General features: G+C 61.1%; 48 protein-coding genes and 1 pseudogene (2 of these 49 only partly in view). 27 read left to right on the top strand and 22 right to left on the bottom strand.

All coding sequences use genetic code 11. The annotated features are described in order from the left end of the window. The 3 genes from LDZ28_RS19005 to LDZ28_RS18995 form a co-directional block, all read right to left on the bottom strand. Positions 1-624, bottom strand: partial view of an ABC transporter substrate-binding protein gene (locus LDZ28_RS19005; protein ID WP_244828621.1) — the 5' portion only. Its footprint begins 156 nt before the window's first position; 624 of the gene's 780 nt are visible here — the first part of the coding sequence; the start codon lies at positions 622-624; its stop codon lies off the left edge, out of view. A gap of 120 nt (positions 625-744) precedes the next feature. Beyond that, positions 745-1,149, bottom strand: a complete 405-nt coding sequence (locus LDZ28_RS19000) for an Hsp20/alpha crystallin family protein (RefSeq protein WP_244829720.1) — start codon at positions 1,147-1,149, stop codon at positions 745-747. A gap of 17 nt (positions 1,150-1,166) precedes the next feature. After that, on the bottom strand, positions 1,167-1,601 hold the full coding sequence (locus tag LDZ28_RS18995) for an Hsp20/alpha crystallin family protein (protein WP_244828619.1): 435 nt from the start codon (positions 1,599-1,601) through the stop codon (positions 1,167-1,169). A 261-nt stretch (positions 1,602-1,862) separates the two neighbouring features. Here LDZ28_RS18995 and LDZ28_RS18990 point away from each other — a divergent pair, with 261 nt between their 5' ends. From LDZ28_RS18990 to LDZ28_RS18980, 3 genes are read left to right on the top strand one after another with little or no spacing between them, the layout of a single operon-like run. Then, positions 1,863-2,843: a 2-dehydropantoate 2-reductase gene (locus LDZ28_RS18990; protein WP_244828617.1), complete on the top strand. Its 981-nt coding sequence runs from the start codon at positions 1,863-1,865 to the stop codon at positions 2,841-2,843. A 44-nt stretch (positions 2,844-2,887) separates the two neighbouring features. After that, on the top strand, positions 2,888-3,328 hold the full coding sequence (locus LDZ28_RS18985) for a nucleotide pyrophosphohydrolase (protein WP_244829719.1): 441 nt from the start codon (positions 2,888-2,890) through the stop codon (positions 3,326-3,328). A gap of 59 nt (positions 3,329-3,387) precedes the next feature. After that, entirely contained in the window at positions 3,388-4,563 is a 1,176-nt protein-coding gene (locus tag LDZ28_RS18980; RefSeq protein ID WP_244828615.1) for an acyl-CoA dehydrogenase family protein, read from the top strand. A 36-nt stretch (positions 4,564-4,599) separates the two neighbouring features. Here the strand turns inward: LDZ28_RS18980 and LDZ28_RS18975 are convergent, their stop codons facing one another. Continuing rightward, positions 4,600-4,863 carry a DUF4148 domain-containing protein gene (locus LDZ28_RS18975; RefSeq protein WP_244828613.1) on the bottom strand — a complete coding sequence of 88 codons (264 nt, stop codon included), beginning with the start codon at positions 4,861-4,863 and terminating at the stop codon, positions 4,600-4,602. Between the two features lie 388 nt (positions 4,864-5,251). On the opposite strand from LDZ28_RS18975, the gene LDZ28_RS18970 reads away from it, so the two are divergent. The 5 genes and pseudogenes from LDZ28_RS18970 to LDZ28_RS18950 all read left to right on the top strand — a co-directional run bounded on the left by LDZ28_RS18970 (position 5,252) and on the right by LDZ28_RS18950 (position 10,350). Beyond that, a complete protein-coding gene (locus LDZ28_RS18970) occupies positions 5,252-5,491 on the top strand; it encodes a hypothetical protein (RefSeq protein ID WP_244828611.1) in 240 nt (79 codons plus the stop codon). A gap of 403 nt (positions 5,492-5,894) precedes the next feature. Next, positions 5,895-6,245, top strand: coding sequence for a DUF3293 domain-containing protein (locus LDZ28_RS18965; protein ID WP_244829718.1), 351 nt, complete (start codon positions 5,895-5,897; stop codon positions 6,243-6,245). Positions 6,246-6,690: 445 nt separating this feature from the next. Then, a pseudogene (locus LDZ28_RS18960) lies at positions 6,691-8,358 on the top strand (filamentous hemagglutinin N-terminal domain-containing protein); the annotation flags it as partial. 290 nt (positions 8,359-8,648) lie between these two features. Beyond that, positions 8,649-9,407, top strand: coding sequence for a polymorphic toxin type 22 domain-containing protein (locus LDZ28_RS18955; protein WP_244828609.1), 759 nt, complete (start codon positions 8,649-8,651; stop codon positions 9,405-9,407). 418 nt (positions 9,408-9,825) lie between these two features. Beyond that, on the top strand, positions 9,826-10,350 hold the full coding sequence (locus tag LDZ28_RS18950; protein ID WP_244828608.1) for a hypothetical protein: 525 nt from the start codon (positions 9,826-9,828) through the stop codon (positions 10,348-10,350). Between the two features lie 451 nt (positions 10,351-10,801). Here LDZ28_RS18950 and LDZ28_RS18945 read toward each other — a convergent pair whose 3' ends face one another. Beyond that, complete coding sequence (locus LDZ28_RS18945; protein ID WP_244829717.1) at positions 10,802-10,906, bottom strand: hypothetical protein; 105 nt, start codon at positions 10,904-10,906, stop codon at positions 10,802-10,804. Positions 10,907-11,208: 302 nt separating this feature from the next. On the opposite strand from LDZ28_RS18945, the gene LDZ28_RS18940 reads away from it, so the two are divergent. Beyond that, a complete protein-coding gene (locus LDZ28_RS18940) occupies positions 11,209-13,005 on the top strand; it encodes a ShlB/FhaC/HecB family hemolysin secretion/activation protein (protein ID WP_244828606.1) in 1,797 nt (598 codons plus the stop codon). Between the two features lie 86 nt (positions 13,006-13,091). Here the strand turns inward: LDZ28_RS18940 and LDZ28_RS18935 are convergent, their stop codons facing one another. After that, positions 13,092-13,592 carry a M48 family metallopeptidase gene (locus tag LDZ28_RS18935; protein ID WP_244829716.1) on the bottom strand — a complete coding sequence of 167 codons (501 nt, stop codon included), beginning with the start codon at positions 13,590-13,592 and terminating at the stop codon, positions 13,092-13,094. A gap of 213 nt (positions 13,593-13,805) precedes the next feature. On the opposite strand from LDZ28_RS18935, the gene LDZ28_RS18930 reads away from it, so the two are divergent. From LDZ28_RS18930 to LDZ28_RS18920, 3 genes are all read left to right on the top strand, one after another. Continuing rightward, positions 13,806-14,366 carry a metal-dependent hydrolase gene (locus LDZ28_RS18930; protein ID WP_244828604.1) on the top strand — a complete coding sequence of 187 codons (561 nt, stop codon included), beginning with the start codon at positions 13,806-13,808 and terminating at the stop codon, positions 14,364-14,366. A gap of 58 nt (positions 14,367-14,424) precedes the next feature. After that, positions 14,425-14,922, top strand: coding sequence for an LEA type 2 family protein (locus LDZ28_RS18925; protein WP_244828602.1), 498 nt, complete (start codon positions 14,425-14,427; stop codon positions 14,920-14,922). Between the two features lie 168 nt (positions 14,923-15,090). Continuing rightward, a complete protein-coding gene (locus LDZ28_RS18920; RefSeq protein WP_244828600.1) occupies positions 15,091-19,947 on the top strand; it encodes an NAD-glutamate dehydrogenase in 4,857 nt (1,618 codons plus the stop codon). 1 nt (position 19,948) lies between these two features. Here the strand turns inward: LDZ28_RS18920 and LDZ28_RS18915 are convergent, their stop codons facing one another. Next, the gene (locus LDZ28_RS18915) at positions 19,949-20,137 is read right to left on the bottom strand and encodes a hypothetical protein (protein WP_244828599.1); all 189 of its coding nucleotides are present in this window, start codon (positions 20,135-20,137) and stop codon (positions 19,949-19,951) included. Between the two features lie 297 nt (positions 20,138-20,434). Between LDZ28_RS18915 and LDZ28_RS18910 the strand changes: the two genes are divergently transcribed. Both LDZ28_RS18910 and LDZ28_RS18905 read left to right on the top strand, forming a co-directional pair. After that, a complete protein-coding gene (locus LDZ28_RS18910) occupies positions 20,435-21,715 on the top strand; it encodes a sensor histidine kinase (protein WP_244828596.1) in 1,281 nt (426 codons plus the stop codon). Continuing rightward, positions 21,712-22,392, top strand: coding sequence for a response regulator transcription factor (locus tag LDZ28_RS18905; protein WP_244828594.1), 681 nt, complete (start codon positions 21,712-21,714; stop codon positions 22,390-22,392). Before LDZ28_RS18910 ends, LDZ28_RS18905 begins: the two co-directional genes overlap by 4 nt. Before the next feature lie 41 nt (positions 22,393-22,433). On the opposite strand, the gene LDZ28_RS18900 is transcribed toward LDZ28_RS18905, so the two are convergent. The 10 genes from LDZ28_RS18900 to LDZ28_RS18855 form a co-directional block, all read right to left on the bottom strand. After that, positions 22,434-22,703 (bottom strand): hypothetical protein, encoded by a 270-nt coding sequence (locus LDZ28_RS18900; RefSeq protein WP_244828592.1) that lies wholly within the window; start codon positions 22,701-22,703, stop codon positions 22,434-22,436. A 144-nt stretch (positions 22,704-22,847) separates the two neighbouring features. Continuing rightward, a complete protein-coding gene (locus tag LDZ28_RS18895) occupies positions 22,848-23,183 on the bottom strand; it encodes a host attachment protein (RefSeq protein WP_244828591.1) in 336 nt (111 codons plus the stop codon). A 195-nt stretch (positions 23,184-23,378) separates the two neighbouring features. Continuing rightward, positions 23,379-28,181 (bottom strand): cellulose synthase subunit BcsC-related outer membrane protein, encoded by a 4,803-nt coding sequence (locus LDZ28_RS18890; RefSeq protein WP_370652216.1) that lies wholly within the window; start codon positions 28,179-28,181, stop codon positions 23,379-23,381. Continuing rightward, entirely contained in the window at positions 28,181-29,332 is a 1,152-nt protein-coding gene (gene bcsZ, locus LDZ28_RS18885) for a cellulose synthase complex periplasmic endoglucanase BcsZ (protein ID WP_244828587.1), read from the bottom strand. Before bcsZ ends, LDZ28_RS18890 begins: the two co-directional genes overlap by 1 nt. Position 29,333: 1 nt before the next feature. Beyond that, complete coding sequence (gene bcsB, locus LDZ28_RS18880) at positions 29,334-31,814, bottom strand: cellulose biosynthesis cyclic di-GMP-binding regulatory protein BcsB (protein ID WP_244828585.1); 2,481 nt, start codon at positions 31,812-31,814, stop codon at positions 29,334-29,336. Between the two features lie 10 nt (positions 31,815-31,824). Next, a complete protein-coding gene (gene bcsA / locus LDZ28_RS18875; RefSeq protein WP_244828583.1) occupies positions 31,825-34,041 on the bottom strand; it encodes a UDP-forming cellulose synthase catalytic subunit in 2,217 nt (738 codons plus the stop codon). Next, positions 34,038-34,823: a cellulose biosynthesis protein BcsQ gene (gene bcsQ, locus LDZ28_RS18870; RefSeq protein WP_244828581.1), complete on the bottom strand. Its 786-nt coding sequence runs from the start codon at positions 34,821-34,823 to the stop codon at positions 34,038-34,040. Before bcsQ ends, bcsA begins: the two co-directional genes overlap by 4 nt. Continuing rightward, a complete protein-coding gene (gene bcsP, locus LDZ28_RS18865) occupies positions 34,820-35,680 on the bottom strand; it encodes a cellulose biosynthesis protein BcsP (protein WP_244828579.1) in 861 nt (286 codons plus the stop codon). Before bcsP ends, bcsQ begins: the two co-directional genes overlap by 4 nt. Before the next feature lie 155 nt (positions 35,681-35,835). Beyond that, a complete protein-coding gene (gene bcsD, locus LDZ28_RS18860; RefSeq protein ID WP_244828577.1) occupies positions 35,836-36,294 on the bottom strand; it encodes a cellulose biosynthesis protein BcsD in 459 nt (152 codons plus the stop codon). A gap of 605 nt (positions 36,295-36,899) precedes the next feature. Next, a complete protein-coding gene (locus LDZ28_RS18855; RefSeq protein WP_244828575.1) occupies positions 36,900-37,097 on the bottom strand; it encodes a hypothetical protein in 198 nt (65 codons plus the stop codon). Positions 37,098-37,529: 432 nt separating this feature from the next. Here LDZ28_RS18855 and LDZ28_RS18850 point away from each other — a divergent pair, with 432 nt between their 5' ends. After that, positions 37,530-38,144 (top strand): NAD(P)-dependent oxidoreductase, encoded by a 615-nt coding sequence (locus tag LDZ28_RS18850; RefSeq protein ID WP_244828574.1) that lies wholly within the window; start codon positions 37,530-37,532, stop codon positions 38,142-38,144. A 91-nt stretch (positions 38,145-38,235) separates the two neighbouring features. Here LDZ28_RS18850 and LDZ28_RS18845 read toward each other — a convergent pair whose 3' ends face one another. After that, on the bottom strand, positions 38,236-38,709 hold the full coding sequence (locus tag LDZ28_RS18845; RefSeq protein WP_244828573.1) for a DUF3331 domain-containing protein: 474 nt from the start codon (positions 38,707-38,709) through the stop codon (positions 38,236-38,238). 312 nt (positions 38,710-39,021) lie between these two features. On the opposite strand from LDZ28_RS18845, the gene LDZ28_RS32875 reads away from it, so the two are divergent. Then, positions 39,022-39,213 (top strand): 2-oxo acid dehydrogenase subunit E2, encoded by a 192-nt coding sequence (locus tag LDZ28_RS32875; protein ID WP_370652155.1) that lies wholly within the window; start codon positions 39,022-39,024, stop codon positions 39,211-39,213. Positions 39,214-39,574: 361 nt separating this feature from the next. On the opposite strand, the gene LDZ28_RS18835 is transcribed toward LDZ28_RS32875, so the two are convergent. From LDZ28_RS18835 to LDZ28_RS18820, 4 genes are all read right to left on the bottom strand, one after another. After that, positions 39,575-40,414 carry an ABC transporter permease gene (locus tag LDZ28_RS18835; protein WP_244828572.1) on the bottom strand — a complete coding sequence of 280 codons (840 nt, stop codon included), beginning with the start codon at positions 40,412-40,414 and terminating at the stop codon, positions 39,575-39,577. A gap of 4 nt (positions 40,415-40,418) precedes the next feature. After that, positions 40,419-41,690, bottom strand: coding sequence for an ABC transporter permease (locus tag LDZ28_RS18830; RefSeq protein WP_244828571.1), 1,272 nt, complete (start codon positions 41,688-41,690; stop codon positions 40,419-40,421). 86 nt (positions 41,691-41,776) lie between these two features. Continuing rightward, positions 41,777-42,817 carry an ABC transporter substrate-binding protein gene (locus LDZ28_RS18825; protein WP_244828570.1) on the bottom strand — a complete coding sequence of 347 codons (1,041 nt, stop codon included), beginning with the start codon at positions 42,815-42,817 and terminating at the stop codon, positions 41,777-41,779. A gap of 83 nt (positions 42,818-42,900) precedes the next feature. Then, positions 42,901-43,998, bottom strand: coding sequence for an ABC transporter ATP-binding protein (locus LDZ28_RS18820; protein WP_244828568.1), 1,098 nt, complete (start codon positions 43,996-43,998; stop codon positions 42,901-42,903). Positions 43,999-44,214: 216 nt separating this feature from the next. Between LDZ28_RS18820 and LDZ28_RS18815 the strand changes: the two genes are divergently transcribed. The 11 genes from LDZ28_RS18815 to LDZ28_RS18765 all read left to right on the top strand — a co-directional run. After that, entirely contained in the window at positions 44,215-45,717 is a 1,503-nt protein-coding gene (locus LDZ28_RS18815; protein ID WP_244828567.1) for a PLP-dependent aminotransferase family protein, read from the top strand. A 416-nt stretch (positions 45,718-46,133) separates the two neighbouring features. Further along, the gene (locus LDZ28_RS18810; protein WP_244828565.1) at positions 46,134-46,679 is read left to right on the top strand and encodes a fimbrial protein; all 546 of its coding nucleotides are present in this window, start codon (positions 46,134-46,136) and stop codon (positions 46,677-46,679) included. Positions 46,680-46,795: 116 nt separating this feature from the next. After that, entirely contained in the window at positions 46,796-47,539 is a 744-nt protein-coding gene (locus tag LDZ28_RS18805; protein WP_244828563.1) for a fimbria/pilus periplasmic chaperone, read from the top strand. A 156-nt stretch (positions 47,540-47,695) separates the two neighbouring features. Beyond that, positions 47,696-50,293: a fimbria/pilus outer membrane usher protein gene (locus LDZ28_RS18800; RefSeq protein WP_244828557.1), complete on the top strand. Its 2,598-nt coding sequence runs from the start codon at positions 47,696-47,698 to the stop codon at positions 50,291-50,293. A gap of 12 nt (positions 50,294-50,305) precedes the next feature. After that, positions 50,306-51,412, top strand: coding sequence for a fimbrial protein (locus LDZ28_RS18795; RefSeq protein ID WP_244828556.1), 1,107 nt, complete (start codon positions 50,306-50,308; stop codon positions 51,410-51,412). Between the two features lie 73 nt (positions 51,413-51,485). Beyond that, a complete protein-coding gene (locus LDZ28_RS18790) occupies positions 51,486-52,004 on the top strand; it encodes a fimbrial protein (RefSeq protein WP_244828555.1) in 519 nt (172 codons plus the stop codon). 135 nt (positions 52,005-52,139) lie between these two features. After that, positions 52,140-52,295 carry a hypothetical protein gene (locus LDZ28_RS18785; protein ID WP_244828552.1) on the top strand — a complete coding sequence of 52 codons (156 nt, stop codon included), beginning with the start codon at positions 52,140-52,142 and terminating at the stop codon, positions 52,293-52,295. A gap of 663 nt (positions 52,296-52,958) precedes the next feature. Further along, a complete protein-coding gene (locus LDZ28_RS18780) occupies positions 52,959-53,894 on the top strand; it encodes a hypothetical protein (RefSeq protein WP_244828551.1) in 936 nt (311 codons plus the stop codon). A 78-nt stretch (positions 53,895-53,972) separates the two neighbouring features. Continuing rightward, a complete protein-coding gene (locus tag LDZ28_RS18775; protein WP_244828543.1) occupies positions 53,973-55,202 on the top strand; it encodes an HlyD family efflux transporter periplasmic adaptor subunit in 1,230 nt (409 codons plus the stop codon). Positions 55,203-55,204: 2 nt separating this feature from the next. After that, positions 55,205-57,325, top strand: coding sequence for a peptidase domain-containing ABC transporter (locus LDZ28_RS18770; RefSeq protein ID WP_244829715.1), 2,121 nt, complete (start codon positions 55,205-55,207; stop codon positions 57,323-57,325). After that, a protein-coding gene (locus LDZ28_RS18765) for a TolC family outer membrane protein (protein WP_244828541.1) crosses the window boundary here: on the top strand, positions 57,318-57,671 show its 5' end (the start). It continues 996 nt past the right edge of the window; the window shows 354 of its 1,350 coding nt (coding positions 1-354); its start codon is at positions 57,318-57,320; its stop codon lies beyond the right edge, outside the window. The genes LDZ28_RS18770 and LDZ28_RS18765 overlap by 8 nt, the downstream gene beginning before the upstream one ends.

The following is a 57,671-nucleotide window of genomic DNA, read 5'->3' as shown; positions in this document are numbered from 1 at the left end:
GTCTTCGAGCGCGCCGCCTGCGAATGCGTAGGGCTTGCCGCGCGGGGTATCGAGAAAGCCGCGTTCCGCTTGCACCGCGTTTTGCAGCGACGCGTCGAGCCGGCCCGCGAGCAGATCCGCATAGACCTGATCCTGATCCGCATACGACACGATGGTCACGCCCTTCGCGCCCCAATGCGCTTTTGCGTATGTCTCTTGCATCGACCCTTGTTCGACGCCCACGGACTTGCCCGCGAGCGATTCGGCCGTAGGCTGGATCTTCGCATCGCGCTTCGAGACGAGACGCGTGGGAACGTGGAAGAGCTTGCTGGAGAAGGCGATCTGCTTGACGCGCGCGGGCGTCATCGACATGGTGGAGAGCACGCCGTCGAACTTGCGCGACTTGAGGCCGGGAATCATGCCGTCGAAGGCGTTTTCGACCCACACGCATTTTGCTTCGAGCCGCCGGCAGAGTTCGTTGCCGACATCGATATCGAAGCCGACGAGCGTTCCATCGGGCGCTTTCGATTCGAACGGCGGATAGCTCGCGTCCGTGCCGAAGCGAATGGTCGACCAGTCTTTCGCATGCGCGCTGACGGCTACAGTCAGCATGGAGCCCAGCAACACCGTCAACAGCCTCTTCACGATTAAGTCCCTTGTTTGAGTTTGATTGCTTGTGACCGCCCTGGGATTATAGAGGCTCGTGCAGACGAAAAAACGGCCGCGTGATAGCGGCCGTTCGTTATTGCTGAGACATTGAAGCGCTCAACTCGCGCGCACTTCCACGCGACGCGGACGCGCTTCTTCACGACGCGGAATGGTCAGCTTCAGCACGCCGTTCTGCAGGTTGGCATCGATCTTCGCGGTGTCGAAGTCGTCGCTTATCGTGAATGCGCGTGCAAAGCGCGGCACGCGCAATTCGGCGTGATGCACACGCAGCGACGCCGTGACAGGGACGATTGCCTCGGCTTCGATGGTGAGACGCGAGTCATGCACTTTCACATCGAGTTTCTCGCGGGGCACGCCGGGCAGGTCGGCCCACAGCGTGATGCCCTGACTATCCTCGACGATATCGACCGCAGGCGTGACCGTCGTGCGGCGCACGGTGTCTTCCTTCTTGCGTGCAACTTCGTTTGCCTGACGCTCGGTGATTTGCGTGGTGTCGTTCATCATGTTCTCCCTGTGCCTTACTGAATGGTGATGGCGCGCGGCTTGGATGCCTCGCGCTTGCCGATGACGATAAACAAGGTGCCGTTTTCATAACGCGCTTCGACCTTGTCGGCATCCGCGTTTTGCGGCAGTTCGATCACGCGGCGAAACGCGCCCGTGAAGCGTTCCCTCGCGTAGGTGCGCGAGCTTTCGGTCAATGCTTCGGCGCGCCGTTCGCCGCTGATGGTGAGCAGGCCTTTGTCGACCGTCACGTCGAGCGATGCCGGCTCGACGCCCGGCACGAATGCCACGACTTCGATGGCTTCGTCGGTGCTGCCGACGTTCAGCGAGGGAAACGCATCCGCGCGGCTGGCACGAATGCTGGAAGGCAGATTGCCGAGAAGCGAAGACATCTGCCGTTGCACGCGGTTCAGATCGCTCAGGAAGTCGCCGCCAAAATAAAAGTCACTCATGATTCGGTCTCCGATGTTACGGCCGTCAAGCCGGCAGCAGGAAGTTGAGATATGTCACCATGACAGCGCGCTGGTTCGCTGCCTCTGCATGCAAGGTAGGTGCGACGGCTATCGTTTCAATATCGAAAAGCGTATTTTGGGCGGGAATATTTATTCGCTTTCGTGCTCTTGAAATGAGCGTCGGCGCGCCTAGATTGAACCGTTTCGGCATGCGCCAAGCTCTTACAATGAAGTCCGACAGTTCAGACGAGGAGACGAGACATGAAGGTGTGCATTTATGGCGCAGGCGCGATCGGCGGCTGGATCGGCGTGAAGCTCGCGCAGGCGGGTTGCGATGTCAGCGTAGTCGCACGCGGCGCGACACTAAACGCCATTCGCGCGCACGGTCTGCAACTCGTCGAGAAAGATGCGACGCATGCCGTGAAGGTCGCGGCAAGCGCATCGCCCGAAGAACTCGGTGCGCAGGATCTCGTCGTGGTGGCGGTGAAAGCGCCCGCGATGGAAGCCGTGGCCGTGCAGATCGCGCCGCTTTTGAGCGAAAAGACCACGGTTCTGAGCGCGATGAACGGCGTGCCGTGGTGGTTCTGCGAAGGCCTGGGCGCCGAGTTCGCGGGCAAGCGGCTGAGTTCGATCGATCCGCACGGCGCCATCGCCGCCGCCATTCCGGCCGCGCAAACGGTGGGTTGCGTGGTCCACGCGAGTTGCTTGGTTGAAGCGCCGGGCGTGATCCGGCATCATCAAGGCAAGGGTCTCATTCTCGGCGAGGCGGCGGGGCAGTCGGGCACGCGTGCCGAAGCGCTCGTTTCGCTCTTCACGAAGGCCGGTTTCGACGCGACGCTCTCGCCGCAGATTCAGCGTGACGTGTGGTTCAAGCTCTGGGGCAACATGACGATGAACCCGATCAGCGCGATCACCGGCGCGACCACCGACCGCATCCTGAGCGACGATCTCGTGCGCGGCTTCGTCACGAACATCATGCTGGAAGCGAAGCAAATCGGCGCGCGCTTCGGCATTCCGATCGAGCAGAATCCAGCGGATCGCCATGCCGTGACACTCAAGCTCGGTGCAATGAAAACCTCCATGCTGCAAGACGTGGAAGCGCGCAAGGCGGTCGAACTGGATGCGCTCGTGGCGTCGGTACGCGAACTGGGCGCCATGACCGGCGTCGCCACGCCTTTCACCGACGCCTTGCTCGGCCTCGCGCGTGTGCATGCGCGCACGCTGGGCCTTTATCCCGCATAACGACACAACGGCATAACGGCATGACGACACGTCAAAGGATGGCGATGGATCAGCACAACGCGCCAGAAGGCCGAAGCGAACTCACGGAAATGCGCGACATGCTGCGCGAGTTCGTGCGCGAGCGGGACTGGAGCCGCTTTCACTCGCCGAAGAATCTGGCGAGCGCGCTTTCAGTCGAAGCGAGCGAATTGCTCGAACCGTTCACATGGCTGGCCAGCGGCGACAAGAGCGAGCTGGACGAGACGAAGCTCGTGGCGATTCGCCACGAAATGGCCGACGTGCTCGCGTATCTCGTGATGCTCGCCGATTCGCTCGACGTGGATCTGCATCGCGCGCTCATCGAGAAGATGGCGTTGAATCGCGCGAAGTATCCGGCGGACATGGTTCGCGGCGATGCCCGCAAATACTCCGAGTACAAAGCCGCAGATAACAAAGCGGATAAAAACAAAGCGGATGAAAACAAAGCGGCCGGGTACAAAGCCTGATGACGCGCCGTTTCGGGCGCGGTTAAGCTTGTGGATCACCGCCTTCAAAGGATTTGCCGATGGACTTCTCCCTCACGCCCGAGTTGACTGAATTGCAGGCGCGCGTGCGTGCCTTCATCGCCGAAGAGATCGTGCCGCTGGAGAGCGATGCGCGCTGCACGCCGCATGGCCCGGACGAGTCGCTGCGCGCGGAACTGATCGCCAAGGGCCGTCGTGCGGGACTTCTGTCGAGTCACGTATCGCCGGAATTCGGCGGCCTTGGGCTCAATCATGTCGCCAAGGCGATCCTTTTCGAGGAAGCGGGTTATTCGCCGCTCGGTCCGGTCGCGCTCAATATCGCCGCACCGGACGAAGGCAACATGCATTTGCTCGAAGCCGTCGCGACGCCCGAGCAGAAGGAGCGCTGGCTGCGTCCGCTCGCCGCAGGCGAGATTCGTTCGTGCTTTTGCATGACCGAACCGCCGCCGGGCGCGGGCGCCGATCCTTCCATGCTGCAAACGCTTGCCGTGCGCGATGGCGACGGCTACGTGATCGACGGCGGCAAGTGGTTCATCACGGGCGCACATGGCGCGGCGGTCGCGATCATCATGGCGCGTTTCGAGGACGGCCCCGCGACCATGTTCCTCGCCGATATGACGAGCCCCGGCATCGTGATCGAGCGCGCAATGGATTCGCTCGATACATGCTTTCCCGGCGGCCACGGCGTGGTGCGTTTCGAAGGCTTGCGCGTGCCCGCGCAAAACGTCCTTGGCGAAGCGGGCGAGGGGTTCCGATATGCGCAGGTGCGCCTGTCGCCCGCGCGTCTCACGCATTGCATGCGCTGGCTCGGCGCGGCCCGGCGTGCGCACGATGTCGCCACGGCGTATGCGCGTCAGCGTCAGGCGTTCGGCAAGTCGCTCGGCGAACACGAGGGCGTCGGCTTCATGCTCGCCGATAACGAAATGGATCTGCACATCACGCGCCTCGCCATCTGGCATTGCGCGTGGGTGCTCGACCAGGGCGTGCTCGGCAAACACGAATCGAGCGTCGCGAAAGTGGTGTCGTCCGAGGCGTTATGGCGCGTCGTGGATCGTTCGGTGCAAGTGCTCGGCGGACAAGGCGTCACGCACGAAACGGTCGTCGCGCGCATTTTCAGCGACATGCGCGCATTTCGCATTTACGACGGTCCGTCCGAAGTGCATCGCTGGAGCATCGCGCGGCGTATCTTGCGCGGTCAGCGGCCGCGCGCGGAGTAACGCGCGAGGACCGTGCTCAGGCAGCAGAAACGCGACCTAGTTCGCACCGGTCGCGCGTTGCGCTTGCCGTTGCTGGGAGACGATCTGTCCCGCGCGCATGGCATTGTCGGGATAGTTCAGCCAGTCGTTGGGATCGTAGCCGGCCGCGCGCCAGGCGAGAAACTCCTGCTTGACCTGAGCGCGTGTCTTCGGCGCGGAAGGGTCGCCGATCGGCGTGACCGGCTGGGCGAGCGCGCTCGCGGCACATGAGGCGACGGTCGCAAAAAGTATCAGATGGGAAAGACGAAATTTAGATGCCATGGCGATCACCTCGCATCGCGTCGAGCGGTTATTCCATTCTAGGCGACGGACACACGGCGGACACGTTAGAAGCGCCACTTATCCGCATCGAATAGAGGTGTTTTTGGTGCGATAGCATTGAGTCAATACGGGTGCTTCATTGTCGATCTTCCGTCTATCTCGTGTAAAAGGTTCCGCAATGATCGGCCTCGTCGGATCGGTACCACGCCTCGGGAAACCCCGTGTTGCAATGCAGCATCCCATTGCGTATGCTGTTCTGAGCGGGGCGGCTCACAGCCGCTCAAGAATATCAACAGACATCGACGCAATAACAAAGCGCCCGTTTTCGAGGGCGTTCGTCGAGGAGGCAGGTTAGCCTTACGAACGTCAGCTTGAAGGAGCCGCAAACATGGACTTGACCTTATCGTCTCTGCCGACGCTGCATGTTTTTTATCAGGAAGGCGGCTGGCATTGGGCCATCACCGTCGAACGTGCCGCGGGTGTCGGCATGAAAATCGCCGCTTATAGCGACGAAGGTTTCGATACGGAAGAGGAAGCGCGCGAAGACGGCGAGCAAGTGCTTCGCTCCGACGACTGGCGTTCGCGTCAAATCTTCAGCCGCGGTGAGCGGCAGCAGGGCTGCACATAACGGACGATCGCCGGGCCTCGTTGCTTCTCTGTCTTCTAGCTTCTCTGCGTTTTATTTTCGGCTGCGTTATGCGTGACACGCTGCGCGTCGTTATCGACACGAATCGCATGGGTCGATGTCTCTCTGCTTCTCTCTCTCGATGCACTCCGCTTCGCGATGCCTTGCATGAATTCGCTTCGCCGTGCGGTAGTCTGCGTTTCATCGATCCGCTAAGTCGAGCGCGGTAAAGTTCGAGATGCAACGTGCGTCTTCAGCGCATGCTTTCTCAGCCGCCGATTCGCGGATTACCTACATGAACCACGACGAGCATCAACGGTTTCAGCCCAGCCCGAGCCTTTCGGACGCGACGCGAGATAGTTACCGCGATGCGATTTATCGCATCGATATCGAGCCGGTCGTGGAGATGAAAATCGGCGAGCATAATGCCGATGTTGCTTCACTTCTTTCAAGGCATCATGTCTTTAGCGCGGTGTTCGTGACGGCCTTCAATCCATTCGGACACGTGCTTGAACCGGCGCATAACGCAAAGCGGCAGTGCTTGCTGATCGACCATATCGAACGAGCGGGCTTGCATGCGCTGCCCGGAGCCGGCATCGATCCGAAGGGAAAGTGGACCGCCGAAGCAAGTCTCTTCGTCCTCGGCACGACACGCCAATTTGCCGATGCGCTTATGCAAAAGTTCGAGCAGAACGCCGTGGTTTATGTCGATGCTGCAGGTCTGCCTTGTTTGCTGTGGCATCCGGTTTATCGTTGATATTGGTATTCGCCGTTGATTCTCCATCACTGGGTTTTCTGACTGACCACATCGCATGATTCGGACAGGTGGTGCTATGTGCACGCGCCAGTTGCTAACGTGATCGTCCATAAGCCACGCAACGCCATTGCAAGTAATGCGTGGCACGCGCGACAAACGTAGACAGTTTTCGACACCTTCGTCGACGATGTCTGCATGCCCTTAGCTCGACTGATTTCGGAACGCTACCGAACGCTTCGGACCCGATACCGCGTTTGCAATCCGCGTCTTGCAAGCGTGTGACTTTGTTCTGCTTTTCGTTCGCGACAAGTCCTTTTGTCGAATGTCCGGCGTCCCATCAAAGTGGGAACATTCTGATTGTTACGAACGGTTAATCCGCGAGTAAATAGCGACCTTCCGCTTCGGGCGTTACCTGCGTTTTAAATTTTTATAAAACTATAAGAAAATGAATAAGCATTCCTACCGGATGGTTTTCAGTCGCGTGCGACGTATGTTGGTGGTAGTAGCTGAGTTTGCATCGGCCCACGGTAATGGTGCTGCACGGGGAGAAGGTCTTGCACGGCGCGCGCCTGTCGCCTCGATGTTTCAATCAGCTTTTAGCGCAACGGCCTGGGCCGCCATGCTGCTGCTCGGTTCGGCGTCCGGACTGGCGCTTGCACAGATCGTTGGCGCGCCAAGCTCCGGCGCGCAGGTCATTCAAACTCAGAATGGTTTGAATCAGGTCAATATCGCAAGACCGTCCGGCAGCGGTGTTTCCGTCAATAATTTTTCACAATTCGACGTGCTTGCGAAGGGCGCGATTCTCAATAATTCGCCGGTCAATATCCAAAGCCAGCTAGCGGGATACATCTCGGGTAATGGGAATCTGACGCCCGGCAATTCAGCGAAGATCATCGTCAATCAGGTGATGAGCAATGCGCCTTCGCAACTGCACGGGTATTTGGAAGTTGCGGGGTCTAAAGCAGAGGTGGTCGTCGCCAATCCGAATGGCTTGGTAGTCGACGGCGCGGGCTTCATCAACACCTCGCGCGTCATTCTCACCACCGGCACGCCGAATTATGGCCCGAACGGCAGTCTCGCGGGCTTCAATGTCACGGGCGGCAATATCACCGTGCAAGGCGCGGGGCTGAACGCCACCAACGTCGATCAAGTTGATCTTCTGGCTCGCGCGATTCAAATCAATGCGGCGGTGTACGCCAACAATTTGAACGCCATCGCAGGTTCAAATCAGGTTGATCACGACACTCTTGCCGCGACGCCCATCGCTGGCAATGGTACAGCACCGGCAGTTGCGATCGACGTGAGCGCCCTGGGTGGTATGTACGCCAACCGGATCTTTCTCACGAGCAACGAGTACGGCGTCGGGGTATCGACCAAGGGTGTGCTGGCCGCGCAAGCCGGCGATCTGACGCTGCAGTCGAATGGTCAACTCGTGCTTGCCGGAACAACCAATGCCAGCGGCTCGATCAACGCATCGGCGCGCGATGGCATTGCGAACAGTGGCACGACTTACGCGCAAGGCAATGTCATCGCCACGACGAGTGGTGCGCTGAACAATAGCGGCACACTGGCCGCGCAGCAGAACACGTCAGTCAGCGCAGGCAGCGTCGCATCGACGGGGACGCTCGGCGCGGGCGTGAGTACCAATGGCGCGGTCGCTCAGAGCGGCGTTCTGACCGTCATGGCCTCGGGTGCGGTAAGCGCGACCGGTCAGAACGTGGCGGGCGCAAGTGCGACGCTCTCCGGCAGCAGCATCAATCTTGCGGGCAGCCAGACCGCGGCAAACGGCGACGTTTCATTGTCCGCGACCGCAGGTGATCTAAACCTGTCGGGCGCGACGACGAGCGCGGGTTCATCGGTGGTGGCCCGTGCAGCAGGCGCGCTTGTAAATGATCACGGGGCCTTGACGGCTGGCGGAAGTGTGACGCTCGACGCGGGCAGGCTCTCGAATCAAGGGGGCCAGGTTTCGGCGCAAGGACCGCTCATCGTGCAGAGCGCGAGTCAGATTGCCAACCAGAGCGGCTCGCTCGTATCGCAAGGCGCGATGCAGGTGCGCGGCGGCATCATCGCGAACAATCAGGGGACGATGCAAAGCGGGGCGGCGCTGTCGGTGTTCGTCGTGTGTGCGACGTGGTTTAAGATTGGCGTCAGCCATGGTCAGTTCTCCATGTGAACTGGTTGTGGTCAGCGGGCCGTGAGTGTTGCCTGCGGCAGCCGTCAGCCCCGGCGGGATAAATGGTTCGTCATGCGATGTTATTGGGATGAGCGCGGCGCGTCATCTGGCAAACTCGCCTCTCTAAGCTCAAAACCGCGTCGGGGAAAAAAATTGCTGGGTGTCAGGTGCGTCGGAGAAACCGGGTTGTAAGTGCTTGGCGCGTCGAGGAAAAACGGAGTTTGACAACGGTGGGCGTGTTGGGTGCTGGTGATTGGGATGAGGGAGGCGCGAACCGGATTGCTTTGCACGTGGCGGGTGGTGCGCTGATTGGCGGATTAGGCGGAGGCAGTGTCGTCACAGCGGTGGGCGCTGCCGCGGGCGCAGGACTTGTCTCGAAATTGGCAAACCAACTGGATAACCTTTCGAGGAACGTGGCATCGGAAACGGGATCGGACTTGCTCGGCACTCTTGCCGCAAACGTGGCGGCGAGTACGGGCGGCGCGCTTATTGGTGGTACAGCGGGTGCGGCGACGGGTTCGGCGGTAGAGTTGTACAACCAAATACTCGATCCGAAAAAAACTGGCCTCTCAAAGGTGTGCAGTGGTCTGTGGGTATGCAATGCCTCGCTGGTGGTAACTGCGGTCCATGCAGATGCAGCTAATTCACAAGCAGCCTTAGATTCGATCTCCCCGAATTATGCAAACGTGAGCGGTTCTATTCTTTCCGGTACTGTTGGCGGTGCAGTCAATTTGGCTGATGGGACCGCTTATGCGTCCGCTGGCGTTTCGCAGTCCTTTCCCGCTCCGGCTTGGAATCCAAGCTTTGCAGCAACGATCGGTTGGATTTTTGGGGCTTACAGCGCGAACGCAACGAACGAGTTTATGAACGGCGATGGGAATCAATTCGCAGTGTCAATACCGACGCCTTTACCGCTGAGTATAGTAGGAGGTATCACACACGCATATGGAGGGGCAACAGCTGTGGAAAATAGGCCTTGGTTCATCTAGTGGAATCGCAGCGGGCATAACGCCTTGGAGTCATTCCTTTCCATTATTGGATAATAGAAAATGAGGTTGCCTATGGTTGGATTACCTGGTCCCACAGAGGAGCGGCACAAAAAACTGACCCAAAAAGGAAAGGTATTTTATTGGTGTACCGTTGCAGTGGTGTTTTCATCATTGCCACGCTATGGATTGTGAAACTCATGAATAGCTGACCAATTGAATGACCCAGCTTGGATGATGTTGTGATATGACTAAATCATTTGGGATGAAAGTGGGCGAATTGCATCGCCCTTCACATTGCGGGTGGCGCGCTAATTGGTGGTCTTGGAGGCGGCGGCATTGGTAGCGCGGCGCAAGGCGCGGCAGGCGTCACCGTAATGGGGCAAGCAACCAAATTGAGATTTAACTCGAAATGAAGCATATGAATTCGATATCGAAAATTATTATCGGCAAGCCAACGTTGCCGAATAAATTTGTATCAGAAGACTATGATAGATTTTTATTTTATGACTTTTTTTTGAGGGCGGAGCCCGCCTTTTTTATAGAGTTGCAGAACGCTGTTTTACATCGGCAAGGAATAGATGGTTATTGCGCAAATACCTTGAAACCGCTAATGAAAATTTCGCAAGCGGAAAATCGGGCAGAGAAAATAAAAATATTGGATGACGAGCTTGTTGATGCTGGAAATCCATTTGGATTTATTGTTTTTTCGGATGAAGGGCGATGGGTGATGGCGCAAGATATACCCGTAAATTGGGGAATTCTTGCTTTCAGAAGTAACGACACGGAGATGGTATCGGTATTCGATGCGATTAAAAAAGATTGGTTCCTTTCCCTAGACGATTTCGCGAAAGCTCAGCATAATTCCTGCTCGGTTTTTCACGAAGTGTTTGATCGAGACTTTATAAGTAAAATTATTAGAAATTACGGGGTAAGTGCCAAGTGATGCAAGCAAGATAACAGTGGAAGCCGCTCGGCAGCGCCTACTTCAAAGTTCAACTAGCTTGCTGGCTAGTAACGATGCTTTGAGACTTCTTTGCGCAGTTTCTTTCCGGAACCGAAGAAGGCATTTGCAGTGCATTGGATACCCGAACAGGGTGAGGATACTTATTGGATTCTGGTCAATTCGACAGAGATTGCGAAAATTGATATTCCCAGATGGGCGTATGCGGAGAGTGACCCTCCCTCGTTGAAGATAATCGCTTTTGATATCTACCAGAAAAAGCGGCATTCGCGTGATGTTCGACAACGCTTGGAGATCGGAGCCGACTCAATAACGGGGTAGTTAAACCTACGTCTTATACACATTTTTTGCCTGATTTTTGAGCGTCCCTCGCGGAACCCCTTGAAAGATTGGGATCGGGACTGAGAGGTGCTAAAAGACACGGTTTAAACGCTCATTTTGATCGCTGTAAGTCATTGATTAATGGCGGTGAAACGAATGTTCCTTCAGCCAACGCGGTATCGGCGATAGCATCCGAATATGCTTGATAGACGCGGATGATTCTATTGTCGCAGACGGCGCGGATTTGGCGATCGATGATGCAATAGCTAGAGCTTTGAATTTGGCATGTGTGCGTGAGGCAGAAATGAGAAGTCTTGCGTTGTTCTGACGTGGTTGGCTTTGAGATGAATGTACCTTTTCTGAAAGCCGACGCGGCTTAGGAGATTCCTAAGCTCACTTAATGTTCCAGCATACTCATTGAAAAAACTTAGTTCGATTCGGGTTTAACTGGACGGCAAGACTGCTTGCTCCAGTGAGTCTGAAACGCACAGAAGTCATAGAAACGGATTCATACTAAGCATGAAAATTTGTAGAAGGCTGGCGGCTTTGCCGCTTATAGCCTTGATACCACTCGCAGTCCACGCGCAGCAAGCGCCGAGCATGGCAGACGAAGCGGCAGCGACACGCGCCAACGCCCAGCAAGAACAACAGGTCCAGCAGCAACGCGAAGCGCAGCAACGCGACGACGCCGTGCAAGCTCCCGCCGTGCGTTCAGCCGTTCCCGGTGCTCAGGACTTTTCAACCCTGCCAACCGAATCGCCGTGCTTTCGCATCAACACGTTCACGCTCGACGTTCCACCAAGCCTGCCCGACGCGATACGCGCCAAAGGCGCATCGGCCTTACCGCTCGATCCGTTTGCGTTCGCGCGTGAGTGGCTCGGCCACTACACCGATCAATGCATCGGCAAAGAAGGCGTGAACCTGCTGACCAAGGGCTTGCAGCAAGCGATCCTGAGTCGCGGCTACATCACCACACGCGTGTTGTTACCCGAGCAAGACCTGTCGCATGGCACGCTCAAGTTCGCGCTGGTCCCCGGCGTCATTCGTGACATACGGTTCGCCGAACCCATGTCACGGGGCTCGTGGAAAACCGCTTTCCCCACAAGACCCGGCGACGTCCTCGACTTGCGCGACCTTGAACAAGGCATCGAACAGATGAAGCGCGTCGCCAGTCAAGATGCGGACATGAAGATCGAGCCGACCGACATCCCCGGCGAGAGCGATGTCGTGCTCACGGTCAAGCGCGGCAAGCCTTATTCGTTCGTCGCATCGGTCGATAACTCGGGCAGCCGCGCGACGGGTAAGCTCCAAGGCAACCTCAGTCTCGGCATCGACAATCTCCTTGGCCTGAATGACGTCCTCACTGTCGGCGCAAATCAGGACCTCGAGTTCGGCGACAAGGGCTTGGGCTCGCATGGCTTCAACGGATCGTATTCGATGCCATGGGGCTATTGGACCGCGACCGTCTTCGGCAACACCAACACGTACTATCAACAGATCGCGGGCGCCAACCAGACCTTCGTGTCGAGTGGCAACTCACAGACCGCCGGCGTCAAACTCGCGCGCGTCTTACATCGCGGACAAAGCGACGTGTTCGGCACCTACGTGCAACTGTCGAAGCGCTTCGGCGCGAGCTTCATCGACGACACCGAGATCGAACTCCAGCACCGCAACAACACGTTCCTGGAACTTGGTCTGACGGATCGGCATTACCTGGGTGGTGCGCAGTTCGACGGCACGCTTGCGTTTCGCCAGGGCATCGGCGCATTTGGCGCGACGCCCGATCCATCCTTGCCGCCCGACCCGAATATCGCACCGACGCCGGCGACCAAGCCAAGCGGCCCGACTTACCGCTTCCACATGGCCGTGCTCGATGCGAACCTCTCGGTGCCGTTAGCCATCGCAAATCAAGCGCTTCGCTACGTGACGACGATCCACGGCCAGTACACGAACGACACGCTCAACTACATCGACGATCTGACCATCGGCAGCCGCTATACGGTGCGTGGCTTCGACGGTGAACAGATGCTCGCGGCCGAACGCGGCTTCTACTGGCGCAACGAGCTGCAAGCGCCGATCGGAAAGACGGGGCAAGCGCTCTACGCAGGCATCGACTATGGACGCGTGTTTGGCCCGAACACGGCGTTCCTCGCGGGAACGCAGCTCGTGGGCGCGGTAATCGGCATTCGCGGCGGCGTCCCAACGAAATATGCTGGATTGAGTTACGACCTTTTTGCCGGCACGCCAATCTACAAGCCGTCAGGGTTTCCAACCTCACGCGTTACGGTTGGATTCCAGATGACGGCCCAACTCTAAGTCATCGCGAAGGGGCGTACTTGAAAGTACGACCCCTCGCTCGGGCACTGAGCGAGCAGGCGTCACACCCTTAGCCTTCTTCCTGATCATCCTCCCCGCACCAAATCCCGATGCGTCAAATAAAGCCGTAGATCGAACTCGATTTGGTGATACCCCGGCTGCATCAATTCGCAGAGCCGGTAAAACGCCTTGTTGTGATCGTTCTCTTTCAGATGCGCGAGTTCATGCACGACAATCATCCGAAGAAACTCGGGAGCCGTATCCTTGAAGAGCGATGCGATCCGTATCTCTTTCTTCGCCTTGAGCTTGCCGCCCTGCACACGTGAAATCGCCGTATGGAGTCCGAGCGCATGACGCAGCACATCGAGCTTGCTGTCGTAGATGACCTTGTCGATGGAAGGCGCCACGCGCAGAAACTCGCTCTTGAGCTCCGCACAGTATTGATAGAGCGCGCGGTCGGACTGCACCGCGTGCTTCTGCGGATAACGCGCTTCGAGATAGCTGCCGAGCTGTTGCTGGGCAATCAATCGGCGCACTTTGTCCTGTAGCGTATTCGGATAAGCGCTCAGGTATTTCAGCTGTTGCATGACGATAAAAGTCGATAGATAAAGATGCACGAAGGCGCGCACGCGCAGCGTTGTTTTATTCATTCTAGTCAACGCTGGGCCATCTCGCCGCCGAAAGAACCATGAGCGGTGTTGCAGGTCCCGCATTTACGTAAGTTTCTGTATCCGCCCGCTCCGGCAGACGCGCGCCATGCGAACATCTGCGCTCTTCATTGCGAGCAGGACAAGGCAGTCATGGCATCGAGCAAGGCCCATCACGCGACCGGGTGGGCTGCGGGAATCATCGCGGCGGCAATCGTTGGCCATATGGGCAACATCGGCAGCGCGCAAGGCATCGACAAGACCAGCGGCGGCATGTATTACCTTTACCTTGCGCTGGCGTTACTTGCTGGGGTAGCCGGTGCAACCGCGCCGGACTGGCTCGAAGTCGCCTGGTGGAGCAAGAGGCGCAAGCTCTGGATCACGCATCGCACGCTGACGCATTGGGGCATCGGCTGGGGCGCCTTGCTCGCGCTTTCGTGGCATCTGCTGAGACAACATCCCGCCGCGGCGGTCGGCTTCGGGTTCGCGTGCGGCGGCATCATGCATTTGCTCGCGGACTGGCCCAACCCGCTCGGCGTGCCCTGGATCGGTCCGCGTCATTCGCTCAATCTCTGGACGAGCGGAACCTGCGACCTGATCGTGGTCGGCTTGTCATGGGTTGCCGCGTTCTATGTCGTGGACGATCTCTGGTTCCATCACGCGCATGTTCGCATGCTGCTGAACGCGGTGCATGTGCTGACCGGTCCGGCATAAAGGCATCACCCCGTTAGAATGTCCGTTGCCTAATCTCTCGCAACAGGAGCCCTTGCCGATGCAACCGAATCACGCGCGAAGCCGTTTCCTTTTCCTGATCACCGCTCTCGTGATGCTGTTCGCCTTCTCCGGGTGCGCGAGTCTGCTCAACCGCGACAGCATGCGCGTGAGCGTCGCGGGCATCGAACCGCTCGAAGGGCAGGGGCTCGAAATGCGCTTCGCCGTGAAGCTGCGCGTGCAGAATCCGAACGATACCGCCGTGAACTTCGACGGCGTCGCGCTCGATCTCGACGTCAACGGCCGTTCCTTCGCAAGCGGCGTCAGTCCGCAAAGCGGCACGGTGCCGCGCTTCGGCGAAGTCGTGGTGTCGGTGCCGGTGACGGTGTCGGCGGTATCGGTGGCGCGTCAGGCGCTCGGCTACGCATCCGGCGACTCGGTCAGCAAGGTCTCCTACGTCGCGCGCGGCAAGCTCGCGGGCGGTCCATTCGGCGGCACGCGTTTCTCCGACTCCGGCACCGTCGACCTTCCCGGCGGCAACGGCGCGTTGGGTTACTGAGCAGCCCGTCTTCGGGCTGTCGCGCGTTCGTCATCGTGACGGAATAAGGTGCCCTGACGAGCGCTCGCGCATTGTGCATCCGCACATGGTCCATCCAAGGCTTCCGCACGACGGGGCGCATAATCCTGCAGAGCATCCGACAGACTCGAAAAGACTGAGGAGGGCACCATGCTGGTCAGGAACGAAGCGCAGGTCGAACATCTCATCAAGGATCTGCTCGAATTCGCACGCGGGCGTCTGCCTGACGCCGCCTTCCAGCTCATCGAGCCTTTCCTGCGTCATTACTACGACCAGGTGGATATCGAGGATATCGCGAGCCGCGATATCGCCGATCTCTACGGCGCGGCCATGGCGCACTGGCAAACGGCGCAGCAGTTCGCGGGCGGGCGCGAGGTCCTGCGCGTCTACAACCCCAATCTCGAACAGCACGGCTGGCATTCCGACCATACGGTGGTCGAGATCGTCAACGACGACATGCCTTTCCTCGTCGATTCCGTGACCATGGAGCTGAACCGTCTCGGTCTTGCGCTGCATTCGGCCATTCATCCGGTGTTTCGCGTGTGGCGCGCGGATGCCGGGCCGCACGCCGGCGAGATCGTGCGTATAGGACAAGGTCACGCCGATGCAGGCGATGGCCGCTCGTCGCTCGAATCGTTCATTCATTTCGAAGTGGACCGCTGCAGCGAAGGCGAGCGGCTCGAAGAAGTGCGCGAGAGCATTGCGCGCGTGCTCGGCGACGTGCGCGAGGCGGTCGAGGACTGGCCGAAAGTGGTCGATGCGGCGCGCGCGTCCATTGCCGATCTGAAAGCGCGCGATACGTCTCCCGACGGTCTCGAAGCGCGCGCCTTTCTCGAATGGATGGTGGCCGATCACTTCACGTTCCTCGGCTGCCGCGATTACGACCTCGTCGAGCACGAAGACGGTCTCGCGCTGCGCGGCGTGCCGGGTTCGGGAGCGGGCATTCTGCGCGAGCCGGCGGGCGGCGATCTCACGCCGCTGCCGCCGGGCGCGGCTGCTATCGTCGAAGGCGCGGCGCCGATCTTTCTGACCAAGGCGAATTCGCGTGCCACGGTGCATCGGCCGGGCTATCTGGATTACGTCGGCGTGAAGCGCATCTCGCCCGACGGCAAGGTCACGGGCGAACGGCGCTTTCTCGGGCTTTACACATCGACGGCTTATCTCGTGCCGACCTCCGAGATTCCTATTGTGAGGCGCAAGTGCGCGAACATCGTGCGGCGCGCGGGCTTCCTCGAAAAAGGGCATCTCGCGAAGTCGCTCATCTCCGTGCTCGAACAATATCCGCGCGACGAACTTTTCCAGGCCGATGAAGACGTGCTCTTCGACATCGCGCTCGGCGTGCTGCGTCTGCAGGAACATCAGCGCACGCGTCTGTTCGTTCGGCGCGATCGCTTCGACCGCTTCGTGTCGTGTCTCGTCTTCGTGCCGCGCGACAAGTTCAACACCGACCTGCGCCGCCGCATTTCCAAAGTACTGATGGAGGCGTTCAACGGCAAGAGCATCGAGTTCACGCCGCTGTTGTCGGAGTCGCCGCTGGCGCGAATTCATATCGTCGTGCGCACGGATCGTGGCGCAATGCCCGAAGTCGATACGCGCGAACTCGAAGCGCGCGTCGTGCAAGTCGCGCGCCGCTGGCAGGACGATCTCGCCGATGCGCTCATCGACAGTCACGGCGAGGAAGAGGGCAACCGGCTGTTGCGCCGTTATGCGGATTCGTTTCCCGCCGGTTATCGCGAGGATTATCCGGCACGCACGGCGGTGCGCGATATTGAACTGATCGAGGCGACGCATTCGCGCCCCGGCGGTCTCGCAATGAGTCTTTATCGGCCGATCGAAGCGGCCATAGAACCGGGACGGCGCGCGTTTCGCTTCAAGGTGTATCGCGTGGGCGAGCCGATCGCGTTGTCCGCAAGCTTGCCGATGCTCGAACATCTCGGCGTGCGCGTGGACGAGGAGCGGCCGTATCTGATCGAGCCGAACGGCGCGCCTACCGCGTGGATTCACGATTTCGGTCTCGAATTGCAGGACGACGTGGAGTTCGATATCGACCGCGTGAAGCCGCTCTTCGAAAACGCGTTCGCGAGCGTCTGGACGGGCGAAACCGAGAGCGACGACTTCAATCGCCTCGTGCTGCGCGCGCAGTTCGGCGCACGCGACGTGACCATCATGCGCGCGTATGCGAAGTATCTGCGGCAGGTCGGCTCGAATTTCAGCGACGCGTATATCGAACGCGCGCTCACCGGCAATCCGAAGATCGCGACGAAGCTGCTCGAACTTTTCATGGTGCGTTTCGATCCCGCACGCGGCGGTTCGGCCGAAGAGCGCGAACCCCACGTCGAGCGCGTGCTCGCCGATATCGAAGCGGCCCTCGACAAGGTGCCGAATCTCGATGAAGACCGCATTCTGCGGCAGTTCCTCGGCGTCATCACGGCGACCGTACGCACGAATCATTTCCGCCGCGAGCCGAACGGAGAACCGCGTCCGTATCTGTCGTTCAAGCTCGATCCTTCGAAAGTGCCGGGTCTGCCCGAACCCAAGCCGATGTTCGAGATATGGGTCTACGCGCCGCGCGTGGAAGGCGTGCATCTGCGCGGCGGCCGCGTGGCGCGCGGCGGCTTACGCTGGTCGGACCGGCGCGAAGACTTCCGCACCGAGGTGCTTGGCCTCATGAAGGCGCAGATGGTGAAGAACGTGGTGATCGTGCCGGTCGGTTCGAAGGGCGGTTTCGTCGTGAAGAATCCGCCGCCGCTCACCGACCGCGAAGCGTTTCTCGCGGAAGGCGTCGCGTGCTATCAGATGTTCCTGCGCGGCCTGCTCGATGTCACCGACAACCGCAAGCCCGATGGCATCGTGCCGCCGCCCGATGTCGTGCGCCACGATCCCGACGATCCGTATCTCGTCGTCGCGGCGGACAAAGGCACGGCCACCTTCTCCGATTATGCGAACGCCATTGCGCATGAATACGGCTTCTGGCTCGACGATGCCTTCGCCTCGGGCGGCTCGGTTGGCTACGATCACAAGAAGATGGGCATTACGGCGCGTGGCGCGTGGGAGTCGGTCAAGCGGCATTTCCGCGAGATGAATTTCGATACGCAGACCACCGACTTCACCGTGGTCGGCGTCGGCGACATGTCGGGCGATGTGTTTGGCAACGGCATGTTGCTGTCGCGGCATATCCGCCTGATCGCGGCGTTCGATCATCGGCATGTGTTCCTCGATCCGAATCCGGATGCGGCCACGAGCTTCGAGGAACGTCAGCGTCTCTTTGCGTTGCCGCGTTCGAGCTGGGCCGATTACGACACCGCGTTGATTTCGGCGGGCGGCGGCATTCATGCGCGCACGGCGAAGACCATTCCCGTGTCACCGCAAGTGCAGAAGGTGCTGGGCATCACGGCATCGAGTCTTGCGCCCGTCGAGCTGATCCGCGCGATTCTGCTCGCCGAAGCCGATCTGCTCTATAACGGCGGCGTCGGTACGTATGTGAAATCGAGTATCGAGACCAACGCGCAAGTCGGCGATCGCACCAACGACGCCGTGCGCGTGAACGGTGCGGAACTGCGCTGCAAGGTCGTCGCCGAAGGCGGCAATTTGGGCTTCACGCAACTGGGGCGCATCGAGTTCGCGCAGCGGGGCGGACGCATCAATACGGATGCCATCGACAATTCGGCGGGTGTCGACTGCTCGGATCACGAAGTCAACATCAAGATTTTGCTCGGCCTCGTGGTCGCGGACGGCGAGATGACCGAGAAGCAGCGCAACGTGCTGCTCGCGGAAATGACGGACGAAGTGGGCCTGCTCGTGTTGAAAGACAACTACGCGCAGACGCAGGCGTTGTCGATTGCGAACCGGCACGTCGCTGAGACGCTCGATGCCGAGGCGCGCATGATGCGTTATCTCGAACGCGCGGGCCGGCTCAAGCGCAAGATCGAGTTCCTGCCATCCGACGACGAAATCGCCGAGCGCGCCGCTGCAAGGTCCGGACTGACATCGCCCGAACGCGCCGTGCTGCTTGCCTACGGCAAGATGTGGCTCTACGACGAATTGCTCGAATCCGACGTGCCGGAAGATCCGCTCGTCGCCGATCTGCTGCCCGCGTATTTTCCGAAGCCGCTGCAGCGCCGTTTTAGCGCGACCATGCAGCATCATCCGCTCAAGCGCGAGATTCTCGCCACGCATCTGACCAACGTGCTCGTGAATCGCACGGGTTGCACGTTCGTGCATCGGCTGATGGAGGAAACCGATGCGCGGCCGAGCGATATCGTGCGCGCCGCATTGATGGCGCGCGACGTCTTCAGCCTCGATGACTTGTGGCGCAATATCGACGGACTGGACAATCTCGTCGCGGATGAAGTGCAGGCACGCATGTTCGTCGATGTCGTGCGTCTGCTCGACGACACCGCACTCTGGTTTCTGCGAACGCTCGAACAAAGTCCGAACGATACGGCGGGCGTGCTCGCGCGTTGCCGTGAAGCCGCGCATAGGCTCGCGCCGCAACTGCCCGCGCTCTTGCCGGCCACGCAACTCGATGCCTGGTACGCGCGCCGTCGTGAACTCGAAGACGCCGGCGTGGAAAGCAGTCTCGCCGCACGTGTCGCGAGTGGCGAGATTGCCACGGCGGTGCTCGATAGCGCGGAAGTGGCCGCCTGCTCGGAGCGTGGTCTCGAAATCGTGGCGAGCGTCTACTTCGGCATCGGCACGTTGCTGGATTATCGCGGTATCGCCGAGCGCGCGATGACTTTGCCCATCACCACGCACTGGGACTTGTTGGCCCGCGCCGCCGCGCTCGAAGAGCTCGGCCGGCTCAAGCGTGCGCTGACGGTGAGTGCGCTCGAACAGTCGAGAGGCATCGACGATCCGGATGTGATCGTGGAGAGTTGGCGCGCCAAACGCGAGGCGGCGCTCGACCGCTACACGCGCTTGCTCACCGAGCTTCGAGCGAGCGGCGGCACGAGTCTGTCGATGCTGCTCGTCGTGGTGCGCGAAATGGCGGTGCTCGAACGCGCCTGAATCAGCGGCGCTTTTTCCTGGTGGCTTTCGGTGGCGTGAGCGCGGCGGTCCAGAAGTCGGCTACTTGCTTCTGGCTGCGGCGCGTCGCCGTTTTCGTTTGTCGCCTGGCGGCCGCCGTTGCGTGGCCGCGCACCGATCCGGCCACGGCATTGGCGCCGGACAACCACATGCTCAGAAAAGGGTTCTTCATGGCGTTTGTCTGATGGTTGCGTTCGTTGATTCGTTTTCAACGCATCTCGAACGCACGGGACGTGCCCGCGCGGTGCGGTTGTGGTATTGCTTGGACGAAGCCTTGACGATCGAGGTTTTCGGTGAACGCAACATTCGCGCTGCGCCTTGCAGATGGCGGGTTGGCGCTGCGACCTTGATCGGCAAGAGAAGAAAGTAGCGACGCGCTTGGCAAATGCCGGGGCATCGCCTACGTCCTGCATGCCATTTCACGCCGCCGCGTTTGTAACGGGCGACGGACTGACAGGAGCACGGGGTCATGGCTATCGTGCACGCCACAGCGGCCTTCGCGGCCGCGTTGATGGGACTGACGCTCGCGCCCTTCGGCAAGCGCGCGCCGGCGCGGGACATCCGGGTGGCGCGCGCGTCGCTCTCGCTTCGTTTCAGCTCGCTGTTCTCCGTGCCGCCGTTCAAGCGGCATGCGCATGGTGCCGCATCGCAAGCCATTGCAGTGCCCGCGAGCATCGAACCCAATTCGTCCTTGCGCGATACGCTCGAATGCCTTCCGCTCGCGATCCTGATTCTGCAAGCCGATGGCCGTATCGAGTTCGTGAACGGCAGCGCCGAAAAGCTGCTCGGTTATGCGCGCTGCGAGCTGATCGGCGAACTCGCGGAGCTCGTCGTGCCCGGCTTGCAGATGGCGAGCCTGCAGCAGCCTGGCGATATCGGCACGACCGTCGCGCAACTCTTCGCACGCCGCAAGGACGGCACGCAGTTTCTGGCCGATGTCGCCCTCAACGCGATGCACGGCAGCGACGCCTGCCTCACGCTTGCGGTGGTCATCGACCGCACGGACCGTTACGAGCTGCAGCGCAATCGCCAGGAACTGGCGCATATGACGCGCGTGTCGATGCTCGGCGAACTTGCAGCATCGCTCGCGCATGAGTTGAATCAGCCGCTCACAGCCATACTCAGCAACGCGCAGGCGGCGCAGCGCTTCATGAGCCGCGAGCCGATCGACCTCGACGAAATGCGCGAGATTCTGCGCGATCTCGTCGCCGACAACAATCGTGCGAGCGAGATTTTGCGACGCATTCGCGCGCTCGTGAAAAAGGGCGAGCTGGAAGTCGCGCCCTTGTCGATGGCTGGCGTGATCGGCGATGTCGCGTTGCTCGTGCATAGCGACGCGATCGTGCGCGGCATTCGCGTCGTGCTCGACTTGGCGCCCGACTTGCCGCAGATCCAAGGCGATAAGATTCAGCTGCAACAGGTCGTGCTGAACCTGCTGCTGAACGCCTTCGACGCGATGAACGATTGCACCGGCAAGCGCGTCGTGACCGTATCGGCTGCGCGTGATGGCGATGCGTGGCTGCAAGTCACCGTGCGTGATGAAGGCGAGGGCTTGCCCGCTGCTTTCACGGACGAACTCTTCAAGCCGTTTCATACGTCGAAGCGCGATGGTCTCGGGCTTGGGCTTTCCATCAGCCGCACTATCGTGGAGATGCACGGCGGGCGCATCTGGGCGGAGAGCAACAGCGGACATGGGGCGGCGTTTCATTTCAGGTTGCCGATTCGGGATCACGTAAGGACCGCGCCATGAGCGAAGTCTTCATCGTCGACGACGATGCTTCCGTGCGCCGCGCGCTCGAGCGTCTAGTGGGCGCGGCGGGTTATCGCGTGGAGGCGTTTGCATCGGCACAAGCGTTTCTCGATCATGCGCGCAAGCGCGCGGACCCCGCGTGTCTCGTGCTCGATGTGCAGTTGCCGGGCGTGAGCGGACTCGACCTGCAGCGCGCGTTATGCAACACGAGCGAGACCTTGCCGATCATCTTCATCACCGGTCACGGCGATATTCCGATGACGGTGAGCGCCATGAAAGCGGGCGCGACGGATTTTCTGTCAAAGCCCGTTGGCGATACGGCCTTGCTCAATGCAATCGATGCCGCGCTGCTTCGTTCGGCCGCGGCGCTAGCCAGCCGCGATGAAATGGCTGGAATTCAACGCCGTATCGAACGACTCACACCGCGCGAACGCGAAGTGCTGATACTCGTGGTGAACGGCTGGCTCAACAAGCAAGTGGCGAGTGAACTTGGCACCGTCGAAAAGACCGTGAAGGTGCATCGCGCACGTGTGATGGAAAAGATGGAAGCGCATTCGCTCGCGGAACTGGTGCGTCTGTCCGACAAGGCGGGCATCTTCGCTTCGGTCGGCGCATGCGCGGGGTACGCGAGCCGTGATCGTGGCGAGCGTGGCGCTGGCAATGCAGAGGTTCATTGAGCCGCGCCGGAAACTCAGGCGCGACTTCTTGCCGTTACGGCTTAGTGCGGGAAAGCGCCGTGTTCCGGTGCTTGCATCGGCGCGTGCTCGTGGTCGCGATTCTGCTCCATGCCGCGGTTGTCGGCGTGAAGCTCGTCCCGACGGCGTGCGTCCGGACGGCGCTCGTCGTGACGACGCGAATCGACGCGGCGTTCGTCGTGACGTTCTTCGTGACGGTACTCGTGCTTTTCATGCTTGTCGTGCTTGTCGTGCGCGGCGAACGCGCTCAGCGACAGCGAAGCCATGACGATCGCGGCGAAAATCTTCTTCATTTAAAGCGCTCCTGATTCCATGACCGCAAGCCGGATGGCTCGCGATGCGGAATCAACGTGCGCTTGGGTCTTTCGTTGACCCTTAGTATGCCGTTGTAAGGACTTTCAACATTTGTTCACAGATGTCGGCATGAGCGCGCGCCGTCAGAAGGGGCGGCGCGCGCTCATGCCGGCTGAGTCTTCGCTGGCATCTTCATGGACGAGCTTTTGAATCTCGATGCTCAGATACTCACGCAAGGTGCCGAGAAAACGCGGCTCCACTGCCAGCCGCAAGCGATCGAAGCGATGATTCACACGGCTGCGTTCGAGCATTTCGGCAACGGTTCGGGCGAATTGCCGGTCGCGTTCATTGGACTGCGGGGCGCGGGGCGCCGGGTTACGAAGCTCCTCGATTTGCCTGAGGTCAAGCTTAAGCCCTCTGGTTTCGAAGATCCGGGCACGGCTGTCATCGGCGGCCAGAACCCAGGTGATGGCGGTCATGTTGCTCCTCCTCCTCGCGGCCTTGAGCGCGAAGTCCCGACATTGTGCGCTTTCTCTCGCGCGTCGTCAGACATGTCTGTCACGCAGTGCAGCAAAGCGCGCGGCGGGTTCCAGGAGGAGCAACGATGTGAGGCAGCGTCATGCAATTTCGATGCGCCATGCACCGCAACGTAGGCGCATGGCGTCGAGTCCGCATCAATTCGCGAACGACAAATACGGCGAGCTGAAAGCCTGCGGCGGGAAGAGCGGCTGCACGCTGGTTTGCCGCGTGAAGCTGTATCGAACGTACACGGCAGCGAGCCATTCGCGATACTGATACGCGTTGCCGAACGAAGCCGTCGCGCCGATGGCGAGTTGCGGCGCAAGCTGGTATTCGCCCGTCGCGTTGAGCGAGTAGGACACGCCCGTCTTGCTCTGACTCGGATAGACCGCGCCGGCATCCGGTGCAAGGTTGGCCGCCGCGAACGCCGCCTGATAATTCGGCTCCGTCGGGAAGTAGTTCGACGCGTCCTGCCGATAATGCTGCACGCCGATCGAGCCCTTCAGGTCGTATGTGAAAAGCCCGGTGCGGCCCATGTATTCGACCGGAAAGTTGAGAATGACGTACTGCTGCGGACTGAAGTAGCCGCCTTGTCCGTAGGTGAAGTACGAAAGGTTCTTGTCGTAGTGCATCAAGGTGGTGTTCGCGCCAATGGTCAGCGCCTGATCCGCGTCCTTGATGATTCGCGTGTACACACCGCCGCCGCCCTTGACCGCGTTGTTCGTGGCGACGTTCTTGCCGTCGAGGAACTGGTACATCGCGTTGACATAGACACCGCTCGTGCCGTCGTCCCAGGCGAGGTCGCCGCGCGCACCGCTCGATGTCACGCCGCCCCAGGTCGCGCCCGCAAGCTGATCGCGCGCGCCGGCATAGGACAGCAGGCTGTCCGTGACCGCGCGTCGTGCGACGGCAAGCGAGTACGAGACTTTATCGGTGATGGCGTTCTGATACTGCAAACCGCCGACGACGTTGGTCTCGCGAAAGCCGAGCGGCGTCGTGCCGACGTCGCCCTTGAAGTTGCGGTTCTCGTAACCGACCGCGAGTCCCACGCCGGTCGCCGTCTGAGAGCCGTACTGGTTGCCGGCGGCCGGAGCGATCGCGTTGATGCCGGAGCCGAAGCGCGCGAGCGTGTTCTGCTCGCTGCTGGCGGTGCCGGCGTCGAGCGTGACGGGCGTCGCGCGCACGATCACGTGGCCGTTGCCGGCCTTGATGCGGCCTTCGATGGGCGCTTCGATATCGGTGAGGTTCGAGAGACCGTCTTCGCCGTTTCGATTGCGGAAGATGATCCCGCCCGACACCGTGCTGGCCTGTTCCCGCTCGATCTGCGCGAGTTCATCGGCGACGCCTGCAGTTTGCGGATTCGCGACGGGCGCGGGCATGCCGCCTGTGTTCATCGTGGCGGCGGACGCGGCGCGCTGCCCGGCTTGCGCGGCTTGCGGATAATACGGCTGCGCGTAACCGGCGGGTGGTTGCGGCACGTACTGTTGCTGGGCGTATTGCGGTGGATAGGGTTGTTGATATTGCTGTTGCGGATACTGTTGCTGCGGGTAGGGCTGCTGATATTGCTGCTGCGCATAAGCTTGCTGATACGGCTGCTGATATTGCTGCTGCGGATAGCCTTGCTGCGCATAAGCCTGCTGACCATACGACGCCTGCGCGTACTGCTGCTGCGGCGCGTTGGCGGCTTTACGCGATGCCGAGCGCTTCGCCGTCGATGTACCCGCCCGAGTGCTCGCGCTTTGCGGCGCATAAGCTTCCGACTGCGCGGCTTGCGCCGCGGGCGACATCGGCCAGGGCGAACTGTTATACGCGTCCTGAGCGGCAGACGGCGCGCCTTGATACATCGGCGCTTGCTGCGGATACGGCGCGGGCTGCGCGTATTGACCTTGTTGCGGATATGAAGCGGGTTGCGCGTACTGCGCTTGCTGAGGATACGAAGCCGGCTGCGCATACTGAGTCTGCTGACCCGGATAAGCCTGCTGCGCGCCACCCACGCCCTGATCCTGTCCCGGGTACGGCTGCAACGGCGCACCGGATTGCCCCGAGCCATAACTGTCGGGACCATAGCCGCCCTCGACCGGACGCGGCACACTGGCAGGCACGACCCCGCCACCCGACTCCCCCGAGCCATCCGCCGCACCGCCATACCCTCCGCCCGCAACCGGACGAGGCACATTGGCAGGCGCCCCCGGCGCGCCGTTATAAGGACTCACATAAGGCGCGGAATAAGGCACGGTCTGAGGAGGCGGCAAATAGTTCGGCACGGGCTGCGAATAAGTCGGTGTGATGTTCTGGCGATACCCCCGAAACGCATTCGATCCGGCGGCAAGCGCGGACGGCGCCGTATCGACGGCGGTCTTGCCTTCGAATGGATTGGTGCCCGGCAACGGCATCGTGCCGATACGGCTCATCGCGGTCTGCCAGTCGCGCGGCAGGTTGCTCGCTGGCTGACCGGGAGCAGGCGCGAGCGGCGTATTGGCCGCAAGCAGCGAGCGCTGCAGGAACTGCGCGGCGAGATCGAGCTTGCCTTCTGCCCGATACATCCTCCCGATCGATGCAAGCACGCCCGGATCGTTCGGCGCGGTGTCGTACGCCTGTTTGGCAAGCGTCTCCGCCAGCTTGAAATCGCGCACGCCGGTGGCGGCCGACATCGCGGCGGCTTGCAGATTCACGTCGTCCGGACGGCGCGCGAGCGCAGTTCGATAGCAGTTGAGCGCGCTGCGGTCGTCGCCCGCCGAGGTGTACATGCGGCCGAGCGCGGCCTGCAAGTCGGCGTTGTCGGGCATCGCGGCGAGCCAAGGTGCGATCACGTCGTAAGCCGCCGCGAGATTGCCGCTCTGGCGCACGTTGTCCGCCCGCGCGATCACGATTCCGACGTTCAGATTGTTGAAGTCGGCGCGTTGCTGCGCGGTGAGCGGCATCGACTGCAGTCGGCGCATCACGGAACCGAGTTCGGCGTCCTGCTGGGTCTGCGAGAGAATGCCCGCGTATTGCAGCAAGAGACCGGGATCGTTCGGCGAATTGGCGATCGCGCCGCGCGTGAGCGAGAGTGCGCGCGATGCATCGCCCGCTTTCAGATACGCCGACGCCACCGCGCCCGTCAGTTCCGCGTTGCCGGCAGCAAGCGGCTCGGCGCGACGCAGAATCGCATAGGCCTGCTGGCGCTGACCGGCCGCGGCGGCGCGCGTCGCGAGTTCGGTCTGCTGATGCACCCAAAGACGATGTTGCAACGCGCCCATCGCCGGCGTGCGCTGCGCGGCGGGAATCCGGTCCAGTTGCGATAGACCCGTCGACCAGTCCTGTGTTTCGGCGGACAGAAGGGCGCTCGCGTAGAGCGCGTCGGTCATGTCGGGGTGCGCCGCGAGCAAGCCGTCCATCATGCTGCGCGCATTGCCGACCCCGCCCTGACGCACGTAAATGCGCGCGAGGTCGAGCCTAAGCCACGGATCGTCGGGGCTATTGAGCAGCGCGTCCTCGAAGAGACTGCGCGCCGTACCCAGATCGCCGCGTGCTTCGGCGGCGCGTGCCTGCGCGGCTTGCGCATCGCCACGCAGCTTGTTGATGCCGCCGGCTTTCGCCTGTTGCTCCGAGTTCAGCTTGTTGGCGAATTCGAGCGCTTCATCGCCGCGCCCCTGCGCCGCGAGCGCGCCGACGAGTCCGCGAATGGCATCGGGATTGTCCGCCTGACGCCGCAACGCCATGCGATACGCCGCTTCCGCGCCCTTCGGATCGCCATTCGCGAGCAGCATTTCGCCGAGCAGCGTCTGCGCGGTGACATCGGCGGGACTCGTCGCGATGGCGCGTTCGAAGAGCGCCTTGGCCTTCGCGATCTCGCCGTTGCTGCGTGCGCCGATGGCATCGCTCGTATAGGTCCAGTACGTCGCGCTCGTCAGCGCGTCCTTCCAGCGCGCCGGATTGCCGGCCCGCGACGCGCGTTCGAGATAGCTGCGCGCTTCCGCGAAACGCTCCTGTTTCAGCGCGATGACGCCGAGGCCGCCGAGCGCGTCGGCATCGTTCTGATCGCTTGCGAGCACCGACGAGAAGCGCGCCTGCGCCGCGACCAGATCGCCGCGATCCACGGCAGCGAAACCTTCTGCGACAGTGCGACCGCGCGCATCGACGACTGCGCCCGCCTGCGCGCGTTCGCGTGCTTCCTTGTCCTGCAGCACCATCGAATCGAAACGCGCCTTGACGGCGGCATCGTCGGGCGAACCTTGCAGATACGCCTGAAACAGCGGTGCGTCCGATGCGCGCGCGCCGAGCCACAGCAGCGCCTGCCGCCAGCTCTTCTTCGCCTGCGCGCCGACCGTGCTGTCGTTCGACAACGCCGCCAGCCGGGCGATGCCATCGCGCCGAGTCGAATCGCGATACGTCAGATGCTGCGCATAGGCGAGGGTGTAGCGCGGATCGTCGGCGTTCTGGCGCGCGAGTTGTTCGAGGCCGCGTCGCGCTTCGTCCCAGCCTTGCGGCGTCGCGGCGAGCGCCTGGTAATACTCGAGCTGAAGTTCGGGCGTCGCGGGCTTGCCTCCGATGGCACGCTTGTATTCCTGCACCGCCGACGCGCTCTGTCCGCTCTGCGCGAGACGGCGCGCGTCGTTGACGGTCTGATCGCGCGCGCTGGTTTCGCCGAGACGCCGCCCCAGATCGTCGATGTTCGGATAGTTCGGCGCGACCTGACGCAGTTGCGCGAGATACTGCTGCGCGCCGCTGCCGTCCTTGCGATCGGCGAGCACCATGCCCATGCCGAAGAGCGCATCGGGCTGCTTCGGGTCGAGGCGCAGCACCTTCTGCCACGCCTGCTCCGCGAGGTCGCCGCGCTTGTGCGACTGCCAGTATTTGCCCTGGTCGATCAACACGTTGAGCGGATCGGCACTCGTCTGCGCGATGGCGATGGCCGGCGCCGCCGCCGCGAACAATGCCGCGATGCGGATGGCCAAGGTACGTTGTCTGGCCCGCATCAGCATGCGCTTCTCCAGTTCGGCACGAGACGGCCGGATTCGTCGAAGCGATAGCGGCCTTCGACAAAGCCGCCACCGAAGAGACCGAGCACGCGGTCGTAATACACCGGTTCGCGGCCCGCGCCCGGCGGCGCGACGAGTGCTTCGAGATGCGTGCGCGCGAGGCCCAGGCCGTGCTGGTCGTTCAGCGCCTTGAAGTATGGCGCGAGCGCGCCCCAATACGAGAGCGGGCCTTCGCCGCTGGCCGTACCGGTCGTCGAAGAAACCTTCTCCGGCGGAAATCCCGTCTGCGCCACGCTCTGGCGCATGCCGCCGAGCGCGTCGAGCCAGGGCTTCGCGAGCGGATCGCCCGCTGCCGTCATGCCGGCCCAAAGATAGACGCGGATCGCGTCGTAGCTGCCGGTATCGCCGCTTTTCGGATCGACCACGAACTGGCCGTTCTGACTCGTTTGATACGCCGCCCAGTCGGGCGCATAGCCGCGCGGCGCGGTGATCTTGATCATGCGCGCGGCGCTTTGCGCGAGCTTCGCCCACGGGCCGTCGGGCATGTCGCGAGCCAATGCGCGCAGGAGCGGCAGCGGCAGATAGCTCGGGTTCAAACGCGTGACATCGCCCGTGCGAAAGCCTTGCGGACCGGGCAGCAGCATCGGCCCGAGGCCCGGCAGATCGACCACTTCCTGCTTGGCGATCTGCGCCGCGAGCGCCTGGCCGAGCTTCGTATAAGCCGGCTCCTTCCACAGCCGTCCGGCTTGCAGCAAGTCGTATGCAATCCACAAGTCCGAATCCGATGCCGAGTTCGGGTCCATCACGCCATAGCTGCCGTCCGGCTTCTTGCCCCATTGCCACGAAGGCAGACGCACGTTGTTCGCATCGAACTGATTGCCGGCCAGATTGGCGCGCGTCCAGTCGAGCAGACGGTCGAAAGTCGCGCGGTCGTTGGCGACCAGCGCGAAGAAGAGAGCGTAGGACTGGCCTTCTGAGGTGGTCTGCTGCGCGTCGGTGGAATGGTCGACGACTCTGCCATCGGCCTGCACGACGCGCTCGACGAACAACCGATACGCCGGCCATTCGCATTGCTGTGCAGCTTGTGAACTCAACGCCGCGCCGGCAAGAACACCCGCGACGGCGGCCTTCGAAATTGAACCCCGCATGTCAGTCCCTCAGACGCCGTGCGGCGAGCGAGCGCAGCGCACGATAAAACACGGCAGCGATGATGAGCGCGGCGATCACGGCGGAAAACACCAGCAGCACCGGATGCGCGGACAAGGCCCAGCGCATGTAGTGCATGGGCGAAAGCTGGCCGACGTAATAGGCTTCGCCGTTGGACGTGACCGCGACCGTGCGGCCGTGGATCACCGCCATCGCGCCTTGAATGGATGGCAACAAGTCGTTGTCGAGCAGGGCGGCGGACAAATCCGCATCCGACTGTCCCGCCGCGCTGATGAGCGCCACCGCGCTGCGCCCGCTCTTCAGCGGCGACTCGAAGCCGGTGAGAAGCGCGTCGCCGTTGGAGCTCACGAGCGACAGATCGGCGCGCGCCGGAGAACGTTCCGGGCCATGCTCGCCATGCCACCAGTCGACCAGCTTGAACGCGACATCGCTCAGCTGGAAGGTGCGCGCGTCGCCGTCGCCGGAAAAGGGCATGTTCTTCGCCCAGCGTTGCAGAAGCGGCTGGCGGCCCGGCGAGCCGAGGACCAGCAAGTCCTTGTCGGCGAAGCGGTCGACATCGTTCGCGCTCGTCACCGTGACGCCCGTGACCGGATAACCCGTCGACGCCCCCATGCGGCCCATCTCCAGCAGAAAGAGACTGTAGTCCGCCGAGTTCGGATCGTTCGGCAGCACGACCGCCGTCTGCGACAGGTCGGCCATGCGCGTGAAGGGGAAACCGCCGTTGGCGAACGCGGCCAGATCGGGCAGCGCCATGTAATGCGGGAAGCTCGAAAGATCGATGGTCGAATTCGGGTCGATGGCGCCGACGACGTTATCGAGCAGACGGCCGGTGCATTCGCCGGTCTTCGGAATGTCGTAGTAAAAGTGCATGCGCAACTGCGCGCGCGGCGAGATCAGAAGCGGCGGCAGATAAACCTCGCGGCGCGCGGCCACGGTCTTGTCCGGCATCACGCGGCTGAAGTACTGGCCGAGATCGAAGGTCGAAGTCGATACCGCCGGGATGCGCAGCGACTGCACGAATCCATTGTTCACGCTGATATTGAGCGACGAACGGTCCGGCGCCGGACGCACGGTGTAGCGATAGCTCAGATCGACCGGCACGCCCTTGGTCTGCCACATGAAGAGATCAGGCGGCACACGCAGGTTCACGCGCACGGCGTCGGCGTCGTAACCGCGCGCGGTCAGATCCTGCGCTTCGGCCAATTCACCGAAACGCACGGCGCGGTCGGACGGCAGCCAGTTCGGCGCATCGTAGGGGCGGCGCGGTTGCAGATCGGCGAATTGCGTGATCGTCGCGCTCGTGCCGGAGAACGCGTTGCGACCGACACCCAGCGCTTTCGCGGCGGTCTTCAACTCGTTGTCGTCGCGGCCCATCACGAGCAGCAAGCGCCCGCGCGCGGCGGCATCGCGTTCGACGACCGCAATGGTCGGGCCGGAAACCGGCGGCAGATCGACGCCCGCGATTTTCGCATCGCCGGTGGCGAACACGACGGCGTTGCCCGCGAGCGGGACGTTATCGGATTGTGCCGGGAAGATCGCGCCGCGATACCCCGCGAGCGAGCCGAAGTACGACGCCACGGTGCCCGCCGCTTCGAGCGCGGGCAGGCTCGGCTTGCCCGCGAAGACAAACGGCAGTTCCAGGCGGCGCACGTCGCGCCGGTCGAAGAACGGCGCGGGCAGCGCGGCGAGATCGGGCTTGCTGGCAAGCGACGCATAGGTGAGATCGAGCGAACTCGCGTTGCTGACCGTCGCCCAGAGCGTCGAATTCGACGGGTCCTCGCACTGCTGCGTGTAATGGCCGATCAGCTGAACGTTGAGGTGATTGAACTCGGTGATGAAGCGCGGATCGATGGCGATATCGCGCGCCACGAGCGTGCCGGCCTGATCGCGCGGCACGGGCAGGGTCGCCGCGACTTCGCCGTTGACGAGCACCTTCAATTGCGAGATGGACGGCAACAGCGACGGCGAATAGCTATAGATCAGATGCAGGACCGCGGCCGTCACGACTTCGTCGCCGCGCACGGAAAACGCCACGCCGTTCTGGCCATCGGTGCCGCGCATTTGCAGCGGGTCCTGCGCGCCGAGGTCCACGAAGGTAAGCGTCTGACGACGGCCGCCGGGAACGAGCGTGCCCGGATCGGCGGTAGTCGGAAGACGCGCGGCGAGCGGCGAGGACGGCTTGCCGGAGAACGCGGGAACCGGCATGGCGAGCGCGGGCTGGGCGATCGTCGCGGAGTTGTAGATCACCGCCGGGCTTGGCGCGGGCACGCTGCCGACGCCGGTGGCCTGCTGCGTCGGCGCACCGTTGGCCGCGACGGCATCCGCCGCTGCCGCGATGGACGCGAGCGGGCCGGCAAGCGCGGTCTGCAGTGCCGCGAGGAACACCAGCGCCCGCACCAGCGGGCGTTCGCAAAAACGCGGCGCGCGCTCGCCCGCATCGTGATCAACACGCAACTTCGCCATGCCGGTGCCTTTATTGGTCTTTGGTGTTCAGCTTCTTCATGTCGACTGAACGCTTGCTCGTCCAGGTCCGAAGGTCGCTGTAGAGATGCTCGAAAAGCCCCGCGATACCGCGCGTGCCTACCAGCAGCACGTGCGAAAGGCCGCGCAGCGGCGTATCGGGGCGGCGTCCTTCGGACCAGCCGGTCCACGCGTCCGCGCGCGCAAAAGTGGTTTTGACGAAGTCGTATTCCTGCTCGCGCGTGAGCTGCGAGAAGCGCAGGCCGACGCGGCCCTTCGCCGTGAAGCCGACCGTGGCCGGGAACGCGTATTCCTCGTCGCCTCGAAACAGCGAGACGGTGACGCGTTCGTGCATCGGCACTTCGATGTCGTTCGGCAGCTTCACGCCGACGCCGCCTTCCGAATAGTCGATGGTCTCGCAAGCCAGCGTGCGCCCCGTCGAGAACTTGAGCATGACGGGCATCTTCATCGTCACGCGATGCGTGCTGCGCACCTGACGCCGCTCGCTAGCCGCCGCCACGCTCGCGCCGAGAATCAGCATGTTGTAGACGGTCCAGCAGAGATTCAGCACGGTGGTCTGCACTTCGCTGCGGATATGCCAGTTGATGACGATATGCACCACGCCCGCGATGAAGCCGAGCAGGTTCAGCAGCAACAAGAACAGATACGGACGCGAGATGCCCCAGTCGAAGTAATCCTTCGCGATCTGGCCGCCCTTGGCCGTGACGTTGAACTTGCCGAGCTTCGGGTTGATGACGGCCAGCAGCGTCGGCGCCGTGATGTACGACGCCAGCACCGACTCATACACTTCGGCCCAGAACGAATGGCGGAACGAACGCTGCATGCGCGAATTGGTGATGCTCGCGTGCATCATGTGCGGCAGCGCGAAGATGGCGATGGTGCCCGCCGCCGCCTCGATCACGTGCGCGCCGAAGAACAGATACGAGAGCGGCGCGGTAAGGAACACGAGACGCGGCACGCCATAGAAAAAGTGCAGCATGCCATTGAGATAACACAGCCGCTGGCCGAGCTTCAGGCCCTTGCCGGTGAGCGGATTGTCGATCCGGAAAATCTGCGTCATGCCGCGCGCCCAGCGAATGCGCTGACCGATGTGGCCCGAAAGACTTTCCGTAGCAAGTCCGGCTGCCTGCGGAATCGCGAGATACGCCGTGGTATAGCCCAGCCGATGCAGCTTGAGCGCGGTATGCGCGTCTTCCGTCACGGTCTCGACCGCAATGCCGCCGATCTCTTCGACCATCGAGCGGCGCAGCACGGCGCACGAGCCGCAGAAGAACGTCGCGTTCCACAGATCGTTGCCGTCCTGCACGAGACCGTAGAACAGTTCGCCTTCGTTCGGCACCTTGCGGAACGTGCCGAGATTGCGCTCGAACGGATCGGGCGAGAAGAAATGGTGCGGCGTCTGCAGCATCGACATGAGCTTGTCGCGCAAAAACCAGCCGAGGCAGATTTGCAGGAACGAGCGCGTCGGAATGTGATCGCAATCGAAGATGGCGAGGTATTCGCCCTTCGTGATCTTGAGCGCTTCGTTGATGTTGCCGGCCTTCGCGTGGCGGTTATGCGTGCGGATCGTCCAGTTGACGCCCACTTCCTCGCAGAACGCCTTGAACTCGGGACGGCGGCCGTCGTCGAGCACGTGGATCGCGATCTTGTCGGTCGGATAGTCGAGCGCGAGCGCCGCGTAGATGGTCGGCTTCACCACCGAAAGCGGTTCGTTATAAGTCGGAATGAAGACGTCGACGGTCGGCCAGTCGTTGCGATCGGCGGGCAGCGGCAGCGGCTTGCGCTTGAGCGGCCACGCGGTCTGGAAGTAGCCGAGCAGCAGCACGAGCGTGGCGTAGACCTCGGCTGCGACGAGCAACAGGCCCCACGCGGCGTCGAGCGGACGCTCCCAGTAGGTCGTCTCGGTCAGACGCCAGAACATGTAGCGTCCCGACGATACGACCGACAACATGATCATGACGAGCGTCGCGTACTGGCCTTGCAGACGCCGGAAGCCGAGCGCGCAGGCAAAGCAAACGGTTGCGAAAGCGAGCTGCTGACCGAACGCGAGCGGCACCGTCACCACGAAGTAGAGCGAGAACAGTGCGAACAGCGTGAGCAACACCGTGAGGATGCGGCTGCCCCAGATGCGCGCATCGACGAAACGTTCCAGCCGCGACGTGGCGACGCTGACTTCCGTTTCCTGCGAGGGAATCTTGGCGGAGCTCATGCGACGTTCCTCGAAGCGGCCATGGAGTCGGCGGTGGCGAGAAGCCAGTCGCCGCACGCGCGCAAATCGGCGGCGGCTTGCGAGAGCGGGTCGTAGTGGATGAGTGTCGTGTCGCACGCAAGCGACTCGGAGACGCCTTCGTCCTGATGGATCACGCCCGGAAAGAGCTTCGTGCCGAGCATGTTGCGCAAAACCTTGAGCACGTCCTTGCTCAACTGGCGCGATTGGTCAACCTGATTCACCACGTAGCCCTGTCCGCCGAAGTCCTGACGCGGCGCGGCGTAGGCGTCGATCATGCGCTCCATGCCGGGAATCGCGGCGTAGGAGGCGGCATCCGCGAGCACGACGTTGAGCGCGAAGTTCGCGGCGCACAGCGCGGTGCGCGTATAGACCGACGAGCCCGGCGGCGTATCGACGATAACGATGTCGTTGAGATCGAGCGCAAGCGATTCGAGCGAGCGCGCGAGCCACGCGGGGTCCTGGTCGACGAGCGCCTCGAAGCGGCGGCGATCGTCTTCCAGCACCGCGCCGTAGGGCAGCACGGTGACGCCGTCGACGCCATCGAACATCACGGTCTGCCACGGGTCGCCCGCGAGCGTTGCACGCGAAATGCCGTCGATGCTGTCGAGCGGAATGCCGAAGTGCAAGCGCAGCGCGTTTTGCGGATCGAGATCGACGACGATCACGCGGCGATGGCGCGCGGCGAGCACCGAGGCGAGGTTCGCGGCGAGTGTGGTCTTGCCGACGCCGCCTTTCGCGGAAACTACCGTGATGACTTTCATGAGCGTGTGAGGCGGGCAGCGAAGAGGGCGCGGTTCGGCTGCGCGGATTCGGTTGCGCCGGATGACGGGCTCGGTTGGCGCAGGCGGTCGAACATCGCGGTGAGCGAGCCTTCGGGGGCTTGCGGTGCTTGTGGCTCTTGTGGCTTGAAGAGCTTGCCGAGAATGGAAGGCGCGTTGCTTTCCTGTTCGCGTGGGCCGGTGCGGGTTTGCACAGCCGGGTCGAGCGCGGCGGGTATTTCGCGAGCGCGGAAGGTCGAGGCGCCTTCCCGAGCGAGGGAGTTCGAAGCGGTTTTGATGCTGCCGCTCGCTTCCGCCGCAAGAATGGCCGGATGTGTCACGGCACCAGCGTTCCCCTGTTCAGACGCGAAGGGCGACGCCGAAAACCGCGCCGGCGCGCTCGGACGTGCAAAGACAGGCGCTGGAGCGGAATCGGGAATCGGTGCCGCGCTTTCGGGCTTCGCCTCGACGGCAACCGGCGCGGCGTCGGCGAGCGCCGAAAAGCGCGAGGCGCTCAGCGAATCGAGCGCGGCGGGCGGCGTGACGGGCGGAATCGTGCGGCGATGCGCACGCGCGAAAAGCGGCGGCTTGGCGCGATTGATCGGCATTGGCGTGGGCGCGGCCGTGGCACGGTCGGCATCCGCTTGTGCCGCAAACTCGCGCTTGTGCACTGGACTCGCCTGCACATCACGACGCGGCGCGATTTCCGAGATGGCCGGTTGCGCGAAATCGAGCGTGGCCAGCAGCGGCCAGCGCGTGCGGGCATTCCTGGCCTCGTTTTCGCGGCCGATTTCCTGATAGTCGCCTGCATTGCCGCCGAAATGATCGAACAGCTTTTCGATGTCGCGTGATGTATTCATGTTGCCGCATCCTCGTCGTGCCTTGCGTCGAACTGGCCTGATGCAATATTTTTGGCGCTGTCCGTTGCATGGACAGTCGATATCGCCGTTGCCTTCATATATAACGGCGGTCGTTGAAATTGATTGAATCCTTGCAGCGCCGCCAGTTGCGTCGCTTATCTCGTTGCGGCGCGCGCGAGCCGGAACTCGACTGCACCATCACTGCTCAATTCGCTTGCCTGGGAAATAGCAAGCCCTTGCGCGCCCAAACCGCTCAACCAGTGCTGATAAGCGCCTTCAAGAAAAGTCGGTGTCCATGCAAGCGCGCTTGCTCCGAACGCCGGCAGCGGCGCGCAGTAGTGAACGATGCTCAGATACTCGCGCTCGTCGGCTAATTCGACGAAGCCCCATTCCGAATCGCGCCACAGAGCATTCAGCGCGTGTGCGAGGTCGGCGGTCGAATCGCATTGAGGAAGCGGCCGGGCGTCGGCGAATCGGCTGCCGACTCGATGCATCAGCTGTCGAAGTTCCGCACGACCGATCTGCGCTTCGAACTCCTCGGCAAGCGCGCCAAGAAATCCACGCCATTGCCTGGAAATCGTGTGGTCGAAGAGGTAATCGAAAGTAGCTGACATGGTTGCCGTTCAGAATGGCCTGAGGGAGTGCAAGACTTCTTGCAATGTCGTCGGTTCTTTTTACCTGGAACGCTGCGACTGCCTAACTGCGCGAGAGAGCACCGATCCGGTGGTTTGTCCAGTCGATAAAACACGTCTGAAGGTATCCCACTGGGTTTTTTTTCGCCAGTGGAAAGACTATCAGCGCATTTTTTTATCGCATTGAGCGAATAGGCATGCGATTGCGGCTCAGTTCGAGCATTCGAATAAACCTGCTCTTATCGACAAAATTTAGACAAGCTCGGGCGAAGGCCCGCCCGCTATGGCTCTGCGGTTGCGGACGCGAGAGTGTACCATCTTGTTAATATTATCAAACGGCAAAAGTCAGGCCTGATTCATACGGATTGACAATCACAGGAAGGGGTTAATCCTCTTATTAATTGCGTTGAGACAAAATGCATCTTTTTGTCTGATATTAGTGTTTCGAGGCATTTAAAAATGTCTGTAGATTGAGCGGATATCGGTCAATGTGACCGATAACAGGCGCGACTCAACGCAAGCCTCTAAGGCGCAACAGGCGAAAAAAACGCCCCGAGCGGGGCGTTTTTCTCTTGGCCAATCAACGATCACGGATTTGCGCGCACTGCGTCTCGGACTGCATCCATGACGATGCCGTAGTCGAGCGGAATGTCTAGCGCATCGGAGTAACCGTTTTCGTCGGCGGACTCTTCGGGCGCGGCACTGACCGGAAGCGACTCGTAGGCGGTTTCGCCAGACGGATTGTCGCGTCCTTCGATGGCACCCTGTAATTGCGGATTCTTCACGATTAACTCCTTCCGGTAATGGAGCGGCGAGGAAATGCAATATAAACCAATGACATGACAAATTGACGAATCGATGGAAGCTCTCGATGAGCGTGCTTCGCGCGGTGCGCCGATGACCGCTGCAGTTGCATGTTCGCAAGAGCACGGGGCCCTACAGTGTAAGGGCGACGCGCTCGTGTGAATGTGCGTTCTGATTATGACGAGGCATGTTCTAAATTGTCTTGCAAATCTGTTTTTCGGCTCGAAACTTGCGTCCTTTTTAGCGAGAAAAATGTAGCTAAACACGCGGCGAAAAACAAGATCGCCGTATGACGCGACTATGATGAAGAATCGTTGCGAAACGCCTTGCGAATGAGCGATTTATTGCGAAGTGGGGTAAGTTAAACGCAGGCTCGATCGCCGGTGATAGCGGTGTCACAAAGGAGAACCCACATGAGCAAAATAGCGATCATTGGCGCGACCGGACATGCCGGCAGCAAGTTGCTGGAGGAAGCGTTGCGGCGCGGACACACGGTGACGGCGCTTGCACGCAACACGTCGGAGATCGCCCAGCGTCCTGAAGTCACCGCGAAGAATGTAGACGCATCGGATGCGGCCGCGCTAAGCGAAGCCGTCGCCGGTCACGATGCCGTCTTTAGCGCCGCGCATTTCGCTACGTTATCGGAGAGTGCGATCACCGAGCCGCTTCGACGCGCGGGCGTCAGGCGCTTGCTCGTGGTGGGCGGCGCGGCGAGTCTTTATGTCGGGCCGGGCCAGCGCGTGTTGGATCTGCCCGATTTTCCGGAAATGTACCGCACGGAGGCAACCGCGGGCGCGGCATTTCTCGACGCGCTGCGTCGCGAGCGCGAACTCGAATGGACGTTCGTTTCGCCGTCGGCGGAATTCGTCGACGGTCCGCGCACGCGCAAATTCCGTATCGGCGTGGACGAATTGCTCGTCGACAACAATGGCCGAAGCTGGATCTCTTTCGCTGACTTCGCCATCGCGTTTCTCGATGAATTCGAGAACGGAGCGCATATCAAGCAGCGTTTCACCGTCGGTTACTGACAGCAACCAATAAACGCAAGGCGGCGACGATCCCGACACCCCCGGATGCGGGAACTCGTCGCCGTCGTCGCTGCGCGACCGAGCGGTCAGCTTAGTCTTGCACGTCGCATTCGACTTCCTCGCTGTTGGCCGGCATGGCTGCGGCGAGAATCATCGCGGAGGCATTCTGCGGTTTCGGATCGCGCTGTGACGGGCGATACACCTGATCGCCGCGATGAATCGGCATCCCCGAGAGCGAGCAGATGCCTTCGGCGCTCGCCGTCGTCGCGCGCCAACCTTGATAACCGTAGTGGCACGTACCTGGGTCCGACCAGTAGACGAGCGCCGTCGCGCTGGACGGCCGCTCGATCACGCGCACGACTGCCTGTGGGAAAGGCAGGCGGTCATCCGACGGGCGCGGATGCGGGTGCGCGCGGTTCCAGTCGCGCGTCAGGCGGTCGAGGAAACTATCTTCGATGCGCGCGGTTTTTTGCGAGGGGCTGGTGTGGGCGGCGTCATGCGGCGCGGCCTCGAGCAGGTGAACCGTCTGTGACCACGGGTCTGCAATTTTCGAAAAAGCTGTCATGGCATTGTTCCAGGCTTTGACTCGACCTAGAACGTACGCTATTAAGCATATTCCGATAAATAGTGCATCGGTGAAAACACTGTCCCGTTGCCGCGAATAATCGCGCGCTGGCGAAGCGAAGGCTTGCTGGATATGGGTTTGAGCGCCGGACGCTTGTGATCGCGGACCGCCTGTATTGTACGACCGTTCTCCAAAGTGGCGGCCTTGGCGGCTTAATTGGCCGAAATAGCAATGAGGCAAGCGGGCGCTTTACGCGTCCTTCGACCCGGAAGCGCCGATGCGCCGGGCACGCGCTTCCACGCGTTGCGCTGAATGCGAATCTGCCGGAAAGCGACGGCTTTATCTGACGGCCGGCGAAGCGTCAACACGCCGGAAGTGGCCATCCTTGGGTCTGTCGCGTGGCGCAATGAAGCCGGTGTGGGACGCAAGCAGCGCGTGCCGCGTCTCACGTTGCCGTTGTCGCTGTCTTATGACCATCGCGTCACATTTTCACGCGCGCTGTGAGTCAGTCGCCGCGCGATGAATGAAGTATCTACAAGCGGCGCCTCGGTGGAAAGGCGACTTCAGCGTAAGCGAGTTGCATGTCGTTCGGCGGTCGCGGGCCCAATCGAAGGCGCAGCCAGCAAGCGCCACACGCCAACCGTGGGCACGCTTGCGGACTGGCGTATTAGCGAAAACATTGCGGATAAAGCGTCGACATTCAAAGGAGCACGCCGAACTCTCGCTTATCGCCGACCGAAACCTGAAAATATGAGTTCGGCGACATCGCATTGCAGTGCTTTTCGCGGCCGAGGCCCCACTCAAAGCCTCAGCCGGTAATGCTTTGCCTCGATCTGGCGAGCCATCTCGGACCGCTTGCAGATCATCACTCCGCAACTGCACGCGCCGCCGCACGGCCCCGCAACCACTCCAGCGCCAGCAATAGACTCGTCGAGAACACGATCAGAATCGTGGCCAACGCGGCGATCGTCGGGCTGATGTTCTCGCGGATGCCCGTGAACATCTGACGCGGTAGCGTCGTCTGATCGGCGCCCGCGAGAAACAGCGTGACGACCACTTCATCGAACGAGGTCGCGAACGCGAACAGCGCACCTGAAATCACGCCCGGCGCAATGACCGGCAGCGTCACGCGAAAAAACGTCCGCAGCGGACTTGCGCCAAGCGACTGACTCGCCCGCACGAGATTCATGTTGAAGTTCTGCAAGGTCGCCGCAACCGTGGTCACGACGAACGGCACGCCCAACGCCGCGTGCGCCAGAATCAACCCGAAATATGTATTGGCGATGCCGAGCGGCGCAAAGAACAAATACATGCCGACGCCGACGACGATCACCGGCACGATCATCGGCGAAATGAGCACGGCCATGAGCACGCTCTTGCCGACGAAACTCGCCTTCGTCAATCCAACCGCCGCGAGCGTGCCGAGAATAGTCGCGACGAGCGTAGCCGAGGGCGCGACGATAAAGCTGTTCTTCGCCGCCATGCGCCACTCGTCCGACATGACGAGATTGTGATACCAGCGCATCGAATAGCCCGGAATGGGATAGACGAGAAACGTGCTCGACGAAAACGAAAGCGGCACGATGGCAAGTACCGGCAGAATCAAATAGAGCAACGTCAGCACACAAATGATGCGCAATGCGAAATACCAGACGCGCTCGATAGCGGACGTATGCGGCGCGAACATCGGTTTGGCGAGTTTCATTGTCTTACCCCAGGCTTACGTTCGAGCGCGTGAATCGACCGTAGACGACGTAAAGCACGAGCGTCGCGGCAAGCAGCAGCGCACCGAGCGCGCAAGCCATGCCCCAGTTGATCGTTACGTTCGTGAAATACGCGATGTAGTAGCTGACCATCTGGTCGTTCGGCCCGCCGAGAAGCGCCGGCGTGATGTAGTAACCAATCGCCAAGATAAACACCAGCAGCACGCCGGCCCCGATGCCCGGATAAGTCTGCGGCACATACACGCGCCAGAACGCCGCGAACGGATGACTGCCAAGCGAAACAGCCGCGCGCTGATAAGTCGGCGGCACGGACTTCATCACGCTATAGAGCGGCAAAATCATGAAGGGCAGAAGAATGTGCGTCATCGAGATATAAACGCCCACGCGATTGAACAGCAGCGCGAGCGGCGAACCAATCAGCCCGCTCGCGAGCAGCGCCTTGTTGACGAGCCCTTCGCTTTGCAACAGCACGATCCACGCGGCGACACGCACCAGCACGGAGGTCCAGAACGGAATCAGCACGAGCACCATCACGAGATTGGCACGGCGCGCGGGCAGCGTGGAAATCCAGTACGCGAGCGGATAACCGAGCAGCAGCGCGAAAAACGTCACCGCGACGCCGATCACGAACGTGCGTCCAAAGACGTTCAAATAGATGGATTGATCCGGACCTGCATGCTCGATGTCACCGAAACCGTCCTGCCGGTGATCCAGCGAAGCGAGCAGATAAAACGGCGAATATCGACCGGCGTTTTTCGCGATTGCCTGCCAATACGCGGGATCGTTCCAGCGTTCGTCGAGTTCGACGATCTTCGCGCGAATCTGCGGCGCGGCGAGCGGCTTGCCGTCGTCCGCGGCGAGCGGCATCGCGCGGGCAGTTTTTGCAACCAGCGAGCGATAGCCCGGAATCTCGGTGTTGAGCCGGCGAGCGAGCGCGCCCATCGATTCGCCGTCCTGTATCGCGGTGAGATCTTGCGCGAGCGCGGCATAAGCGGCATCGGGCGGCGCGGTTTTGCGATCCCAGCTTGCGAGCGCCGCGCCCGTGTGCGGCAGCGCGTTCGCAACTTCGGGGTTCTGCACGGCGCGTGTGAGCAGCGCACCGATTGGCACCACGAAGATCAGGAACAGAAAAATGGCGAGCGGCGCAATCAGCGCGAGCGCCATTGCGCGCTTTTTCGCATCGACGAGCTTCAGTTCGCGCTTGAGTCGCGCGCTCGATTCGCGCGTGTCGTCCGCGGCGATCGTCAAGGTGTTCACGCTTTCTGTCTCCTATCCATGCAAAGGCTTGGCGTTGGCTGCGGTTCGCATTGCGCGAAACGCAGCCGTGCTTTCGCCAAAAACGCTTACTTCGACGACCACGCCGTGAAGCGCTGTTCGAGCTCGTCGCCGTGATCGGTCCAGAACGCCATGTCCTGCAGCACGGCATTCTTCGCGTTGGCGGGCGAATTCGGCATGTCGGCCTGGATTTTCGGATCGAGCGCCGCGATGGCCGCCTTGTTCACCGGACCATAGGCGATGTTCTTCGCGTACGTTTCCTGCGGCTGCTGCGACACCGAATATGCGATGTACTGCGTCGCGACATCCTTGTTCGGCGACCCCTTCGGAATGGCCCAGTAATCGAGGTCATAAATGCTGCCGTTCCAGACGACCTTCAGATTCTTGCCTTCCTTGCGCGCGGCATCGATACGTCCGTTATAGGCCGTCGACATCACGACATCGCCCGCGACGAGGAATTGCGGCGGCTGCGCGCCCGCTTCCCACCACTGGATATTCGGCTTCAGTTCTTCGAGCTTCTTGAACGCACGATCGGCGCCGGCTTTCGTGCCGAGCACCTTGTAGACATCCTTCGGCGGGACGCCGTCGGCCATCAGCGCGAATTCGAGGTTGTAGCGCGCGCCCTTGCGCATGCCGCGTTTGCCGGGGAATTTCTTCGTGTCCCAGAAGTCTGACCAGCCGGCCGGCGCGCCCTTGAGCTTGTCGGCGTTATAGGCGAGCGCCGTCGACCAGACGAAGAAGCCGGCTCCGCAAGTTTGCGGCGATTCGGTGACGAGTTCCGACTTCTTCGCGATCTTCGACCAGTCCAGCTTTTCGTAGAGACCTTCGTCGCAGCCGCGTCCCAGATCGCCCGATTCGACTTCGACGACATCCCAGTTGACGTGCTTCGCTTCGACCATCGCTTTGACCTTGGCCTGCTCGCCGTTGTATTCGACGGCCGTGACCTTGTTACTCGATGATTTTTCGTAAGGCTGATTGAATGCGGCCTTTTGCGCATCGCCGTTCGCGCCGCCGAAATTGACGACGGTCAGTTCCGCCGCGAATGCGGATGCGCCCGACATGCACACGAGCGCCGCCGACGCCATGGAGCACAGTGCGAACTTCTTCATGGTGGTTTCCTCTCTTCCTTTTTGGCTTGGTGTTAGCAGTGGACTTGCGAGTAGACAAAGCAAAAGCGATGAAGCGCGCCGCTTTAGGCAAACACGCGCAAATGCTCGGGAGCGAATTCAAGCGCGACGGGCGCGCCGGGCGTGAAGGTATCGAGCAACGCATTGCCGAGTGGCACTTTCACGAAGCATTCGTCCTGTTCGCGTACGCCGCAGCGCATGCGTACGTGATCGCCGAAATAGATGAGGCTCTTGGCCTCGCCAGCGAGCGCGTTATGTGTCGCATGGTTCTGTTCGCGGATGGCCGCGAGCTTCATGCGCTCGGGCCGGATGCAGGCAATAGCCGACGCACCCGCCTTCGCCTTCGCGACATTCAGCCCGGAAAGCCGCGTGCCGTCGGCCAGGCGGATATCGCAGAACTCGCCTTGTGTTTGCTCGATGGTGCCGCGCAAGCGGTTGCTATCGCCGATGAAGTTGGCGACGAACTCGTTGCACGGCGCTTCGTAGAGATGGTCCACGGTATCGAGTTGCTGCACGATGCCTTTGTCGAATACCGCGACGCGGTCCGACATGGTGAGCGCTTCGCCCTGATCGTGCGTGACATATACGAAGGTCACGCCGAGCTTCTCGTGCAACGACTTCAGTTCGTACTGCATGTGCTCGCGCAGTTGCTTGTCGAGCGCGCCGAGCGGCTCGTCCATCAGCACGAGCTTGGGCTCGAATACGAGCGCGCGCGCGAGCGCGATGCGCTGCTGCTGACCGCCCGACAATTGCGCCGGGTAACGTTTCGCGAAGCTCTCCATGCGCACCATCCTGAGTGCGTTGTCGACGCGATGCGCGCGTTCCTCGGCGGAGATCTTGCGAACCGTAAGCGGATATTCCACGTTCTGCTGCACGGAAAGATGTGGAAACAAGGCGTAGTTCTGAAACACCATGCCGATGTCGCGCTTATGCGGCGGCACCTTGTTGAGCAACTTGCCGTCTAGCCAGATCTCGCCGCCAGTCGGGAATTCGAAGCCCGCGAGCATCATCAGGCAAGTGGTCTTGCCCGAACCGGACGGCCCGAGCAGCGTGAGGAATTCGCCCTGATAGATGTCGAGGTCGAGCGATTTGACGACTAGGGTTTCCCCGTCATAAGTCTTTCTAACGCCGCGAAAACTGACGATCACCTGATCGGATTTCATCTTCCGTGTCTCCTTCGGAAATCGATGCGTTGTAGCTGGGAGCGGCCTGTATCAAGCCTCTACGGCGCCTGACCGGCGCCTTTGCGGCGCTCGGAAATTTTTCCACTGCCTGCGATAACTATAGCCCGTGACGGTTCTACAATGTGGAGCCATTTCAATATTCAACTTGGAACCACTTTGCCTGCTGGCGAGGTTCCTGAGGGCTCGGGGAAATTCATGGATACCATCATCCTCGCGGACTGGCTGAGTACGCGACTCGTCGAACGCTCGCAGGCGGAGCCGATGTACCGGCAGATGCTGGAGCTCATGCAGCAGGCCATCCTGACCGGTCAACTTGCGCCCGGCACCAAGCTGCCGAGTTCGCGCATGCTGGCAAGCGATCTCGGCATCGCGCGCAATACCGTGCTGCACGTGTACGACCAGTTGACGGCCGAAGGCTATGTCACGTCGACGACCGGCAGCGGCACCTATGTGGCCGATACGGCGCCGCGCGAACGCGCCGCTGCGAAGCCGGGCGCCAAGTCGAGCGCCGACGCCGCTCAGAAGCCCTGCGCGATTTCGCAACGCGGCGCGCGCTTGATCTCGCAGGCGGGGGTATCGCCGAAGCAGTGGGGCGCGTTCATGCCCGGCGTGCCCGATGTACGCGAGTTTCCCGCGCAAACTTGGAGCCGCTTGCAAGCGCGGCTCTGGAAGCGCGCGAATCCCGATTTGCTGACCTATGCGCCCGGCGGCGGCTACCGGCCGCTGCGGCGCGCGTTGTCGGACTATTTGCGTGTCGCGCGCTCGGTCAAGTGCTCGCCCGATCAGATCATCATCACGACGGGCATCCATCAGTCGATCGATCTGACCGTGCGTCTGCTCACCGATTTCGGCGACCGCGCATGGGTCGAAGAGCCGTGTTACTGGGGCGTGCGAAGCGTCCTGCAGTCGTCCGGGCTGTCGCTCGTGCCCGTGCCCGTCGATGACGAAGGCTTGAATCCGAACGCGCGCGACATGGCCACGCCGCCGCGTATCGCGCTGGTTACGCCTTCTCATCAGTATCCGCTCGGCATGGTCATGAGTCTCGCGCGGCGTCGCGCTTTGCTCGAGTTCGCGCGGCAACATGGCACGTGGATCATCGAGGACGATTACGACAGCGAGTTTCGCTATGGCAGCCGGCCGCTTTCGTCGCTGCAGGGACTCGACGACGCCGGACAGGTGATCTATGTCGGCAGTCTCGGCAAGATGCTGTTCCCCGGTTTGCGCATGGGCTATATGGTGGTGCCGGAAAATCTCGTCGATACGTTTCGCACGGGCGTCGCGGAGCTGTATCGCGAAGGGCAACTGATGCAGCAGGCCGTGCTCACCGAATTCATTCTCGACGGGCATCTCACCTCGCACGTGCGGCGCATGCGCGGGCTATACGGCGAACGAAGGGAATTGCTCATCAACGCCATTCGCGCGCGGTTCGGCAATACGCTCGCGGTGCACGGCGATCAGGCCGGACTGCACTTCGTCCTGGGCATGCCGGAACACGTCGACGACCGCGAAATCACGCGTCACGCAATGACGGCGGGCGTGGTGACACGGCCGCTCGCCAACTACTACATGAACGCGGATGCCGCGCGTCCCGGTCTCATGCTTGGCTACGCGTGCGTGCCGAACGATGAGATCGCGCCCGCGTTTGCGAAGCTCGCCGAATCGATCGAGATGGCGCTCTCGCCGGCGATGCAGCTGTGATGACGGCTCGTTGGCACCATTGCGCCGCGTTACCGCGGCGGGGCGGTCAAGATAACTGCTGAAGCGCAATCGAAGCAGGCGAGCGCCTTGCATGGCGTCGAATGTTCGCTGACCAAAGTCACGTCGAAGATAGCTGCTGCTTGCGTCAGGCAGCATTTATCGCATCACTAACTATTCCCTGAAAAATTAGGAAAAATCGAGTGCCGTTTCTCGACGGTCTCGATTATCGTTGCGCTTCGCATTTCAACCAGACGAGATAAACGTAGCGCGTAAGCGGATGTTTATCTGTAGCAAACCTGGAAGCCGAGATGCGGCATTTGGGCGTCAAGTTCGAGGAGTGGGCGACCGCCTTTCGCGGCCGAACATTTAGCTTGATCTGACGACCCATCCCTGTCAATTTTTATAAGCATATCCAAATGAAAAAATCCTTGATCTCGGCGATGGTCGCCGCAGCACTGGGCCTCGTAGCAAGCGCCGCGTTCGCGTCGGACGGCACCATCACGTTCAATGGCGCGCTGACGGCCACGACCTGCACGATCAACGGCAACGGCACCAGCAGCAAGGACTTCACGGTCACGCTGCCGACCGTTTCCACGTCGACCCTGACGGCATCGGGCCAGACGGCCGGCACGACTTCGTACAACATCGCGTTGACGGGTTGCGCGCCGGTTACGGCAACGAGCGAAGCGGGCGTGTTCTATGAAGCCGGTGCAACGGTCGATGCGAACGATGGCCGCCTGATCGTGGCCACGGGCGGCGCGGGCAACGTCAAGCTGCAACTCTTGAACTCCGATGGTTCGATGATCAAGGCAGGCTACTCGCGTGAGCTGCAGAACGTGAAGTCGGCCGACATCTCCAGCGGCGCGGCATCGCTCAGCTATCAAGTTCAGTATTACGCGACGGGCGCGACGACCGCTGGCGCAGCCAACTCGTCCGTGATCTACAGCATCGACTACATGTGATCTTGCGGTAGTGGAACGGGGTCTTCGGCGCGATCATCGGTTGAAGACCCGTACATATGCGGGCGCGAGCCCGCTTTATCTTTACACTCGCGCTCCGTTTCGGGCATTACGTCAACATGAAAGTGGCAAAGAGACTCATAACGACCGCGGCATTTATCGTCGCGATGCAAGGGTTCATTCCTTCCGCGAATGCGTCGGTGGTGATTGCCGGCACGCGGGTCGTCTTCAATCAAAGCGATTCCGAAGTCACGGTGAAGCTGACCAACAACGGCAAGCTTCCCGGCCTGACCAAGGTGTGGATGGACAAGGGCGATCCGAACATCAAGCCGGACGCCATCGACGTGCCGTTCACCATCACGCCGCCGATCATGCGTATCGATCCGAGTAAATCGCAGACCTTGCGGATCATGTCGACGGGCGAGCCTTTGCCTGCGGACAAGGAGAGCATCTTCTATTTGAACGTGCTCGAAGTGCCGCCGAAACCCACGGGCGACGAAGCGAGCGCGAACCAGTTGCAGCTTGCATTTCGCACGCGCATCAAGTTTTTCTATCGCCCGAGCGGCCTTAAAGGCCAGGCAACTGACGCGCCGGGACAGATCGTGTGGCATCTCAAACACGATGGCGGCAAGAACTCGATCGAGGCGAGTAACCCCACGCAGTATCACGTGTCGTTCGACCGCGTGCAGGTTAGCAACGGCGCGAGCGCATCGGAGTTCACTGACGGCGGCATGGTAGGCCCGGGCGAAAGCAGGGCTTTCCCGCTCAAGGGCGAGGTGCCCGCGAACAGCACGAAGATTCGCTATACCGCGATCAACGACTACGGCGGCCCGCAGGACGGCGATGCCAGTCTGGCGCCCTGAGTCATTCGCAGGCTTCTCGGCGGGCCTGCCCAGCAGGCCGATTCCCCGCGATAGCGCAGCGTTGCGCTGAACGTCGCCATCACTCGTTAAGGATGAACTCGGAGCATGCCGCATAGCGTGCCGAGTCACGCTGTTGCCGTAATTTCGGAAGACTAAATGAATATGCAATACCGAAGCGCTCATGTGTCCGGCATGCGCCTGAGACCCATCAGCCTGTTCACGCTTCAGGCATTGGCCGCAATGGGCGTGAGCGCTCACGCATGGGCCGATTCTACCCAGCAGATCGCGGCCGTCGAATTCAACGAACAATTCCTCGAAAACGGCAGCGGCGAAAAGCTGGACATATCGCGCTTCAACAAGGGACAAGAGATTCTGCCCGGCACGTATCGCGCGGATACCTACGTGAACGCCGTCTGGAAAGGCAAGTTCGATATCGATATCCGCGAGGCGGGCGCAGGCGCGGGTGTTGTCGCCATGCAGCCTTGCGTGAATGCGGACCTGCTCGATCGCATGGGTGTCGATCTGCGCAAGCTCTCGCCGGAGGCGTCGGCGAAGCTCGATAACGCGGGCGATGCCTGCCTTACCTTGCCCGATCTCATTGCTGGAGCAACCGCGTCGTTCGACAACGGCGAGCAGCGTCTCGACGTCTCCGTTCCGCAAATCGCGATGAATTCGCGCGCACGCGGCTACGTCGATCCGAAGTACTGGGACGACGGCATCAACGCGGGCACGCTGCAGTACAACGCGAACGTTTATCACAGCTCGTCCGGCGGATACAACAACGACTCGCAGTATCTCGGGCTGATCGGCGGCATCAATGCGGGACCGTGGCGCTTCCGCTATCAGGGCAACCTGACGCACAACACCATCGGCGGTCAGCACTATCAGAGCGTGCAGACTTACGTGCAGCGTTCGTTCAGGGACATTAAGAGCCAGCTTACCGCCGGCGATACCTTCACGGACGGCGCGCTGTTCGACAGCTACGGCGTGCGCGGCGTCACGCTCGGAACCGACGACCGCATGTATCCCGAGTCGCAGCGCGGCTATGCGCCCGTGGTGCACGGCATTGCAAACAGCAACGCGCGGGTGCAGGTCAGGCAGAACGGCAACATCATCTACGAGACGACCGTCGCGCCCGGCGCATTCGAGATCAACGATCTTTATCCGACGGGTTACGGCGGCAATCTCGATGTCATCGTCACGGAAGCCGACGGCTCGCAGCACATTTCCACCGTGCCTTACGCGGCGGCGGTGAACGCGTTGCGACCCGGCGTCACGCGCTATAGCGCGACCATCGGTCAGTACCGCGATCCGAGCATCGATATTCATCCGTTCGTCTCGCAGGCAACGGTGCAGCACGGCGTCAACAATCTCGTGACGCTCTACGGCGGCATGATCGGCGGAGATATGTATTTCTCCGGCATGGTCGGCGCCGCGCTGAATACGAGCGTCGGCGCATTCGGCCTCGACGTGAGCCACGCCACCGCGAGCTTCAAGGGATACGGCACGCACAATGGCGCGAGTGTGCGCTTGAGCTTCAGTCGTCTGTTCGAGCCGACGAATACGAATATCGCGGTCGCGGCCTATCGCTATTCGACTAATGGCTTTTACACGCTGCAGGATGCCGTCGCGCTGCGCCAGTTGTACGAAGACCATCAACCGGGTTTTCTCGATGCTCGCCAGAAGTCGCGCGTTCAGTTCGTTCTGAATCAGAGTCTGGGCGAGGGCGGCAAGTACGGCTCGGTGTATGCCGTGGGATCGATTCAAAACTACTGGAACCGGTCCGATCACGACACGCAATTTCAGATCGGCTACAGCAATAGCTGGCGACGCCTGACGTATGGCGTATCGGCGGTGCGTCAGTATCAAGTGAACACGAATCGCTGGGATAACCGCATCATGCTCAACCTCATGGTGCCGCTCGGCTTCGGCGCGCACGCACCGCAATCGTCCACGACCTTCCAGCACGATACGAGCGATAGAAGCTCCACGTTGCAGGAATCGGTGACAGGAACGCTCGGCGCGGACAACGCGTTCAGCTACGGCGTCAACGCCAACTACAGCGACGGCGGAAATGGCTCGGGCAGTTCGACGAGCGCGGGCGGCAACGTCGGCTACATGTCGCCGTTCGCGTTGATGACCGCAAACGCCAGTACCGGACGCCACTATTCGCAGGTCGGCGCGGGCATTTCCGGCGGAGTGGTCGCGTGGCGCGACGGCGTGGCGTTCACCCCGAATATGGGCGATACGGTCGCCGTGGTCGAAGCCAAGGACGCGGCAGGCGCGCGCCTCGCGAATGGTGCGGGCTTGCGCGTTGACCGTTGGGGGCATGCGGTCATCTCGGGCATGCAGCCTTATTCGAACAACGAGGTCGAAATCGACCCCAAGGGTCTGCCGCTCAACATCGCGCTGAAGTCGACGGTGCAGCGCACGGCGCCGACCGCCGGTGCGGTGGTCGCCCTGAAGTTCGAAACCGAAAACCTGGGCAAGCCAGCGGTCATGCGCGTGACGCAGGCGGATGGCACGCCGCTGCCATTCGGCGCCGAGGTGTTCGACGGCGAGGCCCACACCGTCGGCACCGTGGCGCAAGGCAGCCGCATCATCGCTACCGGGTTGAAGGCGGACGCGGGCGCGTTGAACGTGAAGTGGGGCGACGGAGCCAGCCAGCGTTGCGTGGTGCGCTATCAGCTGCCGCAGTCCGTCGACGCAACCAAACCCAATTCGATCTCCATCGGCGATGGCGTGTGTCAGTGAGGAGAAGACGCGATGATTAATCAAGAAAACCATATTGGTACGATCGACAAGGTCGCCTCGGCGCTGGTGCGCGCTCTGCTGTGCTGGCTCGTCGCGTGGGCGCTGTTACCGGCGAATGCATATGCGGATTCCGCTACTTGCCGGTCCAACTACAGTGCATTCACGCTTTCGATGCCCGCCGCCGTGGCCGTGGCGCGCGATCTGCCAAATGGGTCGATCTTGACCGCATGGTCACTGTCGCCATTGAAGAGCGACTATTACACGTGCACCGTGGTTGGCTCCGTGTACACGGGGACCGACTTCGAGACCGCGGGAGTGACGACGGACAGTCGAACCACATATACCGTGACCTACAACGGCGTCGCGTTCGCTGTGTACCCGACCACTGTGCCGGGTATAGGCATCGCGATGGGCGGTTACGTCGTCCCCGATGGCAGACAGACGAACCTTCGCTCGTTCGAAAAGATGGGTTCGCAGTGGAACTACCCCGGCACGATCTACAACGGCGGGCAATTGATCGTGGCTTTGGTGAAGATCGGAGACGTGACACCCGGCACACTCTCGGGAACGATCGCCCAGGCTTTCTCCTGGCAGACCTTGACACCACCGCCCGCTGGCAACGTGCTGTCCGCCGGGGTGATCGACTTCAACATTTCGCCGGTCGTGATCACCGTTCTGACCTGCGAGACACCGGACGTGACCGTGCCGATGGGAACGCAAGGACCTGCCGACCTGCCATCCGTCGGAGCCGCGCCTAGCAAGGTCATCGGCTTCAATCTGAGCTTCAACAATTGCCCGGCCGGTGCGGCGGTGCCGAATACGTCGGCCGGATTGATCCACAGCGTGCAGTACCGGATCGATCCGACTAACGGAACCATTGCCGGCTTCACCGACGTGGCGGCGCTGAATGGCAGTCCGAGTGCGGGCGGCGTGGGCATCCAGCTGTATGACAGCACGGGCTCGGTATTCGGCTTTGGCGTCAACCGCACGTTGAGCGGATTCGACGGCACGCGCAATAGCAGTTACTCGCTTCCCATGACGGCCCGCTATTACCGCACCGGCGCGCTGAGTGCGGGACCCGCCAACGCCACGATGACCTTGACCGTGCTTTATCTGTGACAACGCGCGGCGAATTGCCTGAGATATCGCCGCGCATTGTCTGACCGCTCATCAACACGAAGGAGAAACTCGAATGAAGCTTTTGAAAACCGGCGTGGCCGCGCTTGCACTCGTTGCCGCGCATTCGTCATTTGCCGCCGATGCCACGCTCAATTTCACCGGAACGATCATCTTGCCGACATGCACGGTGGATACGGATTCCGTTAATCAGACAATCACGCTTCAACAGGCTAAAACGACCGACTTTGCGGCCGTTGGCGCAACCAACTCTGCGCAGGCGTTCAACGTCAAGCTGGTCAGTTGCGCGGCCGGCACGAATATAGGAATGACCGTCAATGGAACCATCGACACGGTGGCAAGCGTCCTGAAAAACACGGGTACTGCTGCGCAAGTGGGCGTGCAATTGCTCAAGGCCACGAATGTGGGTGACAGTACGGGTTCGCCTCTCGCGTTGAATAGCGCGCTCACGCTGGGCGCAGCGGACGCTTCGGGTTCGATGACCGTTCCGATGGTCGCCCAATACTATAGGCTCGGCACGATGACCGGCGGCACGGTGACGGCATCGGCTACGGTGAACTTCACATATAACTAAGGTTTCAATCGCATCGTTAAACATAGCTGGCAAAACTACTTATTTGATTCCACGGAGTCGGTATGTAGTCTTTGATTGCCTGTTAAACCTGGCTCAAGCAAACCTTTCTACTTAGCAACAAACAGGACCATATTTATGCACAAAATCGATCGAGATGCGCTGGGCGAATGCTATATCGCCGGCGGTGAAACCAAGGCGTCGAGCAATTCCAGTTCAAATACTAACGTTTCCATTTCCATTACGTCTGGTAACTTTAACGACAAGGCAAGAATCTCTGTAGCGGTCAGCTGACGGTTTCAGTCTGTCCAAAGAAGCGATTGAACGACGGGGCCAGTGGCCCCGTTGTCGTTCTCCCTTGAAAACGTTCCACGATATCTATGAAAGTTGAGCGGGAGCAATCAACACTGGCTTCTCGGCAATTACAACTACATTTGATTGCCTATAGACATTTAACTAAACCGTTGACTGGTTTATTTTTCGGAATTATCGAAGTTTGAATTCGTTTCGGGATGCCGTATCATTCGCCTTCCTTTGATATTCAGCAAGATTCGGATATCGAAGGCAATGTAATTCGCAAAAATCCCATATATGGATTCTTGCGCGTATCGTCAATCTAAAAATAGTTTCAAGGCAATCATGCAAAAAATCGAACGTAATGCACTTCAACAAGCCGATGTCGCAGGCGGCTGCAACAAGGGTTCGTCGGCTCAGTCGCAAACCGTGATCAACATCTACATCACGGGCTAAATCAACATCCGCTTAGCGCTTCCCGGGCGGCGGTAAGTGGTGGCCGACAGGGCAGTGCTGGCGGTTGATTGCTTGGCTTTTGACCTCTCCTGGTTTGCTCTCCGCGAGAGGTCATTGCAAGGGTAAAACGAACGGAAAATCCTCGCTGTATCCAATCTCGCCGAAGAGTGCGAGATCCGCTTTCTCATTATCAAACTAGAAAATACCATGGCATCGTTGCGCCCAATGCTGAGAAAGTGGCTCGCGGTGTGTCGACATCGCGTAAAGCGCGCGGTGATCGGACGTATTCCGATGACCAAAGCGGAACAGCTCGCAAATATCATGCTGCGCGTCAACGGTTTATTTAATGCCGTCTGCCGCGCGCACGGCAACATTCGCGCAGAGATCGCGCGCGATATCCTGCATTTGCCAGCCGTGCAAATAAAGCGTTCACGCGCGGCAGCGCAACTGGAAAAGTTGATCGACCAGCGCATTTATTTCGGTCGCGATATTCGCAAGCACGAAGCCCTGCCCGAGTTAGACGCAATCGCGGAGAAGTTGGCGGCGCGAATCAGGCAACTCAAACGCGATGTGCCGAATCAGCCCGTGTTTGTCTCGCCCTTTCACTATGTCTCGCAATACGCGAATATTTATATCGTCGAGCGGCTTGTCGCCTTGCTCGACCTGAAGTCGCTTTCTGTGGTTTCGGGCGTGCCAAGGAATCAATATGGCGACGATCAAAAGCTCATTCCCGGCATTAAAGTGCTTTACACCTATGGTGATGCGAATCGCAATGGACTTGGCGTGCGCGTGGCGCGTTCGCTGAAACGCGATGGCGTCGTCGTGCTGTTCTCCGACGTCCCGCCATTCACCATGCATCGTTATCCCATGGAGACCGCCGAGGTCAGAATGTTCGGACGCAGCGCGCGTGTTCATAACGGCGTGTTCCGCATGGGCGAGAGTTTCAATGCGCTGTTGCTGCCGTTTTATTTGCGCTTCGAGCGCGGACATTTCGAGGCGCATATCTTCGACCACATTCCGCTCGCCGCGCCCGACGCGCCCCAGCGGCTCGCAAATTACATCGAAAGCGCGCTGACCGATAACTATCAGCAGTGGACCCCGGGCGGTCATCCCGCCATGTATTCGTTCGCTCCCAATCGCTAATCAGCGCAACCGAATCTGCGCGTCACGCACCCGGTGCAGACCGGGCCAGACCACGCAGCGAAGCCAGCCTTCATTCTCATGCAGCCGACCGATCTTCCCGAATTCAAAGACGTCCCGTGGCGATGGATAGCCTACGCGACGTCCATTTTTACTGTCGCCGCCGTCGCTTTCGCGTTCTTCCATCAGGTCGAACTGAAGCAGGATGTCAGTGGCGAAGTCATGTCTCCGTCCGAGGTCAAGATTCAAGGCTTGAGTGGACTGGTGTCGGGCATCTACGCGCGCACGGACGAAAAGGTGCAGCCCGGCACGCCGCTCTTTCGGCTGCAGCGGGATTTCTCGCTGACGACAGACGGACGTCGCCGACAAGTATTCGACGAGCAAATGCGCGATGACCAGATTCGCTCCATCGACGCGCAGTACAACGAGCGCCGCATCCAGTTGAATGCGCAGCGCGAATCGGCGCGCCTGACAGCAGTGAGCCGCCGCGCCGAGCTTGGGGCGCTCAACGCGCAGATCGCGCAGAACAATCAACTGGTCGGCGAGTTCCAGCAGCGGCTGGCGCGTCTGGATTCGGTGGCGGATTACGTTGCCGCCGACAAGGTCGAACAGGCTCGCGCGGATGTTCATCAGGGCAAGGCGACGGCCGCGCAAAGCGTCGCGCGTCAGCAGCAACTGGCGGGCGAAGTCAGCGCGTCGAGCAGCACGCAAGCCGATCTCGAAGCGCAATTGCGCGGCCTCGACGCGCAACATGAGCGCGACGTGCAAGACGTGCGCACGCGCTTCGAACGCGAACGTCAAGACGCGACCGTGTCCGCGCCGAAGGGCGGCACGGTCACGTTTTCGGGCCTCGTCGCGGGCCGCATGTTGACGACGGCCGACGTGGCGATGGTCATCGCGACAGACGAGAGCGGGCCCTTGCGCGCCGCGTTGAGCATTCCTTCTCGGCGTCGCGGTTTCGTGCGCGAAGGCCAGATCGTGCGGCTCAAGTTCGATGCATTCCCGTACGCCAAATTTGGCACGTACGAGGCGCGCATCGACTCCATCTCCGGCACCACCGTGCTGCCGGCGAGCCCGCCCAGTCCACCCGGCACACCAGGCGCACCCGATCCGACCGAACAGACGGATAGCTCGAAAGAAGGCGAAGGCGATTACCTCGCATGGGCCACGCTGCGCGGCAATACCTTCGACTTCGAGGGACAGCATTTCAAGATTTTGCCGGGGATGCGGGCGACGGCGAGCATCGTCGTCGAGCGAAGGACGATTGCCGAATGGGTGCTGGCGCCCTTGTTCCGAATGCTGAGAGGTTGATGGTGCGGGTTATTTATCAGAATGAAGTGGCCGAATGCGGCTATGCGTGTCTGGCCATGGTGCTGTCGCATCTCGGCCGGGCGACCGAAGTACGCGAGTTGTCGAGCTACAAGCCCATTTCGGCGAACGGGCTGAGCTTGATGGACCTGTACGATGTCGCCACCGATTTCGGCCTTGCGGTGCAGGCATACCGGTTCGATCCCAACGATCTCTCGCAGGTCAAGAAGGGCTCGCTCATGCATTTCGGCGGCTCGCACTTCGTGGTGTTCGAAAAGGCGAGTCACGGCTACGTGCGCGTGCTCGATCCGGCAAGCGGCCGCCGGCGTATCTCGATGGACACGTTCCGCTCCGCCGTCTCCGGCTTTCTGCTGGAGTTTGCGCCCACGCCGCAAATGCCGCGCATCCGCGCGAAATCGCGCGTGCCCGCAGCGTTGAAGCGCGTGCGCGCACTGAATCCGGACCTCACGGCGCTCATCGCCAAGGTGCTGTTCGTCGCGCTCGGCAGTCAGTTCGCCATTCTCGCCGCGCCGTACTTCGGCAATCTGGTGCTCGACTACGTGGTCGCCGCGGACAATCGCAACTTGCTGAACGTGCTGATCATGACGTTCGCAAGCATCTTCGTGCTTGGCGCGCTGAGCGAATTCGTGCAGAAGTATCTGACCGAACTGCTCTATAACGTCACGCAGATCAACATGACCGAGGGGCTGATCGGCCATTTGCTGCGCAATCCCATGTCATGGTTCGAGAAGCGTCACGTCGGCGACGTCTTCGCGCGCGTGAAGGCGCAGGACGAGATCAGCGTGTTCGCGACGCGCTCCGCCATTTCCTTGCATATCGATCTGGCAGTCGGCGCACTCGCGCTCGTGCTCATGTTCATTCAGAGCCGCCAGCTTGCCGTGGTCGCGCTCGTCGTTTTCGCCGTGTATGTGGCGGTTGCGCTCAGCATGTTCGCGGCCATGCGCGACAATCACGCGCTCGTGCTCGAAACCTCGGCCCGTTGCGACGACTCGCTGATCGAGACCATCCGCGCGGCTTCGCTGCTCAAGCTCGCGCAAGGCGAGACCCGCCGCACGGCCATCTATATGACCGTCTACAAGGCTTATGCAGCGGCGCTTCTCAAGAGCAGCCGGCTGACCTGCACGCGCGACGGCATGCTCAAGCTCGTCAATTATGCCGATACCATCATCATCACGTATCTGGCGGCGCGTCTCATGCTGGGCGGCAAGGTGTCGGTCGGCGTGTTCTATTCGTTTCTGATCTACAAGTCGCTGATGTCGGAGCGCTTTGCGAGCGCCATCAACGCGATGTTCCAATACTTCATGCTGAGCGTGCCGACCGCGCGGGTGGACGACATCGCCGAGAACGAGAACGAACGCTATACGCCGCTCGCGGATGCGCAGCGTGCCACCGAAGTGCGTCATTTCGAGCGTATCGACGTGCGCGATGTGACGTTCAGCTATGGCATTTCGGACCAACCGGTTCTGAAGAACGCGAGCTTCGAAGTGCGCAAGGGTGACAAGATCGTCATCACGGGGCCGTCGGGTAGCGGCAAGTCCACGCTCTTCAAGTTACTGTCGGCGGCCGAGCCGTTGCAGGAAGGGCATATCGCGCTCAACGACATCGCCTGGCCGAATCTCGCCGTCGATGAAATCCGCCGGCATCAGGCGCATATGCGTCAGGGCGATATCATCCTGCACGGATCGATCGCGGACAACATCACGCTCTTCACGGGCCAGGCGGACGAGGAGCGCATCCACAAGCTGCTCGACGACGTCGGCTTGTTACCCGACATCATGCGTTTGCCAATGCGAACGCGCACTGTCATCAGCGACACCATCGCGAATATATCAGCGGGGCAGCGGCAGCGTCTGTTGCTGGCGCGCGCGCTCTATCAAAATCGCGAGCTATTGCTGCTCGACGAACCGACCTCGAATCTCGATCCGGCATCGGTGAAGCATATCGCCGGGTTGTTGCGCAATCTCGATCGCACCGTCGTCGTGATTACGCACGATATGTCGCTGGCTTCGGCTTTCGATACGCGCTATCGCTTCGAGGATGGTGGACTCGTGCGCGAAGGCCAAGTGCCTGTGGTTGCGACGCCGGAAGAAGAAGCTCATGCATAAATCGTTGAAGCGCAGCTTGCTGCTCGGTATGTTGATACACGCGTCGTTCGCCCATGCCGACGATCTCATGGCGGTCGTTCAACAAACGCTCGGTCACGACGCCGAATTCGCGCAGGCGCGCGCAAGCTACGAGGCCGCGAAGCAAGCGGTGCCGATCGCGCGCGCCGCATTGCTGCCGCAAATTGGAGGTGGCTGGGGACGCGCGTATAACCGCATCGTCATGGACGGCTTTCCGCGTCAGGACTATTGGCAGAACGGCTGGATGGTGACCGTCTCGCAACCGCTCTTCGACTGGAGCAAGTGGACCGCGTATCGTCAGGCGGATTTCACGGTGGCGCAAGGCGCG

The organism is Caballeronia sp. TF1N1 (assembly GCF_022878925.1).
Classification (GTDB): Bacteria; Pseudomonadota; Gammaproteobacteria; order Burkholderiales; family Burkholderiaceae; genus Caballeronia.
This window is presented reverse-complemented; position numbering and strand designations above follow the sequence as displayed.

Bases quoted from the DNA above. Each gene is read 5' to 3' on its own strand.
- LDZ28_RS19000 (WP_244829720.1), bottom strand. From the start codon at position 1,149: ATGAACGACACCACGCAAATCACCGAGCGTCAGGCAAACGAAGTTGCA.
- LDZ28_RS18995 (WP_244828619.1), bottom strand. From the start codon at position 1,601: ATGAGTGACTTTTATTTTGGCGGCGACTTCCTGAGCGATCTGAACCGC.
- LDZ28_RS18990 (WP_244828617.1), top strand. From the start codon at position 1,863: ATGAAGGTGTGCATTTATGGCGCAGGCGCGATCGGCGGCTGGATCGGC.
- LDZ28_RS18985 (WP_244829719.1), top strand. From the start codon at position 2,888: ATGGATCAGCACAACGCGCCAGAAGGCCGAAGCGAACTCACGGAAATG.
- LDZ28_RS18980 (WP_244828615.1), top strand. From the start codon at position 3,388: ATGGACTTCTCCCTCACGCCCGAGTTGACTGAATTGCAGGCGCGCGTG.
- LDZ28_RS18975 (WP_244828613.1), bottom strand. From the start codon at position 4,863: ATGGCATCTAAATTTCGTCTTTCCCATCTGATACTTTTTGCGACCGTC.
- LDZ28_RS18970 (WP_244828611.1), top strand. From the start codon at position 5,252: ATGGACTTGACCTTATCGTCTCTGCCGACGCTGCATGTTTTTTATCAG.
- LDZ28_RS18965 (WP_244829718.1), top strand. From the start codon at position 5,895: ATGAAAATCGGCGAGCATAATGCCGATGTTGCTTCACTTCTTTCAAGG.
- LDZ28_RS18950 (WP_244828608.1), top strand. From the start codon at position 9,826: ATGAATTCGATATCGAAAATTATTATCGGCAAGCCAACGTTGCCGAAT.
- LDZ28_RS18940 (WP_244828606.1), top strand. From the start codon at position 11,209: ATGAAAATTTGTAGAAGGCTGGCGGCTTTGCCGCTTATAGCCTTGATA.
- LDZ28_RS18935 (WP_244829716.1), bottom strand. From the start codon at position 13,592: ATGCAACAGCTGAAATACCTGAGCGCTTATCCGAATACGCTACAGGAC.
- LDZ28_RS18930 (WP_244828604.1), top strand. From the start codon at position 13,806: ATGGCATCGAGCAAGGCCCATCACGCGACCGGGTGGGCTGCGGGAATC.
- LDZ28_RS18925 (WP_244828602.1), top strand. From the start codon at position 14,425: ATGCAACCGAATCACGCGCGAAGCCGTTTCCTTTTCCTGATCACCGCT.
- LDZ28_RS18920 (WP_244828600.1), top strand. From the start codon at position 15,091: ATGCTGGTCAGGAACGAAGCGCAGGTCGAACATCTCATCAAGGATCTG.
- LDZ28_RS18915 (WP_244828599.1), bottom strand. From the start codon at position 20,137: ATGAAGAACCCTTTTCTGAGCATGTGGTTGTCCGGCGCCAATGCCGTG.
- LDZ28_RS18910 (WP_244828596.1), top strand. From the start codon at position 20,435: ATGGCTATCGTGCACGCCACAGCGGCCTTCGCGGCCGCGTTGATGGGA.
- LDZ28_RS18905 (WP_244828594.1), top strand. From the start codon at position 21,712: ATGAGCGAAGTCTTCATCGTCGACGACGATGCTTCCGTGCGCCGCGCG.
- LDZ28_RS18900 (WP_244828592.1), bottom strand. From the start codon at position 22,703: ATGAAGAAGATTTTCGCCGCGATCGTCATGGCTTCGCTGTCGCTGAGC.
- LDZ28_RS18895 (WP_244828591.1), bottom strand. From the start codon at position 23,183: ATGACCGCCATCACCTGGGTTCTGGCCGCCGATGACAGCCGTGCCCGG.
- LDZ28_RS18890 (WP_370652216.1), bottom strand. From the start codon at position 28,181: ATGCGGGCCAGACAACGTACCTTGGCCATCCGCATCGCGGCATTGTTC.
- bcsZ (WP_244828587.1), bottom strand. From the start codon at position 29,332: ATGCGGGGTTCAATTTCGAAGGCCGCCGTCGCGGGTGTTCTTGCCGGC.
- bcsB (WP_244828585.1), bottom strand. From the start codon at position 31,814: ATGGCGAAGTTGCGTGTTGATCACGATGCGGGCGAGCGCGCGCCGCGT.
- bcsA (WP_244828583.1), bottom strand. From the start codon at position 34,041: ATGAGCTCCGCCAAGATTCCCTCGCAGGAAACGGAAGTCAGCGTCGCC.
- bcsQ (WP_244828581.1), bottom strand. From the start codon at position 34,823: ATGAAAGTCATCACGGTAGTTTCCGCGAAAGGCGGCGTCGGCAAGACC.
- bcsP (WP_244828579.1), bottom strand. From the start codon at position 35,680: ATGAATACATCACGCGACATCGAAAAGCTGTTCGATCATTTCGGCGGC.
- bcsD (WP_244828577.1), bottom strand. From the start codon at position 36,294: ATGTCAGCTACTTTCGATTACCTCTTCGACCACACGATTTCCAGGCAA.
- LDZ28_RS18850 (WP_244828574.1), top strand. From the start codon at position 37,530: ATGAGCAAAATAGCGATCATTGGCGCGACCGGACATGCCGGCAGCAAG.
- LDZ28_RS18845 (WP_244828573.1), bottom strand. From the start codon at position 38,709: ATGACAGCTTTTTCGAAAATTGCAGACCCGTGGTCACAGACGGTTCAC.
- LDZ28_RS32875 (WP_370652155.1), top strand. From the start codon at position 39,022: ATGCGAATCTGCCGGAAAGCGACGGCTTTATCTGACGGCCGGCGAAGC.
- LDZ28_RS18835 (WP_244828572.1), bottom strand. From the start codon at position 40,414: ATGAAACTCGCCAAACCGATGTTCGCGCCGCATACGTCCGCTATCGAG.
- LDZ28_RS18825 (WP_244828570.1), bottom strand. From the start codon at position 42,817: ATGAAGAAGTTCGCACTGTGCTCCATGGCGTCGGCGGCGCTCGTGTGC.
- LDZ28_RS18820 (WP_244828568.1), bottom strand. From the start codon at position 43,998: ATGAAATCCGATCAGGTGATCGTCAGTTTTCGCGGCGTTAGAAAGACT.
- LDZ28_RS18815 (WP_244828567.1), top strand. From the start codon at position 44,215: ATGGATACCATCATCCTCGCGGACTGGCTGAGTACGCGACTCGTCGAA.
- LDZ28_RS18810 (WP_244828565.1), top strand. From the start codon at position 46,134: ATGAAAAAATCCTTGATCTCGGCGATGGTCGCCGCAGCACTGGGCCTC.
- LDZ28_RS18805 (WP_244828563.1), top strand. From the start codon at position 46,796: ATGAAAGTGGCAAAGAGACTCATAACGACCGCGGCATTTATCGTCGCG.
- LDZ28_RS18800 (WP_244828557.1), top strand. From the start codon at position 47,696: ATGAATATGCAATACCGAAGCGCTCATGTGTCCGGCATGCGCCTGAGA.
- LDZ28_RS18795 (WP_244828556.1), top strand. From the start codon at position 50,306: ATGATTAATCAAGAAAACCATATTGGTACGATCGACAAGGTCGCCTCG.
- LDZ28_RS18790 (WP_244828555.1), top strand. From the start codon at position 51,486: ATGAAGCTTTTGAAAACCGGCGTGGCCGCGCTTGCACTCGTTGCCGCG.
- LDZ28_RS18785 (WP_244828552.1), top strand. From the start codon at position 52,140: ATGCACAAAATCGATCGAGATGCGCTGGGCGAATGCTATATCGCCGGC.
- LDZ28_RS18780 (WP_244828551.1), top strand. From the start codon at position 52,959: ATGGCATCGTTGCGCCCAATGCTGAGAAAGTGGCTCGCGGTGTGTCGA.
- LDZ28_RS18775 (WP_244828543.1), top strand. From the start codon at position 53,973: ATGCAGCCGACCGATCTTCCCGAATTCAAAGACGTCCCGTGGCGATGG.